At 70.0% G+C, this 48,035-nt stretch carries 45 protein-coding genes and 1 pseudogene; 27 read left to right on the forward strand and 19 right to left on the reverse strand.

Translation table 11 applies throughout. From position 1 onward, the window contains the following. Nucleotides 1–114: 114 nt before the first annotated feature. Complete coding sequence (locus R6U01_RS01150) at nucleotides 115–759, forward strand: hypothetical protein (RefSeq protein WP_410284624.1); 645 nt, start codon at nucleotides 115–117, stop codon at nucleotides 757–759. Between the two features lie 29 nt (nucleotides 760–788). Here R6U01_RS01150 and R6U01_RS01155 read toward each other — a convergent pair whose 3' ends face one another. Then, nucleotides 789–1,988, reverse strand: coding sequence for a glycine cleavage system aminomethyltransferase GcvT (locus tag R6U01_RS01155; protein WP_410284625.1), 1,200 nt, complete (start codon nucleotides 1,986–1,988; stop codon nucleotides 789–791). 145 nt (nucleotides 1,989–2,133) lie between these two features. On the opposite strand from R6U01_RS01155, the gene R6U01_RS01160 reads away from it, so the two are divergent. Next, on the forward strand, nucleotides 2,134–2,796 hold the full coding sequence (locus R6U01_RS01160; RefSeq protein ID WP_410284626.1) for a S26 family signal peptidase: 663 nt from the start codon (nucleotides 2,134–2,136) through the stop codon (nucleotides 2,794–2,796). Between the two features lie 64 nt (nucleotides 2,797–2,860). Here the strand turns inward: R6U01_RS01160 and R6U01_RS01165 are convergent, their stop codons facing one another. Then, entirely contained in the window at nucleotides 2,861–3,403 is a 543-nt protein-coding gene (locus R6U01_RS01165) for an NYN domain-containing protein (RefSeq protein ID WP_410284627.1), read from the reverse strand. Between the two features lie 157 nt (nucleotides 3,404–3,560). On the opposite strand from R6U01_RS01165, the gene R6U01_RS01170 reads away from it, so the two are divergent. Next, nucleotides 3,561–3,812 carry a hypothetical protein gene (locus R6U01_RS01170; protein ID WP_410284628.1) on the forward strand — a complete coding sequence of 84 codons (252 nt, stop codon included), beginning with the start codon at nucleotides 3,561–3,563 and terminating at the stop codon, nucleotides 3,810–3,812. A gap of 89 nt (nucleotides 3,813–3,901) precedes the next feature. Here R6U01_RS01170 and ilvD read toward each other — a convergent pair whose 3' ends face one another. The 7 genes and pseudogenes from ilvD to purS all read right to left on the reverse strand — a co-directional run bounded on the left by ilvD (nucleotide 3,902) and on the right by purS (nucleotide 9,260). Beyond that, a complete protein-coding gene (ilvD, locus tag R6U01_RS01175; protein ID WP_410284629.1) occupies nucleotides 3,902–5,695 on the reverse strand; it encodes a dihydroxy-acid dehydratase in 1,794 nt (597 codons plus the stop codon). Nucleotides 5,696–5,801: 106 nt separating this feature from the next. Further along, nucleotides 5,802–6,779: a PQQ-binding-like beta-propeller repeat protein gene (locus R6U01_RS01180; protein WP_410284630.1), complete on the reverse strand. Its 978-nt coding sequence runs from the start codon at nucleotides 6,777–6,779 to the stop codon at nucleotides 5,802–5,804. Between the two features lie 193 nt (nucleotides 6,780–6,972). Then, a complete protein-coding gene (locus R6U01_RS01185) occupies nucleotides 6,973–7,314 on the reverse strand; it encodes a PemK-like protein (RefSeq protein WP_410284631.1) in 342 nt (113 codons plus the stop codon). Further along, nucleotides 7,311–7,693, reverse strand: a pseudogene (locus R6U01_RS01190) (MarR family transcriptional regulator). Before R6U01_RS01190 ends, R6U01_RS01185 begins: the two are co-directional and overlap by 4 nt. Nucleotides 7,694–7,812: 119 nt before the next feature. Continuing rightward, the gene (locus R6U01_RS01195; RefSeq protein ID WP_410284632.1) at nucleotides 7,813–8,205 is read right to left on the reverse strand and encodes a VOC family protein; all 393 of its coding nucleotides are present in this window, start codon (nucleotides 8,203–8,205) and stop codon (nucleotides 7,813–7,815) included. Nucleotides 8,206–8,242: 37 nt separating this feature from the next. Next, nucleotides 8,243–8,920: a phosphoribosylformylglycinamidine synthase I gene (gene purQ, locus R6U01_RS01200; protein ID WP_410284633.1), complete on the reverse strand. Its 678-nt coding sequence runs from the start codon at nucleotides 8,918–8,920 to the stop codon at nucleotides 8,243–8,245. A gap of 88 nt (nucleotides 8,921–9,008) precedes the next feature. After that, entirely contained in the window at nucleotides 9,009–9,260 is a 252-nt protein-coding gene (purS, locus tag R6U01_RS01205; protein ID WP_410284634.1) for a phosphoribosylformylglycinamidine synthase subunit PurS, read from the reverse strand. A gap of 180 nt (nucleotides 9,261–9,440) precedes the next feature. Here purS and R6U01_RS01210 point away from each other — a divergent pair, with 180 nt between their 5' ends. Continuing rightward, nucleotides 9,441–10,424, forward strand: a complete 984-nt coding sequence (locus tag R6U01_RS01210) for a formyltransferase family protein (protein ID WP_410284635.1) — start codon at nucleotides 9,441–9,443, stop codon at nucleotides 10,422–10,424. A 61-nt stretch (nucleotides 10,425–10,485) separates the two neighbouring features. Here the strand turns inward: R6U01_RS01210 and R6U01_RS01215 are convergent, their stop codons facing one another. Next, a complete protein-coding gene (locus R6U01_RS01215) occupies nucleotides 10,486–13,461 on the reverse strand; it encodes an ATP-dependent helicase (protein WP_410284668.1) in 2,976 nt (991 codons plus the stop codon). Between the two features lie 135 nt (nucleotides 13,462–13,596). Here R6U01_RS01215 and cmk point away from each other — a divergent pair, with 135 nt between their 5' ends. Further along, entirely contained in the window at nucleotides 13,597–14,211 is a 615-nt protein-coding gene (cmk, locus tag R6U01_RS01220; RefSeq protein WP_410284636.1) for a (d)CMP kinase, read from the forward strand. Nucleotides 14,212–14,335: 124 nt separating this feature from the next. After that, on the forward strand, nucleotides 14,336–14,809 hold the full coding sequence (locus R6U01_RS01225; protein WP_410284637.1) for an Lrp/AsnC family transcriptional regulator: 474 nt from the start codon (nucleotides 14,336–14,338) through the stop codon (nucleotides 14,807–14,809). A gap of 44 nt (nucleotides 14,810–14,853) precedes the next feature. Here the strand turns inward: R6U01_RS01225 and R6U01_RS01230 are convergent, their stop codons facing one another. After that, nucleotides 14,854–15,870, reverse strand: a complete 1,017-nt coding sequence (locus tag R6U01_RS01230; protein ID WP_410284638.1) for an amidohydrolase family protein — start codon at nucleotides 15,868–15,870, stop codon at nucleotides 14,854–14,856. A 300-nt stretch (nucleotides 15,871–16,170) separates the two neighbouring features. On the opposite strand from R6U01_RS01230, the gene R6U01_RS01235 reads away from it, so the two are divergent. From R6U01_RS01235 to R6U01_RS01255, 5 genes are all read left to right on the forward strand, one after another. After that, entirely contained in the window at nucleotides 16,171–17,655 is a 1,485-nt protein-coding gene (locus R6U01_RS01235) for a proton-conducting transporter membrane subunit (protein ID WP_410284639.1), read from the forward strand. Beyond that, nucleotides 17,645–20,047, forward strand: a complete 2,403-nt coding sequence (locus R6U01_RS01240; RefSeq protein ID WP_410284640.1) for a DUF2309 domain-containing protein — start codon at nucleotides 17,645–17,647, stop codon at nucleotides 20,045–20,047. Before R6U01_RS01235 ends, R6U01_RS01240 begins: the two co-directional genes overlap by 11 nt. Before the next feature lie 160 nt (nucleotides 20,048–20,207). Further along, nucleotides 20,208–20,468, forward strand: a complete 261-nt coding sequence (locus R6U01_RS01245; protein WP_410284641.1) for a hypothetical protein — start codon at nucleotides 20,208–20,210, stop codon at nucleotides 20,466–20,468. 269 nt (nucleotides 20,469–20,737) lie between these two features. Continuing rightward, nucleotides 20,738–22,450, forward strand: coding sequence for an L-lactate permease (locus R6U01_RS01250; protein ID WP_410284642.1), 1,713 nt, complete (start codon nucleotides 20,738–20,740; stop codon nucleotides 22,448–22,450). 140 nt (nucleotides 22,451–22,590) lie between these two features. Continuing rightward, nucleotides 22,591–23,133 carry a YeeE/YedE thiosulfate transporter family protein gene (locus R6U01_RS01255; RefSeq protein WP_410284643.1) on the forward strand — a complete coding sequence of 181 codons (543 nt, stop codon included), beginning with the start codon at nucleotides 22,591–22,593 and terminating at the stop codon, nucleotides 23,131–23,133. Nucleotides 23,134–23,679: 546 nt separating this feature from the next. Here R6U01_RS01255 and R6U01_RS01260 read toward each other — a convergent pair. Further along, the gene (locus R6U01_RS01260) at nucleotides 23,680–24,015 is read right to left on the reverse strand and encodes a rhodanese-like domain-containing protein (RefSeq protein WP_410284644.1); all 336 of its coding nucleotides are present in this window, start codon (nucleotides 24,013–24,015) and stop codon (nucleotides 23,680–23,682) included. Between the two features lie 2 nt (nucleotides 24,016–24,017). Continuing rightward, nucleotides 24,018–24,317: a sulfurtransferase TusA family protein gene (locus tag R6U01_RS01265; protein ID WP_410284645.1), complete on the reverse strand. Its 300-nt coding sequence runs from the start codon at nucleotides 24,315–24,317 to the stop codon at nucleotides 24,018–24,020. Nucleotides 24,318–24,467: 150 nt separating this feature from the next. On the opposite strand from R6U01_RS01265, the gene R6U01_RS01270 reads away from it, so the two are divergent. After that, a complete protein-coding gene (locus tag R6U01_RS01270; RefSeq protein WP_410284646.1) occupies nucleotides 24,468–25,487 on the forward strand; it encodes a PLP-dependent cysteine synthase family protein in 1,020 nt (339 codons plus the stop codon). A gap of 35 nt (nucleotides 25,488–25,522) precedes the next feature. Here the strand turns inward: R6U01_RS01270 and R6U01_RS01275 are convergent, their stop codons facing one another. After that, nucleotides 25,523–25,786: a MoaD/ThiS family protein gene (locus tag R6U01_RS01275; protein ID WP_410284647.1), complete on the reverse strand. Its 264-nt coding sequence runs from the start codon at nucleotides 25,784–25,786 to the stop codon at nucleotides 25,523–25,525. 250 nt (nucleotides 25,787–26,036) lie between these two features. Here R6U01_RS01275 and ubaA point away from each other — a divergent pair, with 250 nt between their 5' ends. Then, nucleotides 26,037–26,909 (forward strand): SAMP-activating enzyme E1, encoded by an 873-nt coding sequence (gene ubaA, locus R6U01_RS01280; protein ID WP_410284648.1) that lies wholly within the window; start codon nucleotides 26,037–26,039, stop codon nucleotides 26,907–26,909. A 138-nt stretch (nucleotides 26,910–27,047) separates the two neighbouring features. Next, a complete protein-coding gene (locus R6U01_RS01285) occupies nucleotides 27,048–27,746 on the forward strand; it encodes a type 1 glutamine amidotransferase (protein WP_410284649.1) in 699 nt (232 codons plus the stop codon). A gap of 7 nt (nucleotides 27,747–27,753) precedes the next feature. Here R6U01_RS01285 and R6U01_RS01290 read toward each other — a convergent pair whose 3' ends face one another. Next, nucleotides 27,754–28,182 carry a desampylase gene (locus R6U01_RS01290; protein ID WP_410284650.1) on the reverse strand — a complete coding sequence of 143 codons (429 nt, stop codon included), beginning with the start codon at nucleotides 28,180–28,182 and terminating at the stop codon, nucleotides 27,754–27,756. 125 nt (nucleotides 28,183–28,307) lie between these two features. Between R6U01_RS01290 and R6U01_RS01295 the strand changes: the two genes are divergently transcribed. Next, nucleotides 28,308–28,784 carry a DUF302 domain-containing protein gene (locus R6U01_RS01295; RefSeq protein ID WP_410284651.1) on the forward strand — a complete coding sequence of 159 codons (477 nt, stop codon included), beginning with the start codon at nucleotides 28,308–28,310 and terminating at the stop codon, nucleotides 28,782–28,784. Nucleotides 28,785–28,811: 27 nt separating this feature from the next. On the opposite strand, the gene R6U01_RS01300 is transcribed toward R6U01_RS01295, so the two are convergent. Next, nucleotides 28,812–29,276: an MGMT family protein gene (locus R6U01_RS01300; protein WP_410284652.1), complete on the reverse strand. Its 465-nt coding sequence runs from the start codon at nucleotides 29,274–29,276 to the stop codon at nucleotides 28,812–28,814. 132 nt (nucleotides 29,277–29,408) lie between these two features. Between R6U01_RS01300 and trpC the strand changes: the two genes are divergently transcribed. The 4 genes from trpC to R6U01_RS01320 all read left to right on the forward strand — a co-directional run bounded on the left by trpC (nucleotide 29,409) and on the right by R6U01_RS01320 (nucleotide 33,377). Next, a complete protein-coding gene (gene trpC, locus R6U01_RS01305) occupies nucleotides 29,409–30,248 on the forward strand; it encodes an indole-3-glycerol phosphate synthase (RefSeq protein ID WP_410284653.1) in 840 nt (279 codons plus the stop codon). Further along, complete coding sequence (gene trpB / locus R6U01_RS01310; RefSeq protein WP_410284654.1) at nucleotides 30,245–31,576, forward strand: tryptophan synthase subunit beta; 1,332 nt, start codon at nucleotides 30,245–30,247, stop codon at nucleotides 31,574–31,576. Before trpC ends, trpB begins: the two co-directional genes overlap by 4 nt. Then, nucleotides 31,577–32,503: a tryptophan synthase subunit alpha gene (gene trpA, locus R6U01_RS01315; protein WP_410284655.1), complete on the forward strand. Its 927-nt coding sequence runs from the start codon at nucleotides 31,577–31,579 to the stop codon at nucleotides 32,501–32,503. An 82-nt stretch (nucleotides 32,504–32,585) separates the two neighbouring features. Beyond that, nucleotides 32,586–33,377 carry a 2-amino-3,7-dideoxy-D-threo-hept-6-ulosonate synthase gene (locus R6U01_RS01320; RefSeq protein ID WP_410284656.1) on the forward strand — a complete coding sequence of 264 codons (792 nt, stop codon included), beginning with the start codon at nucleotides 32,586–32,588 and terminating at the stop codon, nucleotides 33,375–33,377. Nucleotides 33,378–33,496: 119 nt separating this feature from the next. Here R6U01_RS01320 and R6U01_RS01325 read toward each other — a convergent pair whose 3' ends face one another. Both R6U01_RS01325 and R6U01_RS01330 read right to left on the reverse strand, forming a co-directional pair. Next, nucleotides 33,497–35,077: an HTTM domain-containing protein gene (locus R6U01_RS01325; protein ID WP_410284657.1), complete on the reverse strand. Its 1,581-nt coding sequence runs from the start codon at nucleotides 35,075–35,077 to the stop codon at nucleotides 33,497–33,499. A 121-nt stretch (nucleotides 35,078–35,198) separates the two neighbouring features. After that, nucleotides 35,199–35,777 carry an NADPH-dependent FMN reductase gene (locus R6U01_RS01330; protein ID WP_410284658.1) on the reverse strand — a complete coding sequence of 193 codons (579 nt, stop codon included), beginning with the start codon at nucleotides 35,775–35,777 and terminating at the stop codon, nucleotides 35,199–35,201. A gap of 110 nt (nucleotides 35,778–35,887) precedes the next feature. Between R6U01_RS01330 and R6U01_RS01335 the strand changes: the two genes are divergently transcribed. Further along, nucleotides 35,888–37,060: a 3-dehydroquinate synthase II gene (locus R6U01_RS01335; protein WP_410284659.1), complete on the forward strand. Its 1,173-nt coding sequence runs from the start codon at nucleotides 35,888–35,890 to the stop codon at nucleotides 37,058–37,060. Between the two features lie 90 nt (nucleotides 37,061–37,150). Here the strand turns inward: R6U01_RS01335 and R6U01_RS01340 are convergent, their stop codons facing one another. Then, the gene (locus R6U01_RS01340; protein ID WP_410284660.1) at nucleotides 37,151–38,677 is read right to left on the reverse strand and encodes a carboxypeptidase M32; all 1,527 of its coding nucleotides are present in this window, start codon (nucleotides 38,675–38,677) and stop codon (nucleotides 37,151–37,153) included. Between the two features lie 157 nt (nucleotides 38,678–38,834). Between R6U01_RS01340 and R6U01_RS01345 the strand changes: the two genes are divergently transcribed. The 7 genes from R6U01_RS01345 to acs (R6U01_RS01375) form a co-directional block, all read left to right on the forward strand. Further along, nucleotides 38,835–39,884 (forward strand): threonine aldolase family protein, encoded by a 1,050-nt coding sequence (locus R6U01_RS01345; protein WP_410284661.1) that lies wholly within the window; start codon nucleotides 38,835–38,837, stop codon nucleotides 39,882–39,884. Nucleotides 39,885–40,044: 160 nt separating this feature from the next. Beyond that, nucleotides 40,045–40,410, forward strand: a complete 366-nt coding sequence (locus tag R6U01_RS01350) for a DUF2209 family protein (RefSeq protein ID WP_410284662.1) — start codon at nucleotides 40,045–40,047, stop codon at nucleotides 40,408–40,410. Then, nucleotides 40,407–41,762 carry a GTPase HflX gene (gene hflX, locus R6U01_RS01355; protein ID WP_410284663.1) on the forward strand — a complete coding sequence of 452 codons (1,356 nt, stop codon included), beginning with the start codon at nucleotides 40,407–40,409 and terminating at the stop codon, nucleotides 41,760–41,762. The genes R6U01_RS01350 and hflX overlap by 4 nt, the downstream gene beginning before the upstream one ends. 142 nt (nucleotides 41,763–41,904) lie before the next feature. Then, the gene (gene acs / locus R6U01_RS01360) at nucleotides 41,905–43,863 is read left to right on the forward strand and encodes an acetate--CoA ligase (protein ID WP_410284664.1); all 1,959 of its coding nucleotides are present in this window, start codon (nucleotides 41,905–41,907) and stop codon (nucleotides 43,861–43,863) included. A 111-nt stretch (nucleotides 43,864–43,974) separates the two neighbouring features. Next, on the forward strand, nucleotides 43,975–44,133 hold the full coding sequence (locus tag R6U01_RS01365) for a DUF2061 domain-containing protein (protein ID WP_410284665.1): 159 nt from the start codon (nucleotides 43,975–43,977) through the stop codon (nucleotides 44,131–44,133). A gap of 210 nt (nucleotides 44,134–44,343) precedes the next feature. Next, on the forward strand, nucleotides 44,344–46,113 hold the full coding sequence (locus tag R6U01_RS01370) for a bacterio-opsin activator domain-containing protein (protein ID WP_410284666.1): 1,770 nt from the start codon (nucleotides 44,344–44,346) through the stop codon (nucleotides 46,111–46,113). A gap of 156 nt (nucleotides 46,114–46,269) precedes the next feature. After that, nucleotides 46,270–48,035: acetate--CoA ligase (gene acs / locus R6U01_RS01375; RefSeq protein WP_410284667.1), on the forward strand; the 1,766-nt coding region annotated here is incomplete at its 3' end.

Consider the following 48,035-nt stretch of genomic DNA (forward strand, 5'->3'; position numbering starts at 1 on the left):
CGCCCGTCGCTCGTCGGCTCCGCCCGCCGCGCGTCGACCCCGCCCGCCGCTCCTCCTGTCCGCCCGCCGCGCGCCCCGCCGAACCGTTTTGTCGGCGGCCGACGTTCGCCCGGTATGGACCCGACGCCCGCCGAGGTCGCGGCCCGCGCGGACGAGCTCGTCGAGACGTACCGCGAGACGGCCCCGTTCTACCCGGTCGAGGCGGAGGCGGTCGAGTCGCTCGGAGACGCCTTCCGCGCCGGCGACTACGGCCGGCGCGACGTCGAGTGGGTGATCCGGTGGTACTTCCGGCGGCGCGTGGACGCGATCGACCACGCCGAGCGCCGGGCGGTCGAGGAGGCCGTGGAGGACGCGGCGCCGCGCGAGCTCCGCGGGGCGCTGTGGGACGCGATCGACGCGCTGGACGAGGCGGCGCGGGACGGCGAGGAGCGCTCCGACGGCGAGGGCGACGCTCCGAGGCCGGCCCACCACCGCGCGCTCGACGCGCTCACCGACCTCCCGGGCGTCGACGTCGCGGTCGCCTCCGCGCTCTTGTGGTTCCTCGACCCGGACCGCTTCCCCGTCGTCGGCGACCGCGAGTGGCGGGTCGTCGCCGCGCTCACCGACCTCGACGCGGGGTATCCCGACCGGATGACGCCGGCGGCGTACGACCGCTACCGCGACGCGTCGCGGACGCTCGCGGACCGGCTCGACGTCGACGGCTGGCGCTTCTATATGGTGATACAGCGGGTGTACGCGGAGGCGTTCGAGGGAGACTAGCGAGGGGAACGGCCGAGTTCGATCGCCGCCTACCGGTCCAGGAACGGCGGGATCACGACCTCGGCGCGCTTCTCGTCGCCGCGCACGACGACGCTCACCCCGGTGCCGGGCTCGGCGTAGCGCTCGCGGAGGTAGCCGAGGCCGACCGGCTGGTCGAGCGTCGGGCTCATCGTCCCGGACGTGAGCTGGCCGATCCGGGTGAGGTCGCCGTCGGTCACGGCGTAGCCGCTCCGGGGGACGCCGCGGTCGAGCAGGCGGACGCCGACGAACCGCTCCTCGACGCCCTCCTCCTTCTGTCGCTCCAGCGCGTCGCGGCCGACGAACTCCGTGTCCAGCTTCACGACGAACCCGATCCGCGCCTCGTAGGGGGTGCGGGGCTCCTCGTCCGGGTCGAAGTCCTGTCCCGAGAGGAGGTACCCCATCTCCGTGCGAAGGGTGTCGCGCGCGCCGAGCCCGCAGGGCTGTGCGGTCGCCTCGACCGAGTCGGCCGGCGCCGAGGCGGGGTCCCCGACGAACGCCGCCCAGACATTTTCGACCGACTCGGTCGGGCACATGACCTCGAAGCCGTCCTCGCCGGTGTAGCCGGTGCGAGCGACCCAGGCGTCGACGCCCGCGACGGCGGCGACCGTCGCCTCGAACTTCGAGAGCCCCACGACCCGGTCCGCGGGGGTGGCGTCGTCGACCGCGTCGGCCGCGTCCGGTCCTTGCACCGCGAGCATGGCCCAGTCGTCGGTGACGTTCGCGACGGTCGCGTCGAGCCCCGCCTCGGCGCGGTAGTCGGTCCACCGGTCGGTCATCTGCCCGTCGTGACCCGCGTTCGGGACGAAGAGGTACGCCGGGTCGCCGTCGCCCGCGTCGAGGTCGCGGTCCAGTCCGGCGAGCGCGCCGGCGCCGGCGCCGGCCTCGATCCCGTCCGGGAGCCGGTAGACGACGGTGTCGTCGAGCATGACGCCCTCGTCGTTCGTGATCGCCGCGTACTGCGAGTCGCCCGGGTCGAGCGCGTCCACGTCGTTGGTCGTCAGGCGGTTCATCAGGGTCGTCGCGTCCGGCCCGGACACCTCGATCTCGCCCATGTGCGAGACGTCGAAGACGCCGACGGACTCCCGGACCGCGGTGTGCTCCTCGCGGATCGAGTCGAACTCGACGGGCATCTGCCAGCCGCCGAAGTCGGTGAACTTCGCGCCGCGCGCCTCGTGAACCTCGTGGAGGGGGGGAAGCCGATCGGTCATGGCCGAACGGTCACCGGGACGCGCCTAAGGTCTTGCCATCGGAGCGGTCTCGACGCCGGAACGCGCCGGCCATCGGGACGTGCCGGCGCGGAACCGCGTCGCGGGCGCCGACAGCCTCAAGCCGCTTCCTCTCCCTTTCACCCACGTGAATCGGAACGCCGCCGAACTGCTGGCGCCGGCCGCGGCGGTCCTGCTCGTGGCGCTCCTCGTCGCGGCGCTCGCGGGCGCGTGGCCCCCGTTCGTCGCCGTCGAGAGCGGGAGCATGGAGCCGACCGTCGAGCGCGGCGACCTCGTGGTCGTCACCGCGACGGAGCGGTTTCCCTGGGACGGGCTGACGGGGCACGCGGAGCCCGACGCCCCGACGCGGCTCGGCGGCACGGGCGACGTCGTGGTGTTCGATCCCCCGGACGGGGAGACGCGGCCGATCCTCCACCGGATCGCGTTCCGCGTCAGCGCGGGCGAGGACTGGACCGACCGCGCCGACCCGGCGCTGCTCGACGGCGACTGCGACGCGATCGAGGCCTGTCCCGCGCCGTACGACGGGTACGTGACCTACGGCGACGCGAACGGGGAGTACGACCAGAGCGCGGGGATCGCCCCGATCGTCCGCGAGGAGTGGATCTCGGCGAAGGCGCTTGTGGCGGTCCCGAACCTCGGCTGGTTCCGAGTCGGCGTCGACGCCGCGGTCGCCCGGATCGGCCTCCTGCCGACCGCCGTGGGCGTCACCGGCCTCGCGGCGGCCGCGGGCGGCGTCGGCGCGGTGGTCATCGGCCGGGCCGGGCGCGGGCGCGAATCGGCTCGGGAGTGAGGCGTCCCTCTCGGGAGTGAGCGGTTACTCTGCGAAGCGAGGCGTCACTGCTTGAAGCGAGGCGTCACTCCGAGAGGGAATCGGCGGTGGCCTCCGAACCGGCGTCGGCCTCGGCGCCTCCCGCGTCGGCCTCGGCGTCGTCGCCACCTTCGTCCTCCCGCTCGCCGGCCTCGTCGAGCGTCACCGAGTCGTTCGCGGCGTTGCGGAGGGCGTCGGACCGGCCGAACTCGCCGGGCGCGATCGCGAGGGTCCGGATCCCGTAGCCGTTCGCCGTCTCGACGACGGGCTTGAAGTCGGTGTCGCGGGAGGCGATCGCGAGGACCGACATCCGCCCCTCGGCCGCGAACCGGGCGGCGTCGACCGCGAGCTTCACGTCGACGTCGCCGCTCGTGATCACCACCTCGAACCCGCGCGCCTCCGCGGCCTGGATCAGTCCGGGCGTCGCGTGCTCGTCGAGGTAGAGCCGCGTCGTGACGAGCGGGCCCTCGGCCTCCGCCGCCCGTCGCACGTCGTCGAGGTCGACGTCGAACTCCTCGCGCAACACGTTCGGCCCGTCGACGAACAGCGCCACGCCGACCGGCTCCTCGTCCTCCCGACTGGATTCCATGCGTCGAGGTCGGCGGCGGTCGGAAATATGCGTGCTGGTCCCGGTCGACTCTCGGTCGCCCCGGATTATACACCTTATATCCGTTTTACGTCCTGATCGACGACCGTAGTGAATATACGGAGTATTGAAATAGGATGTCCAAGAATAACGGAGTAAGATGTCGAACTACGACACCTTCACCGTAATTTCCGAACAGAACGATCATGAATGTACCACGCTTCGTGCCCATCCCCGCAACGAGACGTACCACGTGGTCGACTACGCAGACGACGCCGCCCGCGAGACGGTGGCGGACCTGCCGGTCGGCTCGGTCGTCAAGATGGAGCTGACGCGCGCCGGCCGCCGGAGCAACGTCTGGCGCGCCGAGTCGGTTCGGACCGCGCACACCGACGGCGGCGAGCGGGAGTAAGCGGGGACCAGTTCGGCGGATCTCGCCGCTCTCGCGGCTTCGACGTCTCTTCTGTTCGGACGTGTTTATAAAAACATCCGCGGGTGTCGTCAGCGGTCGCGCGTCAGCCGCGGGTTCGTCACGGCGCCGTCGGCGGCGGAGGCGAAGTCGCGGGCGTACTTCGCGAGGATCCCGCCCTCGTACTGCGGCCCGGGCGCCTCCCACGCCTCGCGGCGCTCGGCCAGTTCGTCCTCGGAGAGGTCGACCGCGAGGTCGCGCTCGGGGATGTCGACCGTGACGTGGTCGCCGTCCTCGATGAGCCCGATCGGGCCGCCGTCGGCCGCCTCGGGCGCGACGTGGCCGATCATCGGGCCGCGCGTCGCGCCGGAGAAGCGCCCGTCGGTGAGGAGCGCCACGTCGTCCTCGTGGCCCGCGCCGACGACGGCGGCGGTGACGCCGAGCATCTCGCGCATCCCCGGACCGCCGGTCGGGCCCTCGTTGCGGATCACGATCACGTCGCCGGAGTCGACCGCGCCCGACTGGACGTACTCCATCGCGTCCTCCTCGTGCTCGAACACGCGCGCCGGGCCCTCGTGGTGGAACTCGTCGTCGCCGGTCACCTTCAGCACCGAGCCGTCGGGGGCGAGGTTGCCCTTGAGGATCTTGATCGCGCCCTCCTCCTCCTTCGGGTCGTCGACGGTGTAGAGGAAGTCGGCCTCGATCGCGTCGTCGTCAGGGAGGGCGCCGTCATCCTCCAACTGGGCGATCTCCTCGGCGAGCGTACGGCCGGTGACCGTCATCGCGTCGCCGTGGAGCAGGTCGGCCTCCAGCAGGCGACGGAGGACGACCGGGACGCCGCCGACCTCGTGGAGGTCGTTCATCACGCGGCTCCCGCCGGGCTGGAGGTCGGCGATCTTCGGCGTGCGGCGCGAGATCTCGTCGAAGTCCTCGATCGAGAGGTCGACGTTGGCCTCGGCGGCCAGCGCGAGTAGGTGGAGGACGCCGTTCGTGGAGCCGCCGATGGCGGTCTGTAAGGCGATCGCGTTCTCGAACGACTCGCGCGAGAGGATGTCGGAGGGTCGCCGGTCGTTCTCGATGCAGTCGACGACCAGCTCGCCCGCCCGTTCCGCGACCTCGTAGCGCTCCCGGTCCTCGGCGGGCGCGGAGGCCGAGCCGAGCGGCGCCATCCCGAGCGCCTCGGAGATGGACGCCATCGTGTTGGCGGTGAACATCCCGCCGCACGAGCCCGCGCCGGGGCAGGCGTGGCGCTCCAGCTCGTCGAGCTCCTCGCCGCTCATGTCGCCCTCGGCGTAGGCGCCGACGCCCTCAAACACCTGGACGATGGTGACGTCGCGCCCCTCGTGCTCGCCGGGCATGATCGAGCCGCCGTAGAGGAAGACGCTCGGCAGGTCGGTGCGGATCGACGCCATCAGCATGCCGGGGAGGTTCTTGTCGCAGCCCGCGACCGTCACCAGCGCGTCCATGCGCTCGCCGAACGAGACGAGCTCGACCGAGTCGGCGATGACCTCCCGGGAGACGAGGCTCGCCTTCATCCCCTCGGTCCCCATCGAGATGGCGTCCGAGATGGTGATCGTCCCGAACTCGATCGGCATCCCGCCCGCGGCGTCGATCCCGTCGATCGCCGCGTCGGCGACGTCGTCGAGGTGGACGTTACACGGCGTGATGTCGGCGGCGGGATTCGGCACGCCGACGAGCGGCGAGGAGAGGTCCTCGTCGTCGAACCCCATCGCGCGGAACATCGAGCGGTGCGGCGCGCGCGCCGCGCCCTCGGTCACGTCCCTGCTCCGTAAGCTCTCGTCCTTTTCGCCCGCGAACCGGTCCGCGTCGCCCCCGCGTCGGCGAGGGGACTCCCCCTCGTCGGATGGTGGCTGCTGTTCGCTCATACCTGTCCCTGTCGCTCGGGGGTATTAAACGACCGCAACGGGGCGAGGGTTGCTCGGGGAGGCGAACCGGTTCGGGGTAGGATGGTAACAATCCAGTTGAACCTTATCACCGGTCTAACGAACGAGATCGGATCTCCCCATCATTGGTGGCAAAGATGACTCGGTCGTTGTGTACCGTAGCCGGGGATGAGATCTGTGACCCGGACTCAAAATGTTGCGTGAGACCGTCATCCTTGTTTATCGAAAGTACGTCTCCCGTCACGCTGGTCAATATGAGGCTCTCCCGGGAGATATCGCCTGACGGCGTAATTCGCGGCGCGAGTTCATGCGTGTACATAACCTCACCGGATGTGGCATTCATTAGCGTGGCTTGAGACGGCTCATTTCTCTCCCACGGGTACTGGGAGACGACGGCAACCGTTTCTGATGAAAGGCGAGCGGAAAAGGTGACCCGGTGCCCGGGAACAGACGAAGTCCAGCGTATCTCCCCAGCGTCAGTGTCGACGCGTTGGACCACGAGCTGATCGTCTCTCAGTGATGAAGAGATGATGTCTGTGTCGTAGAAACTCGGATAATCCACGGGTAACCCCGAACGAGACCAGAGGACCTCTTCTGCGCTGAGGTCGACGACCACAGTCCGATACGACTCGGTTCCGACGACGACACGCTGCCCGTCGGAATCCCACCAGTATCCCGGAATCGGGGGGAGATCAAGTTCTGAAATGGTTCGATTCCGAGGATCCACCCGTAGGACGGATCCCTCGTCAGTCGTGATATAGACGTGATCGTTGATGATTACGGGACGGGATGTTATATTAGTATACCCCTCCGTGGGCAGTTCCTGAACCCAGCTAACCTCGCCTGACGCGGTTACAGCGTACACCCTGTCAGTGAAGGTTACATACAGGTCACCGACTGCGATCGGTGGCGTCCCGGCAAAATCACCGAGATGCTCGCGAGATCGTCCTTCAACTACTGATTCGCCTGAATCAGTTCGAAGCAGTGCCAGCCGTCCAGACGGGGTTGCAGCGGCGACCCGATCGTCATCGACGTAGATTTTCTCTGTGAGGAGGTCGTCAGCCACACGCGCAGACCACTCAAAGCGGTTTTGTTGACCACGGATGGCACTACAGCCACAGAGGCCCGATAGGAGAGCGGTCGAGAGAACACTTCGACGAGTGGCTTCCATGGTTATTTACATGAATGCTCACAGCAGGAGAAATTTACAACTGATGGCTGTGATCAGCGTTTTTTGAGGGGTACCACAAGCGGACTGATCAGGAAGCGATGTAGCCGATCGACTGTGTCGTAACGCCTTCCAGACGCTCGTCGACGAGGGAGGTCATGCGGAACTCGATCTCGGTAGCGCTGTTGAGAGTGGCAAGCGACCACAGAAGAACGTGACTGCGTTTTCCGAGCGGATCGCCTTCGTAGTCGCGATCCCGAAGCGGAAGGGATTCCTCGTGATAGGTTCTGGTGGAAATTAGAACGGTGATGAGTTGGATACCGTGGCTGGGGAATTGTGGTGTTGCCAGAACAAGCATCGGACGACCCTTCTCGGAAAGCGGGTCGGTTCCCCACACGACATCGCCGCGTTCCAACTCTTCGAACGTGGTCACTGTACCTCCTCCATCTCGTCGGTTCGTAGCTCTTCGAGGCGCTCCTCGCCGTACTGGTCGTCTGCGGTTTCGTGGTTTCGGTGGAGTCGGTACGCGGTTTGCAGTCGTTCCTCGTCGTCGGTGATCGCCCAGTACGGCCGCTTGTGACGGACGAGTTCACGCTCTTTTAATCGGGAAAGGATCGCACTAACGGCGTCCGTATCCAGATCGAGTCGTTCGGCGATCGTCGCCGCCTTCCACGCGCGATCGTCGCCGCCTTCCACGCGCGATCGTCGTTTTCGTCGAGAAACAGCACGATTCGCTCGGTGTCGTTCCTGGTTTCGAACTCGTCGTCGTCGGCGTCTTCGAACTCGTCGATATCGATGGTGCCGCTCGACATGATTTGTTGTTGGTACCTATGTTAGATAGCTGTTTGGAGTGTTGGTTCTTTATTCAAGACGTGATCTAACGGACTGGGTTGTTGTAGCCGAAGGCGGACTCGACCGAAAATCTCTGTAGCTACACCCGCGCCTTCAGTTCCACCCGGTAGCCGAACGGGTCCCTGACGTACACCGCCGGCGCCTCCCCGGTCGCCCCGAGCGGCGAGTCGAGCCGCTTCTCGACCTCGACGCCGGCCGAGTACAGTTCGGTCGTGATGTCGTCGAGGGACTCCTCGACGACGACGGCGACGTGGTCGTAGTTCGTCGCGGTCGGCGGCTCGAACTCCTCTGTCGGCCAGAGGTGAACGACCGCCGTCGCCGACAGCCGCACGTCGAAGAAGGGTTTCTCGTCGGCCGCGTACAGGGCGTCCTCGATGCCGAACCCGAGCTGATCGCCGTAGAACTCCCGGGCGTCGTCGACGCCGTCCGCGGGGATCCGGAGGTTGACGTGGTCGATGTGGCGTGCTCGCATACCGTCTCGTTCGTCGGCCAGCCTAAAAAAGCGGCAGTCAGGCGAACGCCGTCAGGATCCCCGCGCCGTCGGTGCTACGGCCGAGGTCCGGAAGGGTGGCGCGCTCGGGGTGGGGCATGAGCACGGCGACGGTCTCGCGCCCGCCGAGGACGCCGGCGACGCTATCGGTGGAGCCGTTCGGGTTGGCCGCGTCGGTGACGTTCCCGTCGGCGTCGCAGTAGCGGAAGAGCACCCGGTCGTTCGCGACGAGGTCGGCGTGCGCCTCCTCGCCGATCTCGAAGCGCCCCTCGCCGTGCGCGATGGGGACTTCGATCACGTCGCCCTCGTCGTACGCGGCCGTCCACGGGGTGTCGGCGCGCTCGACGCGGAGGTGGACCGGTTCGCACTGGAACCGCGCGGAGGCGTTGGTGGTGAACGCGCCGGGGGTGAGCCCGGACTCCGAGCCGATCTGCGCGCCGTTGCAGATCCCGATCACGGGGACGCCGTCGGCCGCGGCCTCGCGGACCTCCGCCATGACCGGGGCGCGGGCGGCCATCGCGCCGGCCCGGAGGTAGTCGCCGTACGAGAAGCCGCCGGGGAGGACGATCCCCTCCGTGTCGCTCGGGAGGCCGTCCTCGTGCCAGACGCGCTCGGCGTCGATCCCGAGGTGGGCCAGCGCCCGGACCGCGTCGCGGTCGCAGTTGGAACCGCCGAACTGGACGACGGCGACCGTCACGCCGCCCACCTCGCGTGGGCGGCCGCGGCGGCCGGGTCGACGTCTGCCGCGCCGGTGACGATCGGCGTCGTCTCGACGACGGAAACGGTCATCGCTCTGCGACCGCGACGTCGTAGTCGTGGATCGTCGGGTTCGCGAGGAGCCGCTCGGCCATCTCGTCGGCGCGGTCGGCGGCCTCGTCGGCGTCGGCCGCCTCCAGGTCCACCTCGAAGCGGTCGGCCGACCGGAGGTCCGCCAGCTCGAACCCGAGGCGTTCCAGCGCCCGCTGAGTGGTCTCGGCCTCCGGGTCGAGGACGCCCCGCTTCAGCCGGACCGTCACCGTCGCGGTGTATGCCGTCATGGCCGATACTGCGAAGTCGTGTGTAAAAACGGTTTTGGAATGCCTTTTATATCCACATTCGTGGATATGTCCCGGTCGATCGTGTGGGCGGCAGGCTCCGCGCGGAACGAAAGGGGCAAACCCCTCCGCGTTCTGAACCCGGTGTATGCAGCCGCTCGACACTGCGGAGGTGATCGTCGCATGACCCGCGAACTGACCGAGATCACGGTCGTCGGAGGAGACAAGACCGGACTCATCGCGCGGGTCACCTCCCTGCTGTTCGAGCGGGGGATCAACATCGAGGACCTCGATCAGGCGGTCCGCGAGGGCGTCTTCCGGATGACGACCCGCGTGGACGCCTCCGAGATGGAGACGTCCCGCGGCGAGCTCCGGCGCGCGCTCGCCGAGCTCGGCCGCGAGCTCGACGTCGACATCCAGGTGCGGTTCCCGAGCGACCGCGACGCGCGCCGGATCGCGCTGCTGGTCACGAAGGAGACCCACGCGCCCGAGGCGCTGCTGGAGGCCGATACCAACGGCCACCTCGCCGACGACGGCGAGGAGGCCGAGATCCCGGTCGTCATCGGCAACCGCGGCGACCTCCGGTCGTTCGCGGAGCGCTACGACAAGCCCTTCTACGACGTCGGCGACGGCAGCGGCAACACCGACGAGGGCCGACTGCTCGACCTGTTGGCCGAGTACGACGTGGACCTGATCGCCTTGGCCCGCTACATGCGGATCCTCTCGCCCGAGGTCGTCTTCCGGTACGAGGGCCGGATCATCAACGTCCACCCCTCCCTCCTGCCGGCGTTCCCCGGCGCGGAGGCGTACCGGCAGGCGAAGGACGCCGGCGTTCGCATCGCCGGCGTCACCGCCCACTACGTGACCACCGACCTCGACCAGGGGCCCGTGATCGCCCAGCGCACCTTCGACGTGCCCGCGGGCGCCGACGTCGACGAGATCAAGCGCCGCGGGCAGCCGCTCGAGGCCGACGTGCTGCTCGACGCCGTCCGGCTGCACCTCGCCGACGCGATCGCGATCCACCGCGGCACGGTCCACGTCCGCGAGGACGCGAGCGTCGACGCGCAGCTCGGCCTCAGCGCGGCGGCGATCGACGCCAACCCCGACGAACCGGTCGACGGCACGCCGCTGTCGCGCTCGGAGGCGCCGACGCCCGGGAGCGACTGAGCGCTCACGGCTCGGAGCCGCCGCGGCCGTGAGAGAGACGGTACCGTGACGCGGCTTTCGCCTATCGCCCGTCGTCGTCCTCGATCGAGTCCATGACGCGGGCGTGGAACTCCTTAAGCACCGCCGACTCGTCTTCGGCGAGCACCGTGTCGGAGTCGACGAGGGTCGCCAGCCCGAAGGAGAGCGGCGTCGGCGAGTCGACGGCGTGGTGGACGACGTCGACGTCGCCGGCCGCGACCGCCTCGAGCACCTCGCGGATGCCGGCGAGGTCGAGCCGGTCCTCCAACAGCTCCCGGTACGTCTCCTCCGTGACGGCGAACTCGTCGAGCTCCTCCGCGAACGAGAGCAGCATCTCCGCCGACACCTGCTGTTCGGCGGCCGTCTTCTCGTACCCCTTGTACCGCTTCAGGATGAGGAGCGAGCGCGCCGCGTCGATCCGGAAGTAGCGCTGGAGGAGGTCGGTTCCCTGCACCGCCTCGCGGAGGTCCTCGCGAACCGTCCGGGGGTCTAACCCGCGGAGGATCCCGACGACGTCGACCTTGCGGTTCAGCGGGAGGGCGAGCGAGAAGCCGCGGTCCGCGACCGCGACCGCGACGTTCGCGTCCGTGCGGTTCGCCACCGCGGCGGCGACGAGCCGGGAGAGGCCGTCGTTGAACCGCCGACCGTAGTTCGAGTGGACGTAGAACCGGCGCTTGTACTCGCCGCGGTCGAGCTCCTCCTCCACGACGAGCCGGGAGGGCGTGGGGACGCTCTCGACGCCCGCGTAGGCGACCTGCTCGTCGTAGGTCCGCGCGATCGCCCGGACCGCGTTCCCGTCGAGGGGGAACTCCCGGAGCCGCGCGCGGACCGCGGGGGGGCCGCCCTCGGAGAGCCGGTCGAGCAGCTCGCCCTGGAACGCCAGCACCTCCCGCGCGAGGTCGTAGGAGAGCGGCAGCCGCTCGGAGTACCACGAGGGGACGGTCGGGCGCTCGCTCGTCCGGTCGACGTACACCTTCGAGCCGCGGCGGTACCGGAAGGCGAACCGCTCGCCGCCCAGCGCGAACACGTCTCCGGGATCGAGGGTGTCGAGGTAGCTCTCGTCGAGCGTGCCGACCGGCTCGCCGTCGCGCGTGAGCACCTGACAGCTGAACGAGTCCGGGATCGTCCCGACGTTCGTCATGTAGATCACCCGCGCCAGCCGGCCGCGCTTCCCGACGAGCAGTTCACCGACGGGGTGGTCCTCGTGGTGGTGCGGGCCGTCCGGCGGGTCGTTCTCGTCGCGCCACACCTTCGGGTAGACGTTCCGGTCCGCCAGTCCCTCGTAGTCGGCCGTGAGGTACCGCATCAGCCGCTCGTACTCGGCCTCGTCGAAGTCGCGGTACGGGTGGGCGCGCCGGAGGGTCTCGCGGACCTCGCGGTCCGGCCGGATCCGGTTTATCGCCATCCCGTAGACGTGCTGGGCGGCCACGTCGTAGGCGCCCCTGGGGAGGAACACGCGGTCGACGAACCCGTCCTCGGCGCGCGCGAGCATCGCCGCGCACTCGACCAGCTCGTCGCGGTCGAGCGCGAACACACGCCCCTCGACCGTCTCGCCGGGGCTGTGGCCCGCGCGGCCGACGCGCTGGAGCAGCGCCGCGACCGACTTCGGCGAGCCGACCTGTACCACGAGATCGAGGTGGGGCATGTCGATACCGAGCTCCAGGCTCGTCGAGGTGGTCACCACGTCGAGGTCGCCGCGCTTCAGTCCCTCCTCGATCCGGGTGCGCTGCCCCTCGCCGAGGCTCCCGTGGTGACACCCCGAGTCCGACTCGTCGTAGCCGTAGCGCTCGCGGAGCTCCTGGAGGGTCCGCTCGGCGCCGGACCGGGAGTTCGTGAACACCAGCGTGTTCTCGTGGTCACCGATCAGCTCGTGGAGCGCCTCGTAGAAGCGGTCGGTGACGACGGAGCGCGGCGTGTGGATCGGGTCGGCCGCCGGAGTGCGGAGCTCCAAGTCGAACTCCCGGACGAACCGCGCGTCCACTAGCTCGTAGGGCCGGGGTTCGAGGCCCGCGGGGTCCCCCGCGTCGCCGGAGACGCGCTCGCGCCCGACGAGGAACTCGGCGACTTCGTCGAGCGGCTCGACCGTCGCCGAGCAGCCGATCCGGGTCGGGGAGCCGTCGGCCAGGTCGGTGAGCCGCTCCAGCGAGACGGCGAGGTGGGTGCCGCGCTTGTTCGCCGCCAGCGAGTGGATCTCGTCGACGATCACGTACTCGACGGTCCGGAGCTTCTCCTTGAACTTCGGGGAGTTGAGCAGGATCGCCAGCGTCTCCGGCGTGGTGTTGAGGACGTGCGGCGTCTCCTCCAGCATGGCCTGCCGGTCCGCCTTGCTCGTGTCGCCGTGGCGGATCGCCTGCCGGACGCCGGGGTCGGGAGCGTCACCCGACTCGGCACCCGCGTCGACCTCCGCCTCGGCCCCCGCTTCGACCTCCGCCTCTGCCCCCGCGTCGACCTCCGCCTCTGCCCCCGCTTCGCTCCCCGCGTCCCGCGCCGCCGCGATCCCCTCGAGCGGGACTTCCAGGTTCCGCTTGATGTCGTTTGCGAGCGACTTCAGCGGCGAGACGTACAGGCAGTACACCGAGTTCTCCAGCTCTCCCGCCCGTTCGCGGGCGAAGAGGTCGTTGAGCACCGCGGTGAAAGAGGCGAGCGTCTTGCCGCTGCCGGTCGGCGCGGCGACGAGGCAGTTCCGACCGTCGTCGACGTGCGGGATGGCCTCGCGCTGCGGCGGGGTGAAGAAGCCGCCGTTCTCGCCGACGTACTCGCCGAACTCCGAGACCCACCAGCGGCGGACCGGCGGCGAGAGCCGGTCGAGCACGTCGGCGTCCGGGAGCGGCACCGTCTCGGGGTCGAACTCGACGGTCGGAGCGCCGTCGTCGCCGGAGGCGCCTTCCGCCGCTCCGTCGTCGGACTGCGTCCGACTGCTAGAGGGACTTCGTCCCTCGCTGTCCCCGGCGAGTGCCTCCCGGAGAAGCGCTCGCGCCGAGGGCCCCTCCGCCTCGCGTTCCGTGACCTCGCTCACTATCCCTCACGTGGGCGCGCGGAGGGATATCGGTTGTGTCGGTGGAGCCGACCGCTTCCGCCGGCGCGCGGGACGCGCCCCTCGCGGCGGTGTGGGAACCGCCCGGTTTATCCGGGGTCCGGTCGTGGCGGCGCACGTATGAGTGGAACCTCGCCGGCGACGGAGCGGGAGATCGACCGCAACCTGTTCGTCACCGTCTCGGGGCCGCCGGGTTGCGGCGCGACGACGCTGGTCGAGGGGCTGGCGGAGGCGCTCGACTGCGGCTTCGTCTCCGGGGGCGAGCTGTTCCGCGAGATCGCCGCCGAGCGCGACATGAGCCTCTCCCAGCTGATCGCGAAGACCGGCGAGTCCGAGGAGATCGACCGCGCCCTGGACCGTCGGCTCCGCCGGATCGCGGAGAAGTGGGGCGCCGCCAACAAGGCGTTCGTCCTGGAGTCGCGGCTCGCCGGGTGGATCGCCGGGAACCGCGCCGACGTCCGGATCTGGCTCGACGCGCCGGACGAGGTGCGCGCCGACCGGACGCTCGACCGCGAGGAGATGACCTCGGAGATGCAGGTCCGCGAGGTGATAGAGGAGAAGCGCTACCGGTCGTACTACGGGATCGACCTGTCGGACCGCTCCATCTACGACCTCGCGATCAACACGGGGCGGTGGGACCCGCAGACGACGCTCGCCGTCGCGCTCACCGCGATCGAGGGGTACGACGTCGACGCCGACGAGGGCGCGTTCGACACGCCCGACTTCGAGATCTGAGCGGCTCGCGTCCGGCTCTCCGCCGACCCCCGCTCGACGATCGCCGGCGGCGGAGTCGGGTCGAGTCCCGGCGGGGGGCGGGTGACGTACAACAGTAAAGTGCCCGTGCCACGGAGCCACCGGCATGGCCGACAGAGAGATCGACGACGTGGACAGGGCGATCCTGTACGCGTTACAGGAGGACGCTCGGGACATGTCGTCGGGGGACATCGCGGAGCGAACCGGCACCTCGGACAGCACCGTCCGCAAGCGCATCCAGCGCCTCGAGTCCGACGGCGTCATCAAGGGGTACAGCGCGGACATCGACTACCAGCTGTCCGGCTATCCGCTCCGAATGCTGCTCTACTGTACCGCCTCGATAGCCGAGCGCGGCGAACTCGTCGACGACATCCTCTCGATCGAAGGCGTCGTCTCGGTGCAGGAACTGGTCACCGGTGAACAGAACCTCCTCGTGACCGCCGTCGGCGAGTCCGACAGCGACATCACGCCCGTCGCACAGCGACTCCTCGACATGGGGCTCGGCGTCACCGACGAGGTCCTCGTCCGGAGCCACGAGACGACGCCGTTCGGCGGGTTCGACGACGACGACGAGGGGTAACCGACGACCCCCGACGAGGGGTAACCGACGACCCCCGACGCGCGTCACACGACGACCCGCTTGATGTCGAGCGCAGTCGCGCGGCGGACGACGGCGCGGACCGGATCGACCGAGTCGGCCAGGTTGTCCGAGTCGCCGTCGAGGACGACGAGCGCCGCCCGGCGACCGGGCGCGATGACCCCGCAGTCGAGACCGGCGATCTCGGCGCCCGCGGCGGTCGCCATCCGCAGCACCTCTCGCGCGGTCACGTCGAACCGGTTCGCCGCGTCCGCCATCTCCCGGAACATCGACGGGCCGTTCAGCATGACGTTGTCCGTCCCGAGCGCGACCGTCGTGTGATCGAGCAGCTCCCGTATCGGCGGGTCCCCGACGCCGAGAACCGCGTTCGCACGCGGACAGACGGCGATCGGTACCGACCCAGCCGCGACCCGCTCCAGGTGCTCCGCCTCGGCGTGGACCATGTGCACGAGCAGGTCCGGGTCCAGGTCGAGCGCGGGGTGGATGTCGGTCGCGTCCGGCTCGCCGGCGTGGATGGCGAACGGCACGCCGCGCCGCTCGCACGCGGCGCGCTGGTCCGCGAACTCGGCGTCGTTCGCGCCGGACGCCCCGTAGCCGTCGGCGACGTCCAGGACCGAGGGGTCGTCGCTCCCGAAGATGAACGGGTCGACTGCGAGGGGCGCCGCCGCCTCGCGGAGCGCGCTCGCTCCGTCCGTCCCGTTCTCCCGGAAGTCCAGACAGGTGACCGTGCCGGTCCGGCGCATCAGGCGGAGCGTCCGACGCATCGCCGCGACGAGGTCCGAGCGGTCGGCGGCCGCCAATCTCCGGTGTTTCACGCTCTCCGGCGGCGCCACCGCCTCGTCGAGCGACAGCCCGACGGCCGCCTCCTTCGCGACGGAGTCGCCCACGTGCGTGTGGGCGTTGACGAACGCGGGAAGGACGATGTCCGTCGACTCCGTGGCCGTCTCCTCGACGGCCTCGATCCGGCCGTCCTCGACGACGAGACGACCACGGACCGGCTCGTACGACTCCCCGCGGAGGATCGTCCCCGTGAGTTCTTCCATACGCTCGGTCCGACCGGGAGAACGATATGGTTTTCTGAGCGCTCCCGGCGAACGACTCGGGAACGCCCGCGGCCTCCGGCGCCGATCGCGTCATTACGGCGGCCGCTCGACACCGCTGCCGTCCCGGGCAGTCTAGTGAGCGGGAAGAAAACCATAACGTTCTTTAATAATATTTTTTCGAACGAATTGTGATTATGAGTAGATTTATTAGCTAATCTGTTCTTGAGAGGTGGTAAGGACGACCAGTGTCCGGTTGTCGGAGGTGCGGCGACCGCCGGACGCGGTCGTTCCACCCGAACGATGACAGGAGGAACCTCGAAGACGAAGGTCGGAGCACTCCCGGAAACGACGGCGGCGTCACCGCTCGTGCCCGTCGCACTCACGTGGCTCGTGTGGTCGCTGTTCGCCGCGAGCGTCGCGGCGCTCGTCGGCCGACTCCGACTCGACGGTCCCTGGCAGGTCGCCGGGGTGCTCTCCGTCGACGGCCTGACGGTGCTGATGTGGGTGGTCGTCACCTTCTTCGGCGGGATCGTCCTCAGCTACTCGCGCCGGTACATGGCGGGGAGCAGCCACGAGACGGCGTTCTTCCTCGCGGCGTTCGGGTTCACGACGCTCGTGATGGCGCTCGTGGCGGCCGATCACGTCGCCCTCTTCGGCCTCCTGTGGCTCGCGATGGGGCTGACGATGGCGACGCTGATCGGGACCGTCAGCGGCTGGGAACAGGCCCGGGCGGCGGCGTCGGTCGCCCGCCGGTACTTCCTCGCCAGCAGCGCGCTGCTCGGCGTCGCGCTGACCGCGCTCTGGTGGACCACCGGGGCGACGACGATCACCGGGATCGCCGCGGCCGCGGACGGGCTCGGCGGCCCGGTCTGGCTCGTCGCCGCCGTCGCGCTCGTGCTGGCGGCGGTGATCCAGTCCGCGCTCGTCCCCTTCCACGGCTGGCTGATCTCGTCGATGACCGCCCCCACGCCGGCGTCGGCGCTGATGCACGCCGGGTTCGTCAACGCGGGCGGCGTCCTGCTACTCCGGTTCGCGCCGGTCGTCACCGTCGACGCCACGCTCATGCTCGCGGTCGTCGCGGTCGGCGCCGCCAGCGCCCTCCTCGGGAAGCTCTTCAAGTCGGTCCGGCCGGACGTGAAAAGCGAGCTCGGCTGCTCGACGGTCGGGCAGATGGGCTTTATGATCATGCAGGCCGGGCTGGGCTTTTTCGGCGCCGCGATCACCCACCTCATCCTCCACGGGTTCTACAAGGCGTACCAGTTCCTCGGCGCGGGCGGTCGGGTCCACCGCGCGAGCCCGGACGGGACGTCGCCGGCCGAGAGGGGGGTCGACGACGCGGTCGTCACCATCGCGACCGGGCTGGCCGGCGGGGCGCTGTTCGCCGCCTTGACCGGGAAGGGAACCAGCGTCGACGGCGGCCTCCTGCTCGTCCTGTTCGTGGTGATCACCACGCTCCACGCGGCGCGCAGCGCGGTGCAACACGCGTCGCTTCCGACGGCGGTCCGCTACGGGGCGGTCCCGGCCGTGTTCCTCCCGGCCATCGCCGTCTACGCCCTCGTGTACCGCGCGGTCTCGGGGGTCCTCTCCGACCTGCCCGTCGTCGCGGCGCCGACCGAGCTGACGGCGCTTCACGGGGTCGTGGCCGCCGTCTTCGTCGGGGTCTACGTCGCCATGGAGCTCGGCGTTCACGAACGGAGCGGGCGGCTCTACGTGCTGCTTTTGAACGCCGGCCAGCCGGCGCCTCGGACCGTTCTGACCGACGCGGAGGACTACAATGAGTACTGAAGCCACAATCCAAGACAGCATCGACGACGCGGCGACGACCGTCGGGTCGGTCTGGCCGATCCACTCGTTCGTGACGGCGAACCCACTTTCGGGGTTCGAGAACCTGCCCTTCGGGGAAGCGGTGACGCAGGCGGCCGACCTGTTGGGCGGTCGCGGCTACCCGACCCCGGAGACGTTCCGCGCGGCGCTCGAGGACGGCCGTATCGACACCGACCGCCTCGACGCGGAGCTCGCGGCGCGGGGCTACGACGACGACCCGGCGACGCTGCTCGGGCGGATGGACGTCGAGGTCGAGTCAACGGAACCAGATACTGACACCCAGCGCGCCGAGCGCGTCCTGACGAAGTGGCTGTCGGCCTTCCTCGACGAGGGGTGCGCCAAGTGGTCGATGCCGAACCGCGAGGCCGGGTTCTACGCCGCCGTCCGCGAGGTGGCCGCGTACGACGGCGAGATCCCCGACAACGGGGTCGTCGCGTCGCTCCCCGAGACGCCGACCGAGGCCATCGAGGCCGCGCTGGAGCCGTACCCGGAGAGCCAGTACGTCCCAATCTTCGAGGAGCAGCTGGCGGCGCTCCCGGGCTGGACCGGGCTGATCAAACAGCGCGCGGCCGACGGGAACGAGTGGCAGTCGGCGCACCCGATCACGCTCGCGGAGTACCTCGCGGTCCGCCTGGCGCTGCTCGACGGGTTCGGCGTCGACCTCCGGCCGTCCACCGGTCCCGACAGCACCGAGGCGGACCCGGCCGACGAGCTCGCGGAGGCGTTCCTGAGCGCGTGGGAGGCGAGTTACCGCGCCGAGCTCGTCGAGCGCGTCGCCGACGAGGGTCGGTCGCTGCCCGACTCCGAGCCGCCGGACCGCCCCGACGCGCAGCTGGTCTTCTGTATCGACACCCGCTCGGAGCCGATCCGCCGGCACGTCGAGCGCGCGGGCGACTACGAGACCCACGGCTACGCCGGCTTCTTCGGGGTCCCCGTGGAGTACCGGGGCTACGACGCGGCGACGTCGGTCTCGGCCTGCCCGCCCATCCTCGAGGCGCAGCACCACGTCAGCGAGGTCCCGACCGACCGGGAGGCGCAGGCGCGCCACGACCGGTGGTCGAGCGTTCGGGACGCCGCTGACGCGGTCGTCGACACGCTGAAATCGAACCCCGCCGGGGCCTTCGGGTTCGTCGAGAGCGCCGGCGGGGGGTACGGGCTGGCGCTCGCGGCGCGCACGCTGGTTCCCGGACGCGTGCGCGACCTGCTGCGGACCGCCGACGACGCGGTGCCCGACGATCACGAGTTCTGCGAGCAGATCGTCGGGCACCAGCACACCTACGTCGGCGACCTCCCGGTGGGACTGACCCGCGACGAGAAGGTCGAGTACGCCGCGACCGCCTTCGACCTGATGGGCTGGACGTCGTTCGCCCGGCTCGTCGCCTTCGTCGGTCACGCGAGCGAGACGGCGAACAACCCGTACGACTCCAGCCTGGACTGCGGCGCGTGCGCCGGCAATCCCGGGGGACCGAACGCCCGCGTCCTCGCGGCGATCTGCAACGACGGCGACGTCAGGGCGGCGCTGCGCGACCGCGGCTTCGAGATCCCCGACGACACCGTCTTCGTGGCCGGGGAGCACAACACGACGACTGACGAGATCGAGCTGTACGGCGACGTGCCCGAGAGCCACGCGGCGGACCTCGACCGGCTGCGCGCGGACCTGGCCGGCGCCCGCGAGAGCGCGACCGCCGAGCGCGTCGAGTCGATGGGCGGCGACGCCTCGGCGGGCGTGGACGAGGCGACCCGGCGCGCCGCCGACTGGGCGGAGACGCGCCCCGAGTGGGGCCTCGCGGGCAACGCCGGCTTCGTGGTCGGTCCCCGCGGCCTGACGAGCGACCTCGACCTCGACGGCCGCGCGTTCCTCCACTCGTACGACTGGTCGACCGACCCCGACGGCGAGGCGCTCGAGGCGATCCTGACGGGACCGATGGTGGTCACCCAGTGGATCAACGCCCAGTACTACTTCTCGACCGTCGACAACGCCGTCTACGGGAGCGGGTCGAAGGTGACGCAGAACCCCGTCGGCAACGTCGGCGTCTACCAGGGCAACGGCGGCGACCTGATGACCGGTCTCCCCCACCAGTCGGTGATGGTCGACGGAGACGAGCCGTACCACCAGCCCCTCCGGCTCTCGACCGTCGTTCACGCGCCGGTCGACCGCGTCGCCGACGCCCTGACCGGTCACGAGGCGGTGACCGAACTGCTGGACAACGGCTGGCTCTCGCTGACCGTCGTCGACCCGACCCAGGATCACCGCGCGTTCCGCTACGAGCGCGGCGCGAACTGGGAGCCGACGGCCGAGTCGCCCGCCGCCGAACCGGCGGAACCGGCCGTCACCGCGGTCGCAGACGACTGATCCGAGCCTCGGCGTCGACCCGGATCGGCCGACGTGCGGCGTTCCGGTTCAACGCGCGGCGTTCCGGTTCAACGCGCGGCGTTCCGATTCGGCACGCGGCGTTCTCCCTCGGTGCGTGGCCGCTGGGTGATTTATAGGCGCGTCCGGTGATGGGCCGACCATGTCGTCACCGCCGTTCATCGATCAGGCGTCGGGAGAGCTGGACCTCGGCCAGATCCGGGCGGAAGCCTTCCGGCTCGCCGGGCTCGTCCTGTTGTTCGGAGGGATCGCGCTCCTCCTGTTTCTGCTCACGCTGCTGGTCGGCCCCGGGCGGTTGCTCGCGGGCTTCCTGACCGTCCTGTCGCAGTTCGTGCTGGCCGTCGGCACGGGCATCGTGTTGATGTACGTGATCGCCCGCGGGATCCAGCTCGCCGACGAGTGACCGGCGGCCGCGCGGGCGGAGCGTCCCCGGCGAGGTGCGACACGACCGCGCGGGCCAGGCGGCGGGACGGGACGCTCGCCGTCACGACGGTCGGAGCGTTCTCGCCGAATGGACTCGTGGCGAACGTGTTCGCTCTGACGACATATATCATTTATTTTTGTTACTGAAACACGGGGACTGCGGTCGATATCTCTGGTTCGATATCACTCAAAAAGAAAATTACATATAGGTGGTTGAGCGACGGTGACGCATGGTCGTAGTCACCACCCATGACTAACGTGCTCTCACTCGCGCTGGTCGGCGTCGTACCGATCGGCGTCGCGTTCGTGCTGCTCGCCGGACTCCGATGGTCGGCGGCCCGCGCGATGGGGGTCGGTTGGCTCCTCGCGACCGGTATCGGGCTCACGTACTGGCGGATGGAGCCCGGCTGGCTGGCGGCGTCGGCGGTCTACGGCGCCCTCCAGGCCGTGGACATCATCCTCATCGTGTTCGGCGCCATCCTCCTGATGAACTACCTCGAAGGCAGCGGCGCCATCGCCACGATCCGGTGGTACTTCGGACAGATAGAGGAGGACCGGCGGATCCAGGTGCTGCTCATCGGCCTCGGATTCATGACGATCATCGAGGGCGCGGCCGGGTTCGGCACGCCGGGTGCGCTCGCCGCGCCGCTCCTCATCGGCCTCGGGTTCCCGCCGCTGGCCGCCGCGGTGTTCGGCCTCTTTTTCAACGCGCCGAATCCGCCGTTCGGGGCGGCCGGAACGCCCGTCACCGGCGGCACCGGCGCGGTCATCGAACCGGCGCTGTCGGGCTCGATAAGCGTCGGCGAGTTCCTCTCGATGGTCTCCGCGTGGAGCGCCGTCGTCACCGGCGTGACGTACGTCTTCTGGGGGCTGCTCGGCGTGTTCTTCATGACCTACTGGTTCGGCGACAACGACGGCGGACAGAGCGTTTCGAGCGCCCTGCGGAGCACCCTTCCGATCGCGCCGTTCGCGCTGCTCCTCGGCGTCGTCACCGGGGGGACGCAGCTCGTGATCGCGTGGTTCGTCGGCCCCGCGCTCCCCGACATCGCGGCCGGGTTCGTGGTCCTCGCGGTCGGCCTCGCGCTCGCGAACAACGACGTCCTCGTCCCGGACCGCGAGTGGGACTTCCCGGACGACTCGAAGTGGAGCGACACCTGGCTCGGCGGCTTGGAGCTCGACGAGATCGCTCGGGACCGGCCGAAACGGGAGATGCCCGTGCTGCTCGCGTGGACGCCGTACCTCCTCGTCGCCATCGCCCTGCTCGTCACGCGGTGGCCGGACCTCACGGTCGGCGGCGTCGCCGTCCTCGGCTGGATCCAGAGCTTCACCGTCAGCCTGGACTCGATCCTGGGTACGGAACTCGGATACACCCTCCAGTACCTCTACCTCCCGGGGACGATGCCGTTCATCCCCGTCGCGATCCTCACCGGCCTCCTCCACCGGATGGACACGAGCGAGATGGGCGCTGCCTGGCGCCGGTCGATCGCGCAGGTCGCTCCCGCGGCGCTCACGCTCGTCATCGCCGTCTCGATGACGCAGATAATGATCCAGTCGCAAACGAACACCGCCGATCTCCTCGGGATGATGGAGGCGCTGAGCCGCGCGCTCGCGATGGGCGCCGGCGGCCTGTTGCCCGTCGTCTCGCCGTGGGTCGGCGCTATCGGGTCGTTCATGACCGGCAGCAACACGTCTTCGAACATCCTCTTCAGCGTGCTCCAGTACAACGCCGCCGAGACGGTCGGCCTCTCCCGGACGGTCGTCGTCAGCCTTCAGAACGTCGGCGGCGGCCTCGGAAACATGGTGTCCGTGCTGAACGTCGCCGCCATCTGCGGCGTCGTCGGGATCACCGGGCGCGAGGGCGACCTGCTGCGGAAGGCCATCGTCCCGATGACGCTGTTCGCGCTGTTCGCCGGGCTGTTCGGAATGCTGCTGACGTACGTGCTGGTCCCCGGCCTGTTCTGAGCCGCGGCCGGCACGACATCGGGCGTCACTCCTTTTTTATTGTCGGTTCAATCGGTCGGTCGGATTCCCGACGGAGCGACGTCGCTCCCCGGACGCTCACGGCCGTCTCGGTCGGGCTGCGCGGCATCGCTGACGGAACCGTGGAGTACGGCCGCGGGATTCTCGACGACGACCGGCCGCTGAAAGTCCGGCTCCGCGACTCGTGGGACGCGCGGACCGCGGGGGTCGCGATGGCGCTCGTCGCGAGCCTCTGGTTCTGGGTCCACGGCCACTGGGCGATCACGGGCAGCGAGGCGCGCTGGGCCGGCTACCTGTTGGCGGGGGCCGGATACGACGTCGCCGGCGTCGAGTACTGGGACTCGATCCCGTTCCGCGACGGCGACATCTCGCTGGCCATCGACATGGTGATGATCGCGTCGCTCGTCGTCGGGTCGTTCCTCGCCGCCTACGCCTCCGGCGACTTCCGGGTCCGGAAGCCGAAGCTGAACCGGGTCCCGAACTACGCGATCGGCGGCCTCCTGATGGGCGTCGGCTCACGGCTCGCGGCCGGCTGCAACATCGCGAACCTCTTCTCCGGCGTCGCGCTGCTCTCGGTCCATTCCTTTTTGTCCGGCGCGGGGATCATCCTCGGGGTCTACGTGATGACCCACTGCATGTACCGCGAGGTCGGCTGCGCTATCTAAGTGAGAGTAACGGTTGAAGTTGGATTCGTTGGCTGATACGGCGACGAGGTGGCTTTCGACGCTGTGAACTTCCCAAAATTCACGAACGGTAATTTATAAACGGTTGCTACGAAGGCCGGCTCCGAACCCCCGGCGGCCTATTTATAAATGGTTGATGGTACGGTGAACACCTCCAAAGCCCCAGCCGGGAGGCCGACGTACGCTCGCTGCGCTCCTCACTCGCTCGCTAACGCTCCCTCGTTGCGGTGCTTGGGTCGCCTACGTCGGCCTCCCGGCTGCCCCTTTGAGCCCCGCCCCACACAGCACCGCAGCCTCACGCCTCCCCAGCCTCGCGGCTCGCGCTTGTCAGCGCTCGCCGCGTCCCTCGCGCGTGCGACTCGCGGCCTGTCGGCCGCTCGTCGGCACGCGCCACCGCACCGGGGGGTTACTGATAAATCGGCGCAGACCACACTCGGATTCCGATAATCGCTCGGTTCTCTGGGATCCTCCGCGGCCGGCCGCGAACTCGTGCAAAAATCAATCGGCTATTTAAAAACCGACCGCCGCTCAGGCGTCCGCGGCCGCGCCTTCCTCGAGTTCGAAGTCCCACTCATCGTAGCCGCCGGCCATGCTGGCGACGAGCACGCCCTCCTCGACGCCCTCGTAGCTACTGATCAGCATGGCGGCCTGCTTCGACGACTGGCCGATCGGACACGCGCAGACGACGTCGGTGTCGTCCCAGTCGATGTCGGGGACCCGAGACGGGAGGTTCCCCAGCGGCACGTTGATCGCGCCCGGGATGTGGCCCTGTTCGTACTGCTCGGGCGGTCGCGTGTCGATGACGCGGATATCGCCCGCCTGCACGCGCTCGTTGACTTCCTCGGGGGTGAGTTCCTCGACCATGGTCACTCCTTCCGCACGAAGATGCGGTAGCGGCCGTCGCCGGACTTCCAGACCTTCGCGGTCGCGTCGTCGCCGACCGCCTTCGGGACGTTCTCCGTGCTCGGGACGTGGTCGGTCTCCTGAAAGAGCACGTCGCCGGGAGCGAGCCCCGCGATGGCCTTCTTCGCCTCGACCTGCGGGTACGGGCAGACCTCGCCGGTCGTGTCCTGTACCTCGGTCGCGTCGTCCAAGAGCGCCTGTGCGGTCTCGTCGTCGAGCTCGTCGGGCATCTCGACGACGTCGTCCCACGATGGTTGACTCATGGGGCACGGTACGCCTCCGGCGCCGTAACCCCTTTCGTGACCGGCAGGCTTCTCCCGTATCTCGGACGGGCAAAGGGGACGCACAACCGCGACAGGCGTCGAGATGCCCGTTTCCGTCGGACTCTTACCAGGGAGCGATCTACGGGACCCATGAGCGAGTACGTCGTCGACGAATCGACGATCTTCGAGACGCCCCTCGTGGAAGTCGACCTCGACCTCGAGGCCGACGCGGACGTGTACGCGAAGGTCGAGTGGTTCAACCTCTACGACGCCCCCCACGGCGGCGGGTCGATCAAGTCTCGGATCGCCAAGGGGATGCTCGACGGCGCCGAGGAGCGCGGCGAGCTCGACCCCGGCGTCACCGTGATCGAGCCGACCTCCGGCAACACCGGCAGCGAGGTGGCGCGGCTCGCCGCCGCGCGCGGCTACGACGTCGAGATCGTCATGCCCGACAACGCCGCGGGCGGGAAGGTGGCGGCGGTCCGGGACGCGGGCGCGGAGATCCACTTCGTCGACGCCAACCTCGGCTACGACGCCGTCATCGAGCGCTGCGAGGAGATCATCGCCGCCGACCCCGAGGCGTACTTCCGCCCGAACCAGTACGAGAACCCCGACAATCCGGGCACCCACGAGCGGACGACCGCCCGGGAGATCTACGAGGCGACCGACGGCGACGTGACCCACTTCGTCGCCGGCGTCGGCACGGGCGGGACGATCACCGGGACCGGCCGCGGGCTGACCGACCTGAGCGACGGCGCGGTGAAGGTCGTCGGCTTCGAACCCGACGAGGCACTCCACGCCATCGACGGCCTGAAATACCTCAAGACGGGCGACCACTACCACCCCGAGACGTACGACGAGTCGGTGCTCGACAGGGCGGAGTACGTCACCACCTCGGAGGCCTACGACCGCGCGCGGGCGCTCCGCGAGCGCTACCTGGACGACCCGGTGCCGATCGCCGACCCCGGCCAGCACGGCGAGGCGACGGTCCGCGAGCACCTCCGCGTGGACGACCAGTTCGTCGTGGGGACGTCCGCCGGCGGGGGCGCGGCCGTGGTGGCGAACCTCGACGCGGCGGGTCACCTCGCGGACGACGACGTGGTCGTCTTCATGCTCTGCGACCGCGGCGACAAGTACGCGGACATCCCGCTCTGGGAGGACTATTTATAACCGATTCCGCGCGGAATCGACGAAAAACCGGCCGGTTATCGGCCGCCGCTCGCGGCCGGGATGACGCGGACCTGCGCGTCGGTCGGGACCTCGGCGTCGACGCTGTCGACGGGGGACCCCTCGACGTAGACGTTGATGAACTCCTTGATCTCGCCGTCTTCGAGCACGCTGTCCCGCAGTTCCGGGCCGTGCTCGTCGGCGTGGTTGTCGAACAGTTCGCGGACGGTGTCGCCCGCGACCTCTACCTCCGAGGTCGCGGATCCACCGACGAGTACGGCAGGCAGCTTGATCGTGGCCATGAGACCGGTTCGTCGTCCAGTCCAAAAAGGCGCCCGCCGACGGCAACGACGGCCACGGTCTATCACGACCGGCAGTCCGGGTCGGGGGGACCCTGACGGCCCAGTCGGTCGGGCGCGAGCTCGGCCCGCCACGAATGCGCCCCTCGGCCGGCGCGTCGCCGGTCGTGCGACCGGGACGCACCTCCGGGATGGCGGCAGTACGCGCCGGTGGGCGGCCGTCTTATCTGCTCGTAGCCGCTAGGACGGGCGAATGAGCGATCTCGATCTCGATCCGACGCAACTCGACCGGTACTCCAGACACATCATCATGGACGACGTCGGCCCCGAGGGACAGAAGGCCCTGCTCGACGCCGAGGTGCTCGTCCTCGGGGCGGGCGGTCTGGGCGCGCCGATCATCCAGTACCTCGCCGCCGCCGGCGTGGGCACGCTGGGCGTCGCCGACGACGACGAGGTGGAGCTGTCGAACCTCCAGCGCCAGGTCATCCACGGCGACGACGACGTCGGCCGCAAGAAGGTCGACTCCGCCGCCGACTTCGTCGAGCAGCTCAACCCGGACATCGACGTGCGGAAACACGAGCTGCGCGTGACCGCCGACAACGTCGAGGACCTGATCGAGGGCTACGACTTCGTCGTCGACGGGACGGACAACTTCGCGACGCGCTACCTCGTCAACGACGCCTGCACGCTCGCCGGGATCCCCTTCTCGCACGGCTCCATCTTCAAGTTCGAGGGGCAGGTGACGACGTTCGCGGGCGACGACGACTCGCCGTGTTACCGCTGTCTGTTCCCCGAGGCGCCGCCGGCCGGGATGGTGCCGAACTGCGCGACCGCGGGCGTCCTCGGCGTTCTCCCCGGAACGGTCGGCTGCCTGCAGGCGACCGAGACGGTGAAACACGTCATCGGCGAGGGCGAGTCGCTCGACGGCTCGATGCTGTTCTTCGACGCCCTCGAGATGGAGTTCGACAAGGTCGAGATCCCCAAGCGGGACGACTGTCCGGTGTGCGGCGACGACCCCGCCATCGAGTCGGTCCACGACGTGGAGTACTCCGCGTCCTGCGCCATCGACGTCGGCGGCGACGAGGACGCGGACGAGACGGGCCCCGAGATCGAGGCCAGCGACTGACGCGCGACGCCGGGCGGCGCGAACCGCGACCGCTCGGTCCCGCCCGACTCCGGTCTGTGCGAACCGCGACCGCTCGATCCCGCCCGACCGCGCGGCGGGCCGAAACGCTGAGGCTCCTCCGGCGACAACCGTGGGTGTATGGCCGCCACCGACGCGGATCCGCCCGACCTGTTCGTGGTTCGCAGCGAGGTGAACCCCGACTGCGAGTACCACTGCGACGCGCTCGCGTCGTGGTTCCCGTCCGCCACCGAGATCGACTTCGTCGCCGGCGAGCGGGTCCCGCTCGACGAGGCGGACGGCGTCGTGCTGACCGGGAGCACGGCGGGCGTGTACGAGTCCGAGAGCCGCCCGTGGATCGCCGAACAGGAGGCCCTCGTGCGCGAACTCGTCGACAGAGGGATCCCGACGCTCGGTGTCTGTTTCGGCCACCAAGTGGCGAACAGCGCGCTCGGAGGCACCGTCGAGGAGGTGGGGACGACCGCGACGCTCGTGGAGGCGACCCTCGACGACGACCCGCTGTTCGACGGCGTCGATCCGGTCGTCGTCTCGTTACACGGCGACGCGGTGACCGAGGTGGGAGCGGGGATGACGGTGATCGCCTCGGCGGACCACGCGAGGGTCTTCGGTACCCGTCACCGGACCGCGCCGCTGTGGACCGTCCAGTTCCACCCGGAGATCGCCGCCGAACACCGCGAGACCCTGCGCGAGCGCTTCGACTGGGACCCCGAGCGGTTCTCCTTCGAGGATGTCACGCCGGGGCGGGTCTTCGAGAACTTCGCGGCGCTGGTCGCCGAGACGGCGGCGCAACCGCGAAGCGGAACTCTCGGCGACGATTAGGGAGCGATCACCGCTCGCTCCGCACCGAGACGGTCTCCTGTTCGAAGCCGTCCTCGTCGCCCTGCCAGCGCCACGAGCCGACGAACGGGTAGCCGTCCAGCGCGCAGATCACGTACGAGTGGTCGGGCCACGTCGCCCGCGCGGCGTCCGTCCCGCTCGGGCGGGTCGGTCCGGTCGGGTGCGAGTGGTAGAACCCGACCACGTCGAGCCCGTCCGCTTCGATCGCCTCGATCAGCTCGAACTGCTCTTCGGGGTCGATGAGGTACCGTATCTGGGGCGTCTCCGCCACGTTCTCGGCCTGATACGACTCGGTGACGACGCTCGGCTCGCCGTCGGTGCCGCGCGTGCCGGCGAGGACGCCGCAGACCTCCGCCTCGCCGCCGCCGTACGCGTGGTACACGATGTCGTCGTAAACCGCCCGCGAGAGCTCGATCATGGGCGGGAGAACGGGGGTCCGACCGATAAGTCCGTCCCGACCGGCAAGGGCCGCGCTCCGTCACAGGTAGCGGCAGTCGTTGACGGCCTGTGGGGTGTTTTGCCCTCGCGGCCGGAGTCAGCGCCATGAGCGACGCTCAGCGCGGGTCGGCGGCGCCGACCGCCGACGAGGCGCTCCACACGACCCTCGACATGCCGTTCGACGACGCGGTCCCGTTCGTCCAGATCGAACACGAGCTCGCCGACTTCGAGACGGTCCAGGTCTCGCGGCTGGACGCGATGATCGAGGGCATGCTCGGGCACGACGACGTCGAACGGACCGCGCTCATCGTCCTCTGCCACCCCGAGATCGCGTTCGACGCGATCGACATCGACCCCGCGCTCGCGGGAATGCTCCCCTGTACCACCATCGTGTACGAGCGCGAGGGCGACGACCCGGTGCAAGTCCACCACACGTCGGCGACGAAGGCGATCCGCGACCTCGGCTGCGCGCCCGCCGACGCCGGCGGCGCCGTCGACCACCTCGTCGAGAAGACCGGCGACCTGATGACGGTCGTCTGGGAGACCATCGAGGGGTACGGCCGCGGTCGGCCCACGGAGTAGTCGCCTCCCCCCGTGACCTCACCCGCGTCAGAGTCCCTCGACGCGGCGCAGCGCCTCTCGCACCCCCCCGGGCGTCGCGTGCGGGCCGCCTTGGACCCGGTGGTCCGGAAGGAGGAGCGGAACGGGGTTCTCGGCGAGCGCGCTCGTCACCAGTTCGAGGTCCTCGGGGTCGTCGGCGTCGAGCGCGGCCAGCCGCGTGAGCCGGCTCACCGACACCTCCTCGCCGTAGGGGACCGTCCGGAGCGCTTCGAGGACGTCGCGGCGGTCCGTCGGCACCGTGAGTCCGACGGCGACCCCGGCGAACTCGTCGCGCTCCCCGTCGAGGTACGCGCCGATCCGTTCGAGCAGTTCGTGGTCCTCGGCGGCGTCGTCCGGGACCTCCGGCGGGAACGACACCGAGATGACCCGGCCGCCGGCGAACCCGACCTCCACCGCGCGGGCGAGGGCCTCGTACTCGCGGGCGAAGACCCCCGAGGCTCCCGTGGTATTCATACCCGTCATAGGACGGCCCGAGCGGTTAAAACGAAGGGAAAGTTTCGGCCCTCAGCGGTCGATGGAGTCTCGCCCGCCCGAGAAGGCGCGCCCGCAAGTCTTATGAACAGATACGTGCATTAGTGTACACTAATGGAGGATACAACCGAGCTGGCCCCCGCGGTCAGGTCGATACTGTCGGCCGCGCGCGACCGGGCGGCCGAGGGGCGAACCGACCGCGTCGACGTCGACCCGCGCGACCTGCGGGCCGCGTTCGACCGGGCCGAGGCCGACGGCCGCGTGCCGATCGTCGCCGAGGTCAAGCCGACGAGTCCGACCACGGACGGGACTCGCGACGACGATCCCGTCGCGCTCGCGGAGGGGATGGTCGCCGGCGGCGCCGCGGCGCTCTCCGTGCTCACCGAGCCGGAGCACTTCGGCGGAAGCGTCGACGTGCTCGAACGCGTGCGCGAGGCGGTCGACGTGCCGGTCCTCCGCAAGGACTTCGTCGTCGCCGAGTCGCAGCTCGACGCCGTCGAGAGCGACGTCGTCCTGCTGATCGCGCGGTTCGTCGGCGACGACCTCCCGGACCTGCTGGCCGCCGCCCGCGAGCGCGGCTTCCAGGTCCTCGTCGAGGTCCACGACCGCGAGGAGCTGACCCGGGCGCTCGACGCGGGCGCGACGACGGTCGGCGTGAACAACCGAGACCTCGCGGAGCTGGTCGTCGACCTCGGAACATTCGAGTCCGTGGCGCCCCACGTTCCTGATGACGTGACCCTGATCGCCGAGAGCGGGATCGGCTCCCCCGCCGACGTCCGCCGGATGCGGGCGGCCGGCGCTGACGCGCTGCTCGTCGGGAGCGCGATCATGGACGGCGACGTCGAGGCGAACACGCGAGCGCTGACGCGGGCGGAAGCGGACGGTGACGGACGCGTCGCGGACGACGAGGCCGACGACGGTCACGCGCGAGACACCACGGAGACACCCACATGAGCGAAACCGGACCCACGACGAACGAGACGACCGGCGCCGGAACGACGACCGACGGAGCGGAGCTGTCGCGCCGTCCGGGCCGCGAGCGCGGCCGCGAGGACGGGAAGTTCGGCCGCTACGGCGGCCAGTACGTCCCGGAGGCGTTGATGCCGGCGATCGAGGAGCTGACCGACGCCTATCGGCGGTACGTCCTCGAGAACGAGGACGGCTTCATGGACGAGTTCAGGGAGCGGCTCGCCGACTTCGGCGGGCGTCCCATCCCGCTCCAGCGGGCCGACCGGCTCTCCGAGCGCTACGACCGCGAGGTCTTCCTCAAGCGCGAGGACCTGCTCCACGGCGGCGCGCACAAGCTGAACAACGCGCTCGGCCAGGTCCTGCTGGCGAAGTACATGGGGAAAGAGCGGATCATCGCGGAGACCGGCGCCGGCCAGCACGGCACTGCGACCGCGATGGCGGCCGCTCACCTCGACATGCCCTGCGAGATCTACATGGGCGAGCGTGACATCAACCGCCAGCGCCCGAACGTCTTCCGGATGAAGCTCAACGGCGCCGAGGTGAATCCCGTCACCGCCGGGCGTGGAACCCTGAAGGAGGCCATCTCGGAGACGATGCGCGACTGGGCGACCACCGTCGAGAACACCCACTACGTCATCGGATCGATCGTCGGCCCGCACCCGTTCCCGGTGATGGTGCGCGACTTCCAGTCGGTCATCTCCGAGGAGGCGCGGGCACAGGCGATCGAGAAGACGGGCGCGCTCCCGACCGACGTGGTCGCCTGCGCGGGCGGCGGCTCGAACACGATGGGGTCGTTCGCGGCGTTCGTCGACGACGAGGCGGTCGCGCTCCACGCGGTCGAGGCCGGCGGGTCGACGCTGGAGGTCGACGAGGAGGCCGGCGTCGCGCCCAACTCGGCGTCGCTTTTCACCGGCGAGGAGGGCGTGCTCCACGGCGCGCGCACGAAGCTCCTGCAGGACTCCGACGGCCAGATCATGGAGAGCCACTCGATCTCCTCCGGACTCGACTACGCCGGCGTCGGCCCGGAGCTCGCGTTCCTCGTCGACGAGGGACGCGTGAATCCCGTCGCCGTCGACGACGACGCCGCGCTCGAGGGGTTCCACCGGCTCTCGCACACGGAAGGGATCATCCCCGCGCTGGAGACGGCCCACGCGTTCGGCTTCCTCGAGGAGTATCACGGGGAGCTCGGCGAGCGCGTCGTGGTGAACGTCTCCGGCCGCGGCGACAAGGACCTCGACGCCGCGATCGAGGAGACGGACAAACGCGACATCGACGGGGCCCCGGACATGTCGATGTTCACGGGAGGGATCTGAATGGCGGGCGGGACCGCGGAGGCGGACGCGGCCGCGGAGACGGGCAACTCAGCCGCGATAGCCGAGGCGTTCGCCGACGGCCCGGCGTACATCCCGTACCTCGCCGTCGGCGACCCCTCGTACGAGGCGTCGCTGGAGTACGTCCGCGCGCTCGACCGCGGCGGCGCCGACGTCATCGAGCTCGGGCTCCCCTTCTCGGAGCCGATCGCTGAGGGACCGACGATCCAGGGGGCCCTCGTGCGCTCGCTCGACGCCGGGATGACGCCGGACCGGTTCTTCGCGTTCGCCGAGGAGCTCGACGTCGAGGCGCCGCTCGTCTGCATGACGTACTACAACCTCATCTATCAGTACGGGGGCAACGAGACGCGGAGCGCCTCGGAGGCGGCCGGCGGGACCGCGAGCGGCGGCCCGCGGCCCTTCGTCGAGCGCGCCGCCGCGGCCGGCATCGAGGGGCTCGTCGTCCCCGACCTGCCGGCCGAGGAGGCCGACCCGCTCCGAGAGGCCTGCGACGAGTTCGGCCTCGACCTCGTGTTCATCGTCGCACCGACCACGGTCGGCGACCGGCTCGACCGGATCATGGGTCACGTCTCCGGGTACGTCTACGTGCAGGCGCGCCTCGGCACGACCGGCGCGCGCGACGACGTCTCCGACCAGACCACGGAGAGCCTCGATCGGCTCGCGGAGTACGACGTGCCGAAGGCCGTCGGGTTCGGCATCTCGGCGGGCGAGCACGCCGAGCGCATCGTCGCCGGCGGCGCCGACGGGATCATCGTCGGCTCGGCGCTCGTCGACATCGTCGCCGAGGGCGTGGAGGCGGACCGCTCGACCGCGGCGGTCGCCGACCGGCTGGAGGCGCTCTCCCGGGAGCTGAAGGAGGGCGCAGAGCGGGGCTACGCCGCCCGCGTCGGCGCGGCGGGATCGCGGTGACCGCGGGTTCGAGCCAATACGACCCCGAACGAAACCGACTTACCTGCGATTGCCACACACTCACACAACGACCGAATCCACCATGACAGCAGGACTCTCGGCACGACTCGAGCGCATCTCCACGAACGACCGATACCTCATCGTCCCCATGGACCACGGGCTCACGATGGGCGCCGTCGACGGGCTCGTCGACATCGAATCGACGATCGACGGCGTCACGCGGGGCGGCGCGGACGCGGTCCTCACGCAGCGAGGCATCGCACCGCGCGTCCACCCGAACAAGAACGACGCGGGCTACATCGTCCACGTCAACGGGTCGACGACGATCGGCCCCGACGAGAACGACAAGCGCGTCACCGCCACCGCCGAGGACGCGGTGCGCGCGGGCGCCGACGCCGTCTCCTTCCACATCAACGTCGGCTCCGATCACGAGCCCGATCAGATCGAGGAGCTCGCGGAGCTGACCGCCGACGCCGAGCGCCTCGGGCTGCCGGTGCTCGCGATGGCGTACGCGCGCGGTCCCGGGGTCGACGAGACGGATCCGGAGTCGCTCGGTCACGCGGTCCGGCTCGCCGAGGAGGTCGGTGCCGACGTGGTGAAGACCGGCTACTCCGGCGACGGCGACTCGTTCGCGCGCGTGACGGAGTCGACCCGGCTGCCGGTCGTCATCGCGGGCGGCTCGAAGGGGACCGACCGCGAGACCGTGGAGATGGTCCGCGGCGCGATGGACGGCGACGCGGCCGGCGTGTCGATGGGGCGGTCGATCTTCCAGCACGACGACCCCGAGGGGATCGCCCGCGCCGTGTCCGCCGTCGTCCACGACGACGCGGGGGTCGACGAGGCGCTCCGGGCAGGCGGGTTCATCGAGGCCTAGCGACTCGCTCCCGTCGACGGTCCGGGGACGCGGGCGACGCCGGATGTGTCGGCCCCGTTCACAGGGAACTGGTGACGGCGAACCGAGAGCGACCGCCGCGACCGGACCGATCGGCGGGGTCAACAGGTGGCGCTGATCCGCTCTTGCGGTTCCGGGTCCCCCACCGGACCGTTCTGATCGACCGTTTGCTCCACGTGGAAGACGGTCACGGAGTCCACGCTCCGGTCCGCTCGCTCACAGACGTACGTCGCGACCGGTCGATACTGCGTCTCTCCCGCGTCCCGGACCCGGTGTCCGAACTGATGCCAGAGGGTCGTCGGGTACGTCTCCGCCGCGTCCGGCGGTCGGTCGAACGCGACCGCTCCGCCGCCGATCGCGTCGACCGTTTCCTCGGAGTCGAGCGTCGCTCGGACGACGTACCAGCTGGAGGTGTCCGGCGGGTTCGGCGCGAAGAACGACCAGCTCACCTCCGACAGCTCCCCGGCGGACTCCGACTCCGGGAGGTCGACGAGGCCGACCCCCGCGGCCTGCCACCACACGAGCGCGAGGAAGACGCCGACGAGCAGCAGGGCGGCTCCCGTCCGGATTCCGCGGCGAACCCGCGACGGGGTCGGGGAGGCGGGGTCGTCCCCGTTTCCGCCGTCGCTTCGGAGCGGTTGCCCCCCGGGCCTCGGGAGCCTCGACGCGAGCGCCTCGACGGCGTCCCAGACCCTCGGCGGGAGGAACAGGAGGAGGACCGCGACCATGACGAACGGGAACACGCCGAGCCGCATCGTCGCGGCCATGCCGAGGTGCGCGGAGACGAACGCGAGGGCGGCCCCGGCTCTGAGCGGTTCGAGCGGGACGAGCAGCAGGACGGACGCCGAGAGCAGCGCGATCCAGAGCCAGTTTATCGCCGCGAGGACCGCGGCGTGTTCCGAGACGAACGGCCCGAACAGCACGACGAACTCCTCCAGCTGGAAGATCCGCGGGACGGCGATCCCCGACATCCACGCGTCGCTCCGGTACTTGGAGACCACGTTCGCCGCGTAGATGGACACGAGCGTCAGGAGGGTGACGGCCGTTCCGAGCGAACAGACCCGTCGACCGACGCCGTCGCTCCCGTCGTCGTCGTTCAGCCCCTCGTCGTCGACGTTCAGCCCCTCGTCGTCGACGTTCCGGCTGTCGACGTCGCCCCGGACGTCGCGACCGTCCGGGCCGCTCGCACCCATCGACCAGCGGGCGTCGAGCGGGAGGTAGAGGCTCAGAAACAGGAACACGACCAGTATCGTGTTCCCGCCGTTGATCACGAACGGGTTCCGAGCGTACAGCGACGCGAGCAGGACGAGGGAGACACCGGTCGAGGCCCGCGTCCGGTAGCCGACGAGCAGCGAGACGGCGGCGCACGCGGCGACCGCGATCAGCCCCGCCTGTACCCACGCCGACCCGGATATCGCGTGGATCGAGACGGCCTCTAGCGCCGGGTACAGCTCGGCGAGCGTCGACCGCGGGAGGACGCCGTCGTCGGTGTAGAACGCGCTCACCGCCGGAAGTCGGTAGACGAGCAGGTCCGCGAGGAGGAGGAGCGCCAACGCGACGCGGAACGCGCCGAGCGCTCGCGGGTCGATCCCGAGGGACGGCGTGGCGCGCTCGCGGAGCGACTCACGCGCCGCGGCGTATCTGGACCCCGCGTTTGAGAGCCGCCGACGTGGTGTCGTCATTCGAAGTATACGTGAAACGATACGATCTCAGGGGTAAGTGCTTTGTCGTCTTCGAGCCGCGCCGGCGACCGGGAGGCGCGGGCGGGGTCACCTCGTTCCGACGGTCACCTCGCTCCGACGGTCACCTCGCCCCGACGTTCTGCTCGCCCTCGAAGGAGTCCGGGTCGGGCTCGATGTCGGCGTACTGCACGGCGCGACGGCCCAGCGTGAGCGCTCGCCCGTCGAGGTCCTCGTCGACGAGGTCGCCGTCGTCGAACTGCGAGTGGGCGCGGGGAACGGCCACCTGATGGGGGATCACCCACGCGTTGAGCGCCCGACAGACGGACCGGAGGTGTTCCAACGCCGTCACGGGGAAGCCGCCGCCGGCGACCGCGAGGAGCCCGACGGTCTTGTCTTCGAACTCCTCGAAGCCGCAGTAATCGAGCGCCGTCTTCAGCGTCGACGAGTACGAGCCGTGGTACATGGGCGTTCCGAGGAGGACGGCGTCGGCGGATCTGACCCGCGCCGTGAAGGCGTCCGCGTCCCCCGCCGAATCGCGGTCGGCGTCGTACGTGGGGAGGTCGTACTCGCGGAGGTCGAGCAGCTCGGCGCGCCCACCGGCCCGGCGGACGCCGTCGAGCGCGCGTTCGACCCCCATGCGCGTGTAGCTCGTCTCTCGCAAGCTTCCCGCGATGCCGACGACCTGCGGTGGCTCGGACATACCGCTATCGAGAGTCCGCGGCGACAAATACCACCGGGGCGGTCGGCTCCCCGTTCCCGCGGCGCGACCCTTCCGCAGTTTTCAAGCCCGCCCGCCGTGAGGTTCCGACAATGACACGCACGGTCTGGGTGAAAGCCGACGGGAGCGTCGGCGACTGGGAGGCGCGCAAGCGACGGATCACGGCCGCCATCGAGGCCGGCGCGGACTGGGTCCTCGTCGACGAGGCCGACGTGGGGCGCGTCCGCGAGCTGGGCGACATCTCGATCGGGGCGTTCCGCTCCGAGGCGGACGTCATCGACGACGTCGAGAACGACGCCGAGGCCGACGCCTACTTCGTCGGCAAGGGCGGCGAGGGCGACGGGACGATCGACATGCCCGAGGACCTCTCCGGCTCCGCGGACCTCACGACGGTCCGGCGGCGCGACGACCGCGCGCAGGGCGTGTACGTCCGCGTGCTCGGGACGGAGTACGAGCGGTTCGCCGAGGAGGCGGCCGCGGACGCGGAGTACACGATCGTCGTCGGCGAGGACTGGTCGATCATCCCGCTGGAGAACCTCATCGCGCGCGTCGGCGAGGAGACCCACCTCGTCGCCGGCGCGACGACGGCCGCCGAGGCCCGGACCGCGTTCGAGACGCTGGAGATCGGCGCCGACGGCGTCCTCCTCGATTCCGACTCCCCCGACGAGATCCGGGGCGCGGTCACGGCCCGCGACGCCGCCGACCGCGAGACGCTGGAGCTCAGGCACGCCGAGGTGACGGCGATCGAGCAGACCGGGATGGCCGACCGCGTCTGCATCGACACCGGGTCGCTGATGGACGACTCGGAGGGGATGCTCGTGGGGTCGATGTCGCGGGGGCTCTTCTTCGTCCACGCGGAGACCGCGGAGTCGCCGTACGTCGAGTCGCGCCCCTTCCGCGTGAACGCCGGCGCGGTCCACGCCTACGTCCGGAATTCCGAGGGTGGCACGAACTACCTCGCGGAGCTCTCCAGCGGCGACGAGGTACAGATCGTCGACACGGAGGGTCACACCCGCGAGGCGATCGTCGGGCGCGTGAAGATCGAGAAGCGTCCCATGTTCCGGGTTCAGGCGGAGGTCGAGACCGACGAGGGGACCGACCGCGTCGAGACGCTCATCCAGAACGCGGAGACCGTGAAGATCGCCACGAGCGAGGGGCGAAAAGCGGTCACGGAGGTCGAGCCCGGCGACGAGGCGCTCGTCTACTACGACGACGTGGCGCGCCACTTCGGCGAGGCGGTCGAAGAGAGCATCATCGAGAAGTGAGTGGCCGACCGACTGCGAGGCCACTACGAGCGAGCGGCGGGGCCGCGAGCCGAGCGGTCGAACGGGGTCGCCGCCGGCGGCGGGCGGAAGTTAGATCCCGTACAGCTCGCCGTACTTCTCCTCGACGTAGTCGGTGAAGGCGTCCGCCGAGAACTCCTCGCCGGTCGCGCGCGTCACCAGCTCGTTCGTCTCGTACCGGGAGCCGTGTCGGTGGACGTTCTCGCCGAGCCACGCCTGCAGCTCGTCGAAGTCGCCGTCGGCGATCTTCCCGTGCAGGTCGTCGATCTCGCTCTCGGCGGCCTCGAACAGCTGCGCGGCCATCACGGAGCCGAGCGAGTAGGTGGGGAAGTAGCCGAAGTTGCCGTGGCTCCAGTGGATGTCCTGGAGACAGCCCTCGCTGTCGGTCTCGGGGCGGATCCCGAGGTACTCCTCGTACTTGTCGTTCCAGACCTCCGGCACGTCCGCGACCGCGAGATCGCCGCGGATCAGGTCGCGCTCGATCTCGAACCGGACGATGATGTGGAGGTGGTAGGTGAGCTCGTCCGCCTCGACGCGGATGAAGTTGTCCTCGTAGACCTGGTTGAACGCCTCGTAGGCGTCCTCGACGGTCGCCGCCTCGGTCTGGGGGAACTGCGATTTAAACGAGGGGAGGAACAGCTCCCAGAACGCCCGGCTCCGCCCGACGTGGTTCTCCCAGAGCCGCGACTGCGACTCGTGGACCGAGAGGTCGCGCGACTCGCCGAGCGGGGTCGTCCACTCGTCCTGCGGGAGCCCGAGGTTGTACTGCGCGTGCCCGTACTCGTGGATCGTCGACCCGATCGCGCCGAGCGGGTCGGACTCGTCGAACCGGGTCGTCACGCGGCAGTCGAACTGGTTCCCGGCGGTGAACGGGTGCGAGGAGACGTCGAGCCGGCCGCGGTCGAAGTCGTAGCCGACCAGCTCGAGCGCCTCGCGAGCGAGTTCCTCTTGATCCTCCTCGGGGAACGTCCCCTCGAACGTGTCGACGGCCAGGTCCGCGTCCGACTCGCGGATCGCGTCGATCATGGGGACGAGCGTCTCGCGGAGCTCCTCGAGGATGGACTCGGCGCGGTCGATCGAGAGGCACGGCTCGTAGTCCTCGAAGAGGACCTCGTAGGGGTCGCGGTCGGGGTCGATGTGCTCCGCGTACTCCCGCTTCAGCTCGACGTGCTTCTCCAGGTAGGGGGCGAACGTCTCGAAGTCGTCCTCGGCCCTCGCCTCCTCCCACGCCGGCAGCGCCTCGGAACCGGTCTCGGAGATCTCCTCGACGAGCTCGACCGGGACCGCGTCGGCGCGCTCGTACTCGCGGCGGACCTCGCGAACGACCGCCGCCCGGTCGTCGGTGAGGTCGGCGTCGTCGAGCTCGGCGAGCAGCTCGCCGCTCTCCTCGTCCGTGATCATGTCGTGTTGGATCGACGAGAGCATCGAGAGCTGCTTCGACCGGGCCGGGGTGCCGCCCTCGGGCATCATCACCTGCTGGTCCCACCCGAGCACGCCGGCGGCGCTCCCGATCGTGTTCCAGCGTCGAACACGGTCCAGGAGAGCCTCGTACGCCTCGGGGGCGTCGCTCGCGTCGTCGGCCGCGGCTTCCGTTGCCATACGTCACGGATCGGTCGCACCGCTTAAGAAGGAAGCGAACGCGGAACCCTCGCGACGGCCGGGAGACCGACCAGAGCGCGACCGATCGTCGCGGAGCCGGGCGAACCGGCCCCGAGCGCGACCTATTTCCGGCCGGCCGCCGAACCGCCGGCAACGAATGGAGATCGACGAGGACACCATCGACCTGCGATCCGACACCGTCACGACGCCTTCAGACGCGATGCGCGAGGCGGCCCGCGACGCCGAGGTCGGAGACGACGTGTACCGCGACGACCCGACCGTCAACGAACTGGAGCGCCGCGCCGCCGAGGCGGTCGGGACCGAGGCGGCGCTCTACGTCCCCTCCGGGACGATGGCCAACCAGATCGCGGTCCACGTCCACACGGAGCCGGGAGAGGAGCTCCTCTTGGAGCATGAGTCGCACATCTACCGGTGGGAACTTGCGGGGGCGTCGAAGCTCTCGGGAGTCCAGACCCGGACGATCGACGCCGGCGAGCGCTGCGTTCCGACGCCCGAGGCGGTCGCAGAAGGGCTCGTGCGCGAGGACCTCCACCGGCCCGGGACCGGCCTCCTGTCGCTGGAGAACACCCACAACTACCGCGGCGGGGTCGCGATCCCGGTCGAGGAGATCGCCGCGGCCGCCGAGGTCGCCCGCGACGCCGACGTGCCCGTCCACCTCGACGGCGCCCGGGTGTTCAACGCAGCCGTCGCGCTCGGGGTCGACGCGAGCGAGGTCGTCGCGCCCGTCGACAGCGTCACCTTCTGTCTCTCGAAGGGGCTCGGCGCGCCCGTCGGCTCGATCCTCGCCGGCGACGAGGAGTTCGTCGAGGCGGCCCGCCGCGTCCGGAAGCTGTTCGGCGGCGGGATGCGACAGGCCGGGATGATCGCCGCGCCCGGGCTGCTCGCCCTCGAGAACGTCGATCGCCTCGCCGACGACCACGTCACCGCCGAGCGGCTCGCCGCCGGGCTCGACGCGCTGGACGGCGTCGACGCGCCCGCGCCGGACACCAACATCGTCGTCGCGCACACCGAGGCGGCCGGAATTCCCGCCGCGGACCTCGTGAAGGCCTGCAAGGCGGCCGGCGTCGGCTGCGTCGAGTTCGACGAGTACACGACCCGGTTCACCACGCACCTCGACGTCGACGCCGCCGACGTCGACGCCGCGGTCGAGCGGATCGGCGACGCGGTCGCGACGCTGTCGGCCTGAGTGGGTGGGGCCGCTCGGCCTCGGTCCGCGCACGCGCCTCGCGCCCGGGCCACGGAAACGTTCAATTCGCCGGGCGACCAACATGTGGGCATGAGGAGGATAACTCCGGACGAAGAGGCGCGGCGCGGAGGAGCCGAGGTGGCCGGCGCCCGTCCCTGAGGTGGTCGGCGTCGACATCAGCGGCCGCCACGAGGAGGACGGCGAGTACCGGATGGTCGCGGCCGCGGTCCACGCGCGGGTCGACTCCGCTCGGATCCGGTCGGTCGAGGGGATCGGCTTCGCCGCCGCGCGCGAGGGGCCGACGCTCGACGCGACGCTGAGGCTCGTGGCGACGGCCGTCGGGAACCTGCCCGAGCCCCCGAGCGGACCGATCGTCGCGGAGCACGGCGAGTTCTACGAGGAGCCCGCAGAGCGGGTCGGGCTGAGCTTCCGACCCGAGTTTAAATACGTCGAGAGCATAGGGGAACGCGAAACAGTGCAGGCAGCACACCACGCCGCGTACGCCGCACGAGACCTCCTCTTATGACCGGGAGCGTCGAGCGGGCGAACGCCGACGGCGACCCCGAATCGGTCCCCCGAGAGCGGCGGGCAGTCGTGGCCAAGCGCGTCGACTCCGGCACCGCCGACCTCGCGGAGATCACCCAGCTCGCCGCGGCCGCGGGCTACGAGGTGGTCGGCGAGCTCTCGCAGACCCGCACCGAGGACGCCGCGTTCATGTTCGGCGAGGGGAAGGTCGCGGAGCTTCGCGACCTGGTCCGCCGGACCGACGCCGGCGCCGTCATCGTCGACAACGACGTCGGGCCGTACCAGACGTTCAACATCGGCGGGGAGCTCCCCGAGGGCGTCGAGGTGATCGACCGGTTCACGCTCATCCTCGAGATATTCGGCCAGCGGGCGAACACCCGAAAGGCGCAGCTCCAGGTCGAGCTCGCCGAGCTCCGGTACGAGCTCCCGCGCGCCGAGGCGAAGGCGAGCCTCGCGAAGCGCGACGAGCGCCCGGGGTTCATGGGGCTCGGCGAGTACGACGAGAGCGTCGAGCGGGACATCAAACGCCAGATCTCAGAGATCCGCGACGAGCTGGAGTCGATCGCGGCGAAGGAGGAGGCGCGGCGCGAACAGCGCCGCGACTCCGGCTTCGACTTGGTCGCGCTCGCGGGGTACACGAACGCCGGGAAGTCGACGCTGATGCGCCGGCTCGCGGCCGAGATCGACGTCGACGAGAACGCCGACCGTCACCCGGACCTCGACACGACCGCGGAGTCGCAGGACATGCTGTTCACCACCCTCGGCACGACGACCCGGCGGGCCGAGATGGAGAAGCGCGACGTGCTGCTCACGGACACGGTCGGGTTCATCGCGGACCTCCCCCACTGGCTCGTGGAGTCGTTCGAGTCGACGCTCGACTCCGTCTACCGGGCCGACCTCGTGCTGCTCGTGGTCGACGCGAGCGAGCCCGTCGAGACGATGCGCGAGAAGCTCGTCACGAGCCACGACACCCTCTACGAGCGCAACGAGGCCCCCGTCGTCACGGTGTTCAACAAGGTGGACCGGCTCGCGCCCGGCGAGCTGGCGGACAAGCGCGGCGCGCTCTCCGGCGTCGCGCCGGACCCCGTCGCCGTCTCGGCGAAGACCGGCGCGGGCGTCGCGGAGCTGCGCGACCGCGTCGAGGCCGAGCTCCCCGACTGGGAGCGCGAGCGGCTCGTCCTCCCCGTCTCCGACGAGGCGATGAGCCTCGTCTCGTGGATCCACGACCACGGGCACGTCGACGAGGAGTCGTACGCGAGCGACCAGGTGACCGTCGACTTCGAGGCCAAGCCCTCGATCGTGGCGCGCGCCCGGTCGAAAGCGGCCGGGCTCGCGCCCGCGGAGTCGACGTAGACGGGGCCCTCGGTGGCCCCGAGCGACTCGCAGACCACCCGTCAGCGGCGATCATCCGGTGATGACGAGCGACGACGGGGACCGTGCGCGCCGAGCGACCCCCCGGACAAAGTATACAATCCTTCACTTGCGAGTACGTACCATGGATGACGCCGGAGTCGACGGTCGACGACGGGCCCGCTCCGTCGCCGCCGACGACGCCCTCGAGCCGCCGACCGGGTTCCGCGAGCGGGCCGTCGCGAGCGACGCGGGAGTGTACGAGTCGTTCGCGGCCGACGGGCTCGACGCCTGGCGGCGAGCCGCGGCCCTCCTCGACTGGGAGACCGAGTACGAACGGGTGCTGGACGACAGCGATCCGCCGTTTTATAAATGGTTCCCGGACGGCCGGCTCAACGCGTCGGTCAACTGCGTCGACCGGCACCTCGACGACCGGCGCAACCAGCTCGCGATCCGGTGGTTCGGCAAGCGCGGCGAGCGGAGATCGTACACCTACCTCGACCTCCACCGCGAGGTGAACGCGCTCGCGGCCGGTCTGCGGGACCTCGGCGTCGAGGAGGACGACGTGGTGACGCTGTACCTCCCGATGGTCCCGGAGCTGCCGATCGCGATGCTGGCGTGCGCGCGCATCGGCGCGCCGCACAACGTCGTCTTCGCCGGGCTGTCGGCGGAGGCGCTGGCGACCCGCCTCGACGCGGCGGACTCCTCGTTCCTCGTCACCTGCGACGGCTACTACCGCCGGGAGGACGCGTTCAACCAGAAGTCGAAGGCGGACAACGCCCGACTCCGGGCCGACGCCGACCTCGCGGCGACGGTCGTCGTCGACCGGCTCGGCGACTCGCTCGACGTCTCGCTCGGCGACGACGAGCACGGGTACGAGTCGCTCGTCGACGCCCACGACGGCGAGACGGTCGCGCCGGTCGCGCGCGTCGCGACCGACCTGCTCTTCGTGATGTACACCTCCGGGACGACCGGCCGACCGAAGGGGGTCGAGCACGCGACCGGGGGGTATCTCTCGCACGTCGCGTGGACCACCCGGAACGTCCTCGACGTCCGGCCCGACGACACCTACTGGTGCGCGGCCGACATCGGCTGGATCACGGGCCACTCGTACGGCGTGTACGGCCCCCTCGTCACGGGGACGACCACCGTCCTCTACGAGGGGTCGCCCGACTACCCGGACCGCGACCGCGTGTGGGACCTCATCGAGCGCAACGCCGTCAGCGTCTTCTACACCTCGCCGACCGCGATCCGGTCGTTCATGAAGTGGGGCGCAAAGTACCCCGAGGGCCACGACCTCTCGTCGATCCGCCTCCTGGGAACCGTCGGCGAGTCCATCACGCCGAAGGCGTGGCACTGGTACCGCGAGCACGTCGGCGGGGGTGAGGCGCCGGTCGTCGACACGTGGTGGCAGACGGAGACGGGGGCCATCGCGCTCGCGACGCTGCCCGGGATCACGCCGATGAAGCCGGGGAAGGTGGGGCCGGCACTCCCCGGAATCGACGCGCGCGTCGTCGACGAGGACGGCGACCCCGTCGACCCCGGCGAGCCGGGGTACCTCACGATCGGCTCGCCGTGGCCCGGCATGCTGCGCGGACTCCGCGAGGGGGACGAGCGATACCGCCGCGAGTACTGGGTTGAGGCCGACGACGGCTGGCGGTACCGCACCGGCGACGGCGCGACGGTCGACGAGGACGGCTACGTGACCATTCTCGGCCGCGTCGACGACGTGATCAACGTGCGGGCGCGGCGGTTCACCACCGGGGAGCTGGAGTCGGCGATCGTCGGCGTCGAGGGAGTCACCGAGGCCGCGGTCGTGGGCGGCGACGACGGCGACATCGTCGCCTACGTGACCACCCGGGGCGACGTCGAGCCTGGCGAGTCGCTCAGGGCGGCGATCGGCGAGGAACTGGCCGGCTCAGTCGGTGATATCGCCCGCGCGGATCGGATCGTGTTCACTCCCGACCTCCCGAAGACCCGCTCGGGGAAGATCATGCGGCGCCTGCTGGAGGACATCGCTCGCGGCGAGGAGTTCGGTGACGTCAGCGCGCTCCGGAACCCGGAGGTCGTCGGAGAGATCGAGTCGTCGGTCCGCGAAAGCTAGCTAAGAACCGATTCGAAGCGGGCTCCGACACACCGAGACGGGCCCGCTCGTCTCTCGGTCCCCGCTTCGCGACCGGACGCGCCCTCGCCGAGACGCGCTGCTACCGCGCTCATGGTCGCGATCACCGTCACCGTGGCGTGGGCCGTCGTCGGCGACGTCGGCGCCGCCGTGAACATCGGACCGGTCACCAACGTCGTCGAGACCGCGACGTACTACACGTACGAGCGACTGTGGGACCGCGTCGCGTGGGGCGTCGTCGGCGTCGACTGAGCGGGCGGACCCTCGAGCGCGACCGCGGTCGGGGCGCGACGAGCCGTCAGACGTTTCGGGATTGAAATCGGAGCCGAAACGAGACGACGCCGGGAGCCGGGCACGGACGGATGTCCGAGGCGCAGTGAACGAGGGACGGCCGGGAGATGGCGGAGGGAAAGCGTTCAGAGGAAGATTTTTCTTTCGGGTTGACGTTTACCAACGAAACAGATGGGCGACGGACTCGACGGCGACGCGTACGACGCGCTCGTGACCGCCGCCGAGACGTATCGCGCCGCGGTCGTGGTCCGCCTCGCGGGCGAGGCCGGCCTCCGGACGGGTGAGATCCCCCGAGTCGCGCCCCGCCACCTCCGAGACGCGGGGGTCGCCTCGGACGCGTCTCTCCTCGCCGTCCCCGACACCGACGCGGGTGCGTCCGACGAGCGCGGAGCGGAATCCTCGACCGACGGGGATCCGACCGAACGGATCGACCGCGAGACCGTCGTTCCGGCCCCGCTGGCGGCCGAGCTCCGCCGGTACGCGGAGAGCGAGGGGATCGACGACGGAGAGCCGTACGTGGGCGTCTCACCCCGTCGCGTCCAGATGATCGTGAGCGAGACCGCCGAGCGGGCTTCGGCGCGGACCGACGGCGCGGTGCCCCCCGACGTCACGCCCCGCGACCTGCGGGCGGCCTTCGCCCGGCGGCTCCTCGTCGACCGCGGCGTCGACCCCCACGCCGTCCGCGAGGCCGGCGGGTGGGAGACGCTGGGGCCGCTCGACGAGTTTCTCGGCCCCCTCGACGGGCGAGCGGTCGCCGAGGCGTTCGCGGCCGCGAGCGATCCGGAACCGAGCGACCACGGGAGCGGTCGGGAGCCGACCGCGCTCGCCGGCTTCGAGGTGCTCGCCGACGGCGAGGAACGGGACGCTCCCCTCGCGACGGTCCCGAAGCGACTCGTCGAGTCCCGCCGGTGGGCCGAGGCGTGGGTCGTCCGCGGGTCGGTCGACGGCGGTCGGACGGAGGTGGTCGGCGCGGCCGGGACCGATCGGGAAGTCCTCGTCGACCGCGGCGTCACCCGGAACGGCCAGTGGCTCGACGCGGTAGAGGGCGGGGACCCCGTCACGACGACCGACGAATCGGTCACCGGCGGGCGTCCCGGCCTCGCCGTCCCCGTCAGCTATCGAGACGTGACGCACGGCGCGCTCTGCGTCGTCGCCGAGAACGAACCGCCCGTTTCGGAGGTCGAGCGTCGCGAAATCGTCGCGCTCGGACGCTGTCTCGGCTGGGCGGTGACGGCCGGTCGGTGGCGGGACCTCCTCCACTCCGACGCCGTCACCGTGGTGGAGTTTCACACCGCCGACGAGGCGGCGTTCCTGGCCCGCGCGAGCGTCGCACTCGGTTGTCGGATCGACCTCGACTCGACCGTCGGCGTCACCGACGACGCCTCCAGGCTGTACCTCTCCGTCTCGGGCGCGAGGCCGCAGGGTCTCGCCGACGTCGTCAACGAGGCCGAGGGCGTCTCCGACCTCCGAGTGGTGGAGACGCGCGCCGACGGGTGCTCCGTGTCGGTCAGGGTCGAGGGGGGATCGACGGTGCGGACGCTCACCGAGTACGGCGCGACGGTCCGCGACGCGACCGCGGAGGACGGCCGCGTCCGCGTCGTCGCAGATCTCCCCGAAGGCGCCGAGGTCAGGCCGGTCGCCGACGGGCTCCGCGCCGCCTTCGACGACGCGCGCCTCGCGAGCAAGGAGTCCGTCGCCCGGTCGTCGCGGTCCGAGTCGTCGTTCCGTGAGGGGGTCGCGGACCGGTTCACAGAGCGCCAGTGGGCCGCGCTGTCCGCCGCGTACCACGGCGGCTACTTCGACTGGCCCCGCGGGAGCACCGCCGAGGAGGTCGCCGACGCGATGGACGTCTCCTCGCCGACGTTCCACAACCACCTCCGCAAGGCCCAGCGGGCGCTCCTCGACGGTCTCTTCGAGGCGGAACACCGGGATCGAACCTGACGCGCACGCGCGGCGAGCGCGACCGTGAGGGAGCGGGCGCCGCCTCGGGACGCACAGGGTGCGCGACCGGCTGTGGGCGCCGTTCTGAGTCTATCACGATTTTTCGTATTTAGCGTTAGCGTTTATGTGGTGAGATCGGTTGGATACGACCGTACCATGACAGAGGGTGACGGTCAACTGGAAGCGAGACTGGAAGAGCAGGAGGTGTTCGAGCCGCCAGCGTCGTTCGCGGCGCAGGCGAACGTCTCCGACCCCGAGATCTACGAGACGTTCGAGGAGAACTGGCCGGGATGCTGGCGGGCCGCGGCCGAGCTCCTCGACTGGGAGTCGGACTACGACCAGGTGCTGGACGACAGCAACCCGCCCTTCTACGAGTGGTTCACCGGCGGCGAACTGAACGCGTCGGCCAACTGCCTCGACCGACACCTCGACGAGCGCGGCGACGAGGCCGCGATCGAGTGGGTCGGCGAGCCTGTCGACGAGGACGACCGCACGTACACGTACGCGGAGCTTCACCGCGAGGTAAACGAGTTCGCGGCGGCGCTCCGCGAGCAGGGCGTCGAAGAGGACGACGTCGTGACGATGTACATGCCGATGATCCCGGAGCTGCCGATCGCGATGCTGGCGTGTGCGCGCATCGGCGCGCCGCACAGCGTCGTCTTCGCCGGCTTCTCGGCGGACGCGCTGGCGACGCGGATGAACTCCGCGGAGTCGGAGTACCTCGTCACCTGCGACGGCTACTACCGGCGCGGCGACCCCCTCGACCACCTCGACAAGGCGAATCAGGGGCTCGACGGCGTCGACCACGACACGACGACCGTCGTCGTCGACCGGCTCGCTCCGAACGGCGACGACTTCGGCCACGACCTCGGCGACGACCAGCTCGACTACGACGATCTCGTCTCGGAGCACGAGGGCGCGGAGGTCGAGCCGGTCACCCGCGACGCCGAGGACATGCTGTTCCTGATGTACACCTCGGGGACGACGGGGGAGCCGAAGGGCGTGAAACACACGACCGGCGGCTACCTCTCGTGGGCGTCGTGGACCTCGCAGGCCGTCCTCGACATCAAGCCGGATGACACGTACTTCTGCTCGGCCGACATCGGCTGGATCACGGGTCACTCCTACATCGTCTACGGGCCGCTCGCGCTCGGGACGACGACGATGATGTACGAGGGGACGCCGGACCACCCCGAACAGGACCGGCTCTGGGAGATCGTCGAGGAGCACGAAGCGACACAGCTGTACACGGCGCCGACGGCCATCCGCGCGTTCATGAAGTGGGGATCGGAGTTCCCCGACCGCCACGACCTCTCCTCGCTGCGGCTGCTCGGCACGGTGGGCGAGCCGATCAACCCGCGCGCGTGGAAGTGGTACTACCAGCACATCGGCGACGAGGAGTGCCCGATCGTCGACACCTGGTGGCAGACCGAGACCGGCGGGATGATGATCACGACGCTGCCCGGGATCAAGGACATGAAGCCGGGCGCCGCGGGACCGCCGCTGCCAGGGCTCGACGTCCAGATCCTCGACACGCTCGGCGAGGAGGTGGAGCCGGGGAAGGCCGGCTACCTGACGGTCCAGAAGCCGTGGCCGGGGATGCTCCGGACGCTGTACAACAACGACGAGCGGTACATCGAGGAGTACTGGGCGGAGTACTCCGACACCGACAGCGACGACCCCGAGGACTGGGTGTACTTCCCGGAGGACGGCGCGAAGATCGACGAGGACGGCTACATCACCGTCCTCGGGCGCGTCGACGACGTGCTCAACGTCTCCGGTCACCGGCTGGGGACGATGGAGATCGAGTCCGCCATCGTCGGCGTCGAGGGGGTCGCGGAGGCCGCCGTCGTCGGCGGCGACCACGAGATCAAAGGCGAGGCCGTCTACGCCTACGTCACCACCGAAGACGGATACGAGGG

The sequence above is a fragment of the Halorubrum sp. genome (assembly GCF_046498025.1).
Taxonomy (GTDB): Archaea; Halobacteriota; Halobacteria; order Halobacteriales; family Haloferacaceae; genus Halorubrum.

Coding starts and splice junctions, on each gene's coding strand:
- R6U01_RS01210 (WP_410284635.1), top strand. CDS start 9,441: ATGACCCGCGAACTGACCGAGATCACGGTCGTCGGAGGAGACAAGACC.
- R6U01_RS01345 (WP_410284661.1), top strand. CDS start 38,835: ATGGAGATCGACGAGGACACCATCGACCTGCGATCCGACACCGTCACG.
- R6U01_RS01270 (WP_410284646.1), top strand. CDS start 24,468: ATGAGCGAGTACGTCGTCGACGAATCGACGATCTTCGAGACGCCCCTC.
- R6U01_RS01245 (WP_410284641.1), top strand. CDS start 20,208: ATGTCGTCACCGCCGTTCATCGATCAGGCGTCGGGAGAGCTGGACCTC.
- R6U01_RS01150 (WP_410284624.1), top strand. CDS start 115: ATGGACCCGACGCCCGCCGAGGTCGCGGCCCGCGCGGACGAGCTCGTC.
- R6U01_RS01240 (WP_410284640.1), top strand. CDS start 17,645: ATGAGTACTGAAGCCACAATCCAAGACAGCATCGACGACGCGGCGACG.
- acs (WP_410284664.1), top strand. CDS start 41,905: ATGGATGACGCCGGAGTCGACGGTCGACGACGGGCCCGCTCCGTCGCC.
- R6U01_RS01285 (WP_410284649.1), top strand. CDS start 27,048: ATGGCCGCCACCGACGCGGATCCGCCCGACCTGTTCGTGGTTCGCAGC.
- purS (WP_410284634.1), bottom strand. CDS start 9,260: ATGACGGCATACACCGCGACGGTGACGGTCCGGCTGAAGCGGGGCGTC.
- R6U01_RS01365 (WP_410284665.1), top strand. CDS start 43,975: ATGGTCGCGATCACCGTCACCGTGGCGTGGGCCGTCGTCGGCGACGTC.
- trpA (WP_410284655.1), top strand. CDS start 31,577: ATGGCGGGCGGGACCGCGGAGGCGGACGCGGCCGCGGAGACGGGCAAC.
- R6U01_RS01330 (WP_410284658.1), bottom strand. CDS start 35,777: ATGTCCGAGCCACCGCAGGTCGTCGGCATCGCGGGAAGCTTGCGAGAG.
- ilvD (WP_410284629.1), bottom strand. CDS start 5,695: ATGAGCGAACAGCAGCCACCATCCGACGAGGGGGAGTCCCCTCGCCGA.
- R6U01_RS01340 (WP_410284660.1), bottom strand. CDS start 38,677: ATGGCAACGGAAGCCGCGGCCGACGACGCGAGCGACGCCCCCGAGGCG.
- R6U01_RS01170 (WP_410284628.1), top strand. CDS start 3,561: ATGTCGAACTACGACACCTTCACCGTAATTTCCGAACAGAACGATCAT.
- R6U01_RS01250 (WP_410284642.1), top strand. CDS start 20,738: ATGACTAACGTGCTCTCACTCGCGCTGGTCGGCGTCGTACCGATCGGC.
- trpB (WP_410284654.1), top strand. CDS start 30,245: ATGAGCGAAACCGGACCCACGACGAACGAGACGACCGGCGCCGGAACG.
- cmk (WP_410284636.1), top strand. CDS start 13,597: ATGAGTGGAACCTCGCCGGCGACGGAGCGGGAGATCGACCGCAACCTG.
- R6U01_RS01225 (WP_410284637.1), top strand. CDS start 14,336: ATGGCCGACAGAGAGATCGACGACGTGGACAGGGCGATCCTGTACGCG.
- R6U01_RS01195 (WP_410284632.1), bottom strand. CDS start 8,205: ATGCGAGCACGCCACATCGACCACGTCAACCTCCGGATCCCCGCGGAC.
- R6U01_RS01320 (WP_410284656.1), top strand. CDS start 32,586: ATGACAGCAGGACTCTCGGCACGACTCGAGCGCATCTCCACGAACGAC.
- trpC (WP_410284653.1), top strand. CDS start 29,409: ATGGAGGATACAACCGAGCTGGCCCCCGCGGTCAGGTCGATACTGTCG.
- R6U01_RS01290 (WP_410284650.1), bottom strand. CDS start 28,182: ATGATCGAGCTCTCGCGGGCGGTTTACGACGACATCGTGTACCACGCG.
- R6U01_RS01370 (WP_410284666.1), top strand. CDS start 44,344: ATGGGCGACGGACTCGACGGCGACGCGTACGACGCGCTCGTGACCGCC.
- R6U01_RS01235 (WP_410284639.1), top strand. CDS start 16,171: ATGACAGGAGGAACCTCGAAGACGAAGGTCGGAGCACTCCCGGAAACG.
- R6U01_RS01155 (WP_410284625.1), bottom strand. CDS start 1,988: ATGACCGATCGGCTTCCCCCCCTCCACGAGGTTCACGAGGCGCGCGGC.
- R6U01_RS01300 (WP_410284652.1), bottom strand. CDS start 29,276: ATGAATACCACGGGAGCCTCGGGGGTCTTCGCCCGCGAGTACGAGGCC.
- hflX (WP_410284663.1), top strand. CDS start 40,407: ATGACCGGGAGCGTCGAGCGGGCGAACGCCGACGGCGACCCCGAATCG.
- R6U01_RS01325 (WP_410284657.1), bottom strand. CDS start 35,077: ATGACGACACCACGTCGGCGGCTCTCAAACGCGGGGTCCAGATACGCC.
- R6U01_RS01335 (WP_410284659.1), top strand. CDS start 35,888: ATGACACGCACGGTCTGGGTGAAAGCCGACGGGAGCGTCGGCGACTGG.
- R6U01_RS01165 (WP_410284627.1), bottom strand. CDS start 3,403: ATGGAATCCAGTCGGGAGGACGAGGAGCCGGTCGGCGTGGCGCTGTTC.
- R6U01_RS01260 (WP_410284644.1), bottom strand. CDS start 24,015: ATGGTCGAGGAACTCACCCCCGAGGAAGTCAACGAGCGCGTGCAGGCG.
- ubaA (WP_410284648.1), top strand. CDS start 26,037: ATGAGCGATCTCGATCTCGATCCGACGCAACTCGACCGGTACTCCAGA.
- R6U01_RS01230 (WP_410284638.1), bottom strand. CDS start 15,870: ATGGAAGAACTCACGGGGACGATCCTCCGCGGGGAGTCGTACGAGCCG.
- R6U01_RS01275 (WP_410284647.1), bottom strand. CDS start 25,786: ATGGCCACGATCAAGCTGCCTGCCGTACTCGTCGGTGGATCCGCGACC.
- R6U01_RS01265 (WP_410284645.1), bottom strand. CDS start 24,317: ATGAGTCAACCATCGTGGGACGACGTCGTCGAGATGCCCGACGAGCTC.
- R6U01_RS01295 (WP_410284651.1), top strand. CDS start 28,308: ATGAGCGACGCTCAGCGCGGGTCGGCGGCGCCGACCGCCGACGAGGCG.